Source organism: Nostoc sp. FACHB-133 (assembly GCF_014698055.1).
Taxonomy (GTDB): Bacteria; Cyanobacteriota; Cyanobacteriia; order Cyanobacteriales; family Nostocaceae; genus Nostoc.
The window spans coordinates 1-57,671 of sequence record NZ_JACJSH010000042.1; the positions used below are offsets into that span (position 1 = coordinate 1).

47 protein-coding genes and 1 tRNA gene (1 of these 48 running past the window's edge) are annotated in these 57,671 nt (G+C 41.5%); 25 read left to right on the top strand and 23 right to left on the bottom strand.

Annotated features, from left to right (window positions below; genetic code table 11):
• Positions 1–47 precede the first annotated feature (47 nt).
• Positions 48–458: a nuclear transport factor 2 family protein gene (locus tag H6G86_RS26545; protein WP_190936826.1), complete on the bottom strand. Its 411-nt coding sequence runs from the start codon at positions 456–458 to the stop codon at positions 48–50.
• A gap of 318 nt (positions 459–776) precedes the next feature.
• On the bottom strand, positions 777–1,316 hold the full coding sequence (locus H6G86_RS26550) for an SH3 domain-containing protein (protein ID WP_190936827.1): 540 nt from the start codon (positions 1,314–1,316) through the stop codon (positions 777–779).
• Positions 1,317–1,595: 279 nt separating this feature from the next.
• Here H6G86_RS26550 and H6G86_RS26555 point away from each other — a divergent pair, with 279 nt between their 5' ends.
• On the top strand, positions 1,596–2,477 hold the full coding sequence (locus tag H6G86_RS26555; RefSeq protein ID WP_190936828.1) for a TauD/TfdA family dioxygenase: 882 nt from the start codon (positions 1,596–1,598) through the stop codon (positions 2,475–2,477).
• Between the two features lie 149 nt (positions 2,478–2,626).
• Here H6G86_RS26555 and H6G86_RS26560 read toward each other — a convergent pair whose 3' ends face one another.
• The 3 genes from H6G86_RS26560 to H6G86_RS26570 all read right to left on the bottom strand — a co-directional run bounded on the left by H6G86_RS26560 (position 2,627) and on the right by H6G86_RS26570 (position 6,637).
• Positions 2,627–4,135 carry a UbiD family decarboxylase gene (locus H6G86_RS26560; protein WP_190936829.1) on the bottom strand — a complete coding sequence of 503 codons (1,509 nt, stop codon included), beginning with the start codon at positions 4,133–4,135 and terminating at the stop codon, positions 2,627–2,629.
• A 607-nt stretch (positions 4,136–4,742) separates the two neighbouring features.
• On the bottom strand, positions 4,743–6,365 hold the full coding sequence (locus H6G86_RS26565; RefSeq protein WP_190936830.1) for a tetratricopeptide repeat protein: 1,623 nt from the start codon (positions 6,363–6,365) through the stop codon (positions 4,743–4,745).
• A gap of 92 nt (positions 6,366–6,457) precedes the next feature.
• Positions 6,458–6,637, bottom strand: a complete 180-nt coding sequence (locus tag H6G86_RS26570; RefSeq protein WP_190936831.1) for a hypothetical protein — start codon at positions 6,635–6,637, stop codon at positions 6,458–6,460.
• A gap of 289 nt (positions 6,638–6,926) precedes the next feature.
• Here H6G86_RS26570 and H6G86_RS26575 point away from each other — a divergent pair, with 289 nt between their 5' ends.
• From H6G86_RS26575 to H6G86_RS26610, 8 genes are all read left to right on the top strand, one after another.
• A complete protein-coding gene (locus H6G86_RS26575; RefSeq protein ID WP_190936832.1) occupies positions 6,927–7,841 on the top strand; it encodes a polyphosphate kinase 2 family protein in 915 nt (304 codons plus the stop codon).
• Between the two features lie 98 nt (positions 7,842–7,939).
• Positions 7,940–8,566, top strand: coding sequence for a chemotaxis protein CheB (locus H6G86_RS26580; RefSeq protein ID WP_190936833.1), 627 nt, complete (start codon positions 7,940–7,942; stop codon positions 8,564–8,566).
• Between the two features lie 321 nt (positions 8,567–8,887).
• Positions 8,888–10,786, top strand: coding sequence for a CheR family methyltransferase (locus H6G86_RS26585; protein WP_190936834.1), 1,899 nt, complete (start codon positions 8,888–8,890; stop codon positions 10,784–10,786).
• Positions 10,787–10,907: 121 nt separating this feature from the next.
• Positions 10,908–11,504, top strand: a complete 597-nt coding sequence (gene miaE, locus H6G86_RS26590) for a MiaE family protein (protein ID WP_190936859.1) — start codon at positions 10,908–10,910, stop codon at positions 11,502–11,504.
• 18 nt (positions 11,505–11,522) lie between these two features.
• Positions 11,523–11,927 carry a VOC family protein gene (locus H6G86_RS26595; RefSeq protein ID WP_114083560.1) on the top strand — a complete coding sequence of 135 codons (405 nt, stop codon included), beginning with the start codon at positions 11,523–11,525 and terminating at the stop codon, positions 11,925–11,927.
• A 708-nt stretch (positions 11,928–12,635) separates the two neighbouring features.
• Positions 12,636–13,127: a GNAT family N-acetyltransferase gene (locus tag H6G86_RS26600; protein ID WP_190936860.1), complete on the top strand. Its 492-nt coding sequence runs from the start codon at positions 12,636–12,638 to the stop codon at positions 13,125–13,127.
• 86 nt (positions 13,128–13,213) lie between these two features.
• Positions 13,214–13,891, top strand: a complete 678-nt coding sequence (locus tag H6G86_RS26605; RefSeq protein ID WP_190936835.1) for a ComF family protein — start codon at positions 13,214–13,216, stop codon at positions 13,889–13,891.
• An 87-nt stretch (positions 13,892–13,978) separates the two neighbouring features.
• Positions 13,979–14,434, top strand: a complete 456-nt coding sequence (locus H6G86_RS26610) for a PPC domain-containing protein (RefSeq protein WP_190936836.1) — start codon at positions 13,979–13,981, stop codon at positions 14,432–14,434.
• 123 nt (positions 14,435–14,557) lie between these two features.
• Here H6G86_RS26610 and cobS read toward each other — a convergent pair whose 3' ends face one another.
• Positions 14,558–15,331 carry an adenosylcobinamide-GDP ribazoletransferase gene (gene cobS, locus H6G86_RS26615; RefSeq protein WP_190936837.1) on the bottom strand — a complete coding sequence of 258 codons (774 nt, stop codon included), beginning with the start codon at positions 15,329–15,331 and terminating at the stop codon, positions 14,558–14,560.
• Between the two features lie 377 nt (positions 15,332–15,708).
• Here cobS and H6G86_RS26620 point away from each other — a divergent pair, with 377 nt between their 5' ends.
• The 5 genes from H6G86_RS26620 to psbM all read left to right on the top strand — a co-directional run bounded on the left by H6G86_RS26620 (position 15,709) and on the right by psbM (position 18,463).
• Positions 15,709–16,161 (top strand): hypothetical protein, encoded by a 453-nt coding sequence (locus H6G86_RS26620; RefSeq protein ID WP_012407086.1) that lies wholly within the window; start codon positions 15,709–15,711, stop codon positions 16,159–16,161.
• A gap of 130 nt (positions 16,162–16,291) precedes the next feature.
• On the top strand, positions 16,292–17,437 hold the full coding sequence (gene tgt / locus H6G86_RS26625) for a tRNA guanosine(34) transglycosylase Tgt (protein ID WP_190936838.1): 1,146 nt from the start codon (positions 16,292–16,294) through the stop codon (positions 17,435–17,437).
• 172 nt (positions 17,438–17,609) lie between these two features.
• Complete coding sequence (locus H6G86_RS26630; RefSeq protein WP_006195022.1) at positions 17,610–17,747, top strand: photosystem II reaction center protein K; 138 nt, start codon at positions 17,610–17,612, stop codon at positions 17,745–17,747.
• Between the two features lie 185 nt (positions 17,748–17,932).
• Complete coding sequence (locus tag H6G86_RS26635; protein WP_114083568.1) at positions 17,933–18,229, top strand: 2Fe-2S iron-sulfur cluster-binding protein; 297 nt, start codon at positions 17,933–17,935, stop codon at positions 18,227–18,229.
• Between the two features lie 117 nt (positions 18,230–18,346).
• Positions 18,347–18,463, top strand: coding sequence for a photosystem II reaction center protein PsbM (gene psbM / locus H6G86_RS26640; RefSeq protein WP_012407089.1), 117 nt, complete (start codon positions 18,347–18,349; stop codon positions 18,461–18,463).
• Between the two features lie 365 nt (positions 18,464–18,828).
• On the opposite strand, the gene H6G86_RS26645 is transcribed toward psbM, so the two are convergent.
• The 7 genes from H6G86_RS26645 to psbZ form a co-directional block, all read right to left on the bottom strand.
• Positions 18,829–19,680, bottom strand: coding sequence for a universal stress protein (locus tag H6G86_RS26645; RefSeq protein WP_163928412.1), 852 nt, complete (start codon positions 19,678–19,680; stop codon positions 18,829–18,831).
• Between the two features lie 534 nt (positions 19,681–20,214).
• The gene (locus H6G86_RS26650; RefSeq protein ID WP_190936839.1) at positions 20,215–21,783 is read right to left on the bottom strand and encodes an alkaline phosphatase D family protein; all 1,569 of its coding nucleotides are present in this window, start codon (positions 21,781–21,783) and stop codon (positions 20,215–20,217) included.
• Positions 21,784–22,040: 257 nt separating this feature from the next.
• A complete protein-coding gene (locus H6G86_RS26655; protein ID WP_190936840.1) occupies positions 22,041–23,306 on the bottom strand; it encodes a glutamate-5-semialdehyde dehydrogenase in 1,266 nt (421 codons plus the stop codon).
• A 4-nt stretch (positions 23,307–23,310) separates the two neighbouring features.
• Complete coding sequence (locus H6G86_RS26660) at positions 23,311–23,718, bottom strand: hypothetical protein (protein WP_041565838.1); 408 nt, start codon at positions 23,716–23,718, stop codon at positions 23,311–23,313.
• A gap of 664 nt (positions 23,719–24,382) precedes the next feature.
• Positions 24,383–24,454 (bottom strand) — tRNA-Gly (locus H6G86_RS26665).
• A gap of 129 nt (positions 24,455–24,583) precedes the next feature.
• Positions 24,584–25,162: a 6,7-dimethyl-8-ribityllumazine synthase gene (gene ribH / locus H6G86_RS26670; RefSeq protein ID WP_094346524.1), complete on the bottom strand. Its 579-nt coding sequence runs from the start codon at positions 25,160–25,162 to the stop codon at positions 24,584–24,586.
• A gap of 188 nt (positions 25,163–25,350) precedes the next feature.
• Positions 25,351–25,539 (bottom strand): photosystem II reaction center protein PsbZ, encoded by a 189-nt coding sequence (gene psbZ, locus H6G86_RS26675; protein WP_012407095.1) that lies wholly within the window; start codon positions 25,537–25,539, stop codon positions 25,351–25,353.
• A gap of 150 nt (positions 25,540–25,689) precedes the next feature.
• On the opposite strand from psbZ, the gene H6G86_RS26680 reads away from it, so the two are divergent.
• Positions 25,690–28,404 carry a CBS domain-containing protein gene (locus tag H6G86_RS26680; protein ID WP_190936841.1) on the top strand — a complete coding sequence of 905 codons (2,715 nt, stop codon included), beginning with the start codon at positions 25,690–25,692 and terminating at the stop codon, positions 28,402–28,404.
• 12 nt (positions 28,405–28,416) lie between these two features.
• Here H6G86_RS26680 and H6G86_RS26685 read toward each other — a convergent pair whose 3' ends face one another.
• A complete protein-coding gene (locus H6G86_RS26685) occupies positions 28,417–29,139 on the bottom strand; it encodes a Uma2 family endonuclease (protein WP_190936842.1) in 723 nt (240 codons plus the stop codon).
• A gap of 537 nt (positions 29,140–29,676) precedes the next feature.
• On the opposite strand from H6G86_RS26685, the gene abc-f reads away from it, so the two are divergent.
• The 5 genes from abc-f to H6G86_RS26710 all read left to right on the top strand — a co-directional run bounded on the left by abc-f (position 29,677) and on the right by H6G86_RS26710 (position 35,220).
• The gene (gene abc-f, locus H6G86_RS26690; RefSeq protein ID WP_190936843.1) at positions 29,677–31,311 is read left to right on the top strand and encodes a ribosomal protection-like ABC-F family protein; all 1,635 of its coding nucleotides are present in this window, start codon (positions 29,677–29,679) and stop codon (positions 31,309–31,311) included.
• A 138-nt stretch (positions 31,312–31,449) separates the two neighbouring features.
• Positions 31,450–31,776, top strand: coding sequence for a DUF6825 family protein (locus tag H6G86_RS26695; RefSeq protein WP_190936844.1), 327 nt, complete (start codon positions 31,450–31,452; stop codon positions 31,774–31,776).
• Positions 31,777–31,921: 145 nt separating this feature from the next.
• Positions 31,922–33,607 carry an ABC1 kinase family protein gene (locus tag H6G86_RS26700; RefSeq protein ID WP_114083575.1) on the top strand — a complete coding sequence of 562 codons (1,686 nt, stop codon included), beginning with the start codon at positions 31,922–31,924 and terminating at the stop codon, positions 33,605–33,607.
• A gap of 18 nt (positions 33,608–33,625) precedes the next feature.
• On the top strand, positions 33,626–34,351 hold the full coding sequence (locus tag H6G86_RS26705) for a Stp1/IreP family PP2C-type Ser/Thr phosphatase (protein ID WP_114083576.1): 726 nt from the start codon (positions 33,626–33,628) through the stop codon (positions 34,349–34,351).
• A 671-nt stretch (positions 34,352–35,022) separates the two neighbouring features.
• A complete protein-coding gene (locus H6G86_RS26710) occupies positions 35,023–35,220 on the top strand; it encodes an NblA/ycf18 family protein (RefSeq protein WP_041565841.1) in 198 nt (65 codons plus the stop codon).
• Between the two features lie 476 nt (positions 35,221–35,696).
• Here H6G86_RS26710 and H6G86_RS26715 read toward each other — a convergent pair whose 3' ends face one another.
• From H6G86_RS26715 to H6G86_RS26730, 4 genes are all read right to left on the bottom strand, one after another.
• Positions 35,697–37,247 carry a serine/threonine-protein kinase gene (locus tag H6G86_RS26715; protein WP_190936845.1) on the bottom strand — a complete coding sequence of 517 codons (1,551 nt, stop codon included), beginning with the start codon at positions 37,245–37,247 and terminating at the stop codon, positions 35,697–35,699.
• An 879-nt stretch (positions 37,248–38,126) separates the two neighbouring features.
• Complete coding sequence (locus H6G86_RS26720; protein WP_190936846.1) at positions 38,127–39,140, bottom strand: glycosyltransferase family 2 protein; 1,014 nt, start codon at positions 39,138–39,140, stop codon at positions 38,127–38,129.
• Between the two features lie 487 nt (positions 39,141–39,627).
• Positions 39,628–40,074, bottom strand: a complete 447-nt coding sequence (locus tag H6G86_RS26725; RefSeq protein WP_114083579.1) for a hypothetical protein — start codon at positions 40,072–40,074, stop codon at positions 39,628–39,630.
• A gap of 132 nt (positions 40,075–40,206) precedes the next feature.
• On the bottom strand, positions 40,207–41,469 hold the full coding sequence (locus H6G86_RS26730) for an anhydro-N-acetylmuramic acid kinase (protein WP_190936847.1): 1,263 nt from the start codon (positions 41,467–41,469) through the stop codon (positions 40,207–40,209).
• A gap of 705 nt (positions 41,470–42,174) precedes the next feature.
• Here H6G86_RS26730 and H6G86_RS26735 point away from each other — a divergent pair.
• The 3 genes from H6G86_RS26735 to H6G86_RS26745 all read left to right on the top strand — a co-directional run bounded on the left by H6G86_RS26735 (position 42,175) and on the right by H6G86_RS26745 (position 46,490).
• Positions 42,175–42,978: an Npun_F0296 family exosortase-dependent surface protein gene (locus H6G86_RS26735; protein ID WP_190936848.1), complete on the top strand. Its 804-nt coding sequence runs from the start codon at positions 42,175–42,177 to the stop codon at positions 42,976–42,978.
• A gap of 483 nt (positions 42,979–43,461) precedes the next feature.
• Positions 43,462–44,877, top strand: a complete 1,416-nt coding sequence (locus H6G86_RS26740; RefSeq protein ID WP_190936849.1) for a folate/biopterin family MFS transporter — start codon at positions 43,462–43,464, stop codon at positions 44,875–44,877.
• Positions 44,878–44,993: 116 nt separating this feature from the next.
• Entirely contained in the window at positions 44,994–46,490 is a 1,497-nt protein-coding gene (locus tag H6G86_RS26745) for a carotenoid oxygenase family protein (protein WP_190936850.1), read from the top strand.
• Positions 46,491–46,494: 4 nt separating this feature from the next.
• On the opposite strand, the gene H6G86_RS26750 is transcribed toward H6G86_RS26745, so the two are convergent.
• The 4 genes from H6G86_RS26750 to kdpA all read right to left on the bottom strand — a co-directional run bounded on the left by H6G86_RS26750 (position 46,495) and on the right by kdpA (position 52,944).
• Positions 46,495–47,649 (bottom strand): universal stress protein, encoded by a 1,155-nt coding sequence (locus H6G86_RS26750; protein WP_190936851.1) that lies wholly within the window; start codon positions 47,647–47,649, stop codon positions 46,495–46,497.
• A gap of 210 nt (positions 47,650–47,859) precedes the next feature.
• A complete protein-coding gene (kdpC, locus tag H6G86_RS26755) occupies positions 47,860–48,462 on the bottom strand; it encodes a K(+)-transporting ATPase subunit C (RefSeq protein WP_012407111.1) in 603 nt (200 codons plus the stop codon).
• Positions 48,463–48,802: 340 nt separating this feature from the next.
• Complete coding sequence (kdpB, locus tag H6G86_RS26760; RefSeq protein ID WP_190936852.1) at positions 48,803–50,908, bottom strand: potassium-transporting ATPase subunit KdpB; 2,106 nt, start codon at positions 50,906–50,908, stop codon at positions 48,803–48,805.
• 350 nt (positions 50,909–51,258) lie between these two features.
• The gene (kdpA, locus tag H6G86_RS26765; protein ID WP_190936853.1) at positions 51,259–52,944 is read right to left on the bottom strand and encodes a potassium-transporting ATPase subunit KdpA; all 1,686 of its coding nucleotides are present in this window, start codon (positions 52,942–52,944) and stop codon (positions 51,259–51,261) included.
• Positions 52,945–53,466: 522 nt separating this feature from the next.
• Between kdpA and H6G86_RS26770 the strand changes: the two genes are divergently transcribed.
• Both H6G86_RS26770 and H6G86_RS26775 read left to right on the top strand, forming a co-directional pair.
• Positions 53,467–54,633 (top strand): sensor histidine kinase, encoded by a 1,167-nt coding sequence (locus tag H6G86_RS26770; protein WP_242064992.1) that lies wholly within the window; start codon positions 53,467–53,469, stop codon positions 54,631–54,633.
• 41 nt (positions 54,634–54,674) lie between these two features.
• The gene (locus tag H6G86_RS26775) at positions 54,675–55,349 is read left to right on the top strand and encodes a response regulator transcription factor (protein ID WP_190936854.1); all 675 of its coding nucleotides are present in this window, start codon (positions 54,675–54,677) and stop codon (positions 55,347–55,349) included.
• Positions 55,350–55,485: 136 nt separating this feature from the next.
• Here H6G86_RS26775 and priA read toward each other — a convergent pair whose 3' ends face one another.
• Positions 55,486–57,671: the 3' portion of a primosomal protein N' gene (priA, locus tag H6G86_RS26780; protein WP_190936855.1), read on the bottom strand. It continues 439 nt past the right edge of the window; 2,186 of the gene's 2,625 nt are visible here — the last part of the coding sequence; the start codon falls outside the window, past its right edge — the gene reads right to left on this strand; its stop codon occupies positions 55,486–55,488.

Consider the following 57,671-nt stretch of genomic DNA (forward strand, 5'->3'; position numbering starts at 1 on the left):
GGCTACCAGCACATATTTAGTAAATAAAGTTACTTCTTACTTAGATTTTATTTTTGCGATCGCTTGTTTTTTACTGGATCTGACAAAACCGCATTGCTCCCTAGCGTGACTTCCATGACTTGAATCAAGCCATGCTCAAGGGTGAATCGATGGCCCACGCGCTCATCGGCAAGAACCGCTCCAGCCAAGTCACGCACGACCTGATGCACATCGACCAAAATGCGCCCGCCCTCCTCCGAGTAAAAAGAAACCGGCTCGACGTGCGGATTGATCTCGCTCCATTGCTCCGTCCAGTAAGCGCGAACTTCTTCAGTCCCACGCATAAAACCGCCTTTGAACGCTTTCGGCCAAGCCACGTCAGGAGTCATGAGGGCAAGGGCAGCGTCAATGTCTCGTGCGTTGAAGGCCGCGTAAGCCGCACGGAGCAGTTCGATTTCTGGTGCAGGTTGATCTGGCATAAGAGGTATGGTGAAGGAGATGCCGCAGAGCATAACAATTTATTATACCGTTAAAGCTAAGTAGTGTTATCTTTGCGGGACACAACTACGCGCTAATTGCGCTCACTGTGGCGAGTTAGTACTGTCCACCAGGTATAACAATACCTAATTGCGATCGCCTGTTTTAATTGAGGTGGAAGCGATCGCATCTGAGTTAAGTTAGTATTACATCAAGTCAGTCAGGGAAATTAGCCCTTCTTTCAATTAAGTTATATTTTGATTAACAAATATTCCGGTAATCGATAGCTTGCTGACAGCAAGAAAAGTAGAGGTGAGGTTCTAAGAACAACTCGTAAGCGCAGCACCACATTGATCTTCCTTTGTCAACCAACCTTTAACACCTTGATATTCAACCTGCGCCCAATCTCCTTGACAGCCTAACAATTTGACAGCCGTATTTGCAGGAATTGTTCTCACTTTTTGGCTTTCTTGACTATCACTAGCATATAAATCTACGCCATTAGTACCGTAGCCCTGCGTTGTTAAACCTAACTTTGGCACAAATACCCATCCAGTTCCTTGAAAACCATTACTAGCATTAGTAATCTGTACCCAATCTCCAGTAGCACCAATAACTTGAACTGTTTCGTTGATAGGTATTTGTCCTAAAATTGTGTTATTTGTGCTTGCACCACTCCGCACATTTAAACCTTGTGGATCTGTATCGGTCACGTAGGCAAGAATATCGCACTTTTGGGGATTAGTCGATTTCGCTAAAGCTATTTGATGAGCTATACCTGTATTTAGCATTACACTAATACAACTAAATACGAATCCTGTTACTAACTTTGATGGTGCCTTTTTCAGTTTTTTTGTCATAATTTGCTCAATTTATTTGCTTCATTACCTAATATTTGAGTTTGATTTCTATCTCATAATCTGCCCAAGCAAATTAAAGATAAGTTTATAAAATACTTATCTAAAAATGATTTTAGTACTGTAATAACACTTTTAATTTTACAAAATTTAGTCCTGCGATGTCTATGACGGGCTACGCCTACGCTGACAAATGCAACACAACGACATCATTGAGTGATGTCAATGGTGTAGTTAACGCCTACAGTAAGTTCAAATTTCGGCAAAGATTCATTAAGTAATATGGCTAAAAAGATACATTTCATATCAAATAGCATAGTCCAAGAAATTAATAATCCCGATAATGTGAGTATTTTAGAATTAGACAAAGAAGAAATTATTAGCTTATTTAAGGCTAATGGAATCTTACTTTTTAGAGGATTTGATGTTGATGTTGATATTTTTAAAGAATTTACCAGTATATTGAGTATCGATTTTATAAATTACGCTGGTGGTGCATTCAGTAGAAGGGTAATTAATGGAGATGAGACTCTTTTAAGTGTCAATGATTTTAAATCTGAGATTAAGTTACACGGAGAAATGTATTATCAGCAGAATATCCCACTTATGCTGTGGTTTTTCTGCGCTAATCCACCATTAGAAGATGGTGAAACTACGGTATGTGATGGTAGACAGTTTTTTAATGAAATTAGTAGTTCAACCAAAGAGTTATTCAGCAAAAAGAAGTTAAAATTTAATGTTCGGATATCTCAAGAGGACTGGCAGAAAAAATACCAAACAGATGATTTGAACCAGCTAGAAGAAATGTGTCGTAAAAATAATACGCATTTGACAGTCAATGAGGATCAATCGATTCTGCTTGAATACATTTCTCCAGCTATTATCCCTAGCAGATGTGGAAAATATCAGGTATTTATTAATAGTCTATTGCCTACAAAGCAGTTAAACCCAAAGATTCTTAATTTTGAGGATGATTCAGAAATTCCTGAAGAGGTTGTCTCTGAACTTAATGAAATTGCTGAAAAAATAACCACGGAAATTTCGTGGCAAAAAGGCGATATTTTAATGATTGATAATACAAGAATACTTCATGGGAGAAGGTCTTTTGCTGACGATCAAAGAGATATTTATATCAGGCTATGTTCTCCAGCTTTTTCATTTTGATATTTGATTACAGCAGATATCAAAGTACAGCATTTTTCTCCTCTTACTGCATGATTTATAGGTTATTGGTGTAGATAATGGGTCTTTCAAGACGCGATAAATCGCGTCTCTACATTAGGGTTTTGTTCCTCTATCTAAACTGTATTGGGTTACTTCATATCGTAACCAAATAAATTTGGGTCTACTTCTCCTAACTGCAACTCTGCTAAACCATATTCCGCCCATCGTCTCTCAACCATCGCCGCCACATTTGGGTCAGATTCCAAAGGCGAACCCCATTCATGGTCTGTTTCCGGCGGAATCTTTGTAGTTGCATCAATTCCCATCCGTCCACCTAAGCCAATTTTTTCACTGGCAAAATCTAAGGTATCAAAAGGTGTATTTGGCAAAATAAACACATCTCGCACTGGGTCAACTTTGGAACTAATCGCCCACACCACTTGACGCGGGTCGCGAATATTTATGTCTTTATCCACAACAATTACAAATTTGGTGTAAGTAAATTGTGGTAAAGCACTCCAAAACGCTAAAGCCGCCCGTCGTGCTTGTCCGGGATATGCTTTATCAATGGAAATAATCGCTGCTTTGTAACTCAAAGCTTCCATTGGGAGGAAGAAATCGACAATTTCAGATACTTGTTGGCGCAGTATGGGCGTATAAATGCGATTTAGTGCGATCGCCATCATCGCTTCTTCTTTAGGTGGACGACCGCTAAATGTTGTTAAGTAAATCGGATTTTTCCGGTGCGTCATACACTCAAAGCGAATCAATGGCGAATCCTCAACGCCGCCGTAATAACCCATGTGGTCGCCAAAAGGCCCATCTGGTAACACTTCTCCTGGTGTAATCGTTCCTTCCAAGACAAATTCTGAATCGGCGGGAACTTCCAAATCTACAGTTTTACACTTTGCCAACTGCACACCAGAACCGCCATATAGTCCAGCAAACAGCCATTCTGATAAATCCACAGGGATGGGTGTGGCAGCTGCCATAATAATTAGAGGATCTACACCAAGTGCGATCGCTACTTCTAATTTCTTCCCACGTTCGGCTGCTTTTCGCAAATGCCTCGCCCCACCCCGCACCGATAACCAGTGAACCGTCATCGTATTTTTAGATTGTAGTTGCAAGCGATACACACCTACGTTTGGTGTACCCGTCTCACAATCTTTGGTAATTACTAGTCCCAGCGTGATAATCTTGCCAGCATCACCAACATAAGGACGTATCAAAGGCAACTTATTTAAATCTAAATCATTACCTTGAAGCACAACTTGCTGACAAGCGGGAAAGAAGTCTCGTCCTGGTTTCGCCTTCACCACATCAAACAATACTTTCCCAAAATCTATCGCCTGGGAAATCTTCTTCGGTGGTTTTGGCTGTTGCAACATACTTAATTTTTTCCCCAGGGTTTCCAACTCCTCTGGATGCTGCATATTCATCGCCCAGCAAATCCTTTCCACAGTTCCCATCAAATTCACCGCCACCGGAAAGGAAGCGCCTTTGACGTTTTCAAACAACAACCCTGGGCCACCTTTTTGCAGCATTCGGTTGGAAATCTCAGCAATTTCCAATTCTGGGTCAACTAAAGCTGAAATACGCCGTAATTGTCCCTTTTCTTCCAGAATTTTAATGAATCCCCGCAAGTCTCTCGCCATTGTTCTAATAAAGCTGATTATTTAAGAAGTGTGAAGCGCTTTCTTATATTATGGGGTATTGGGGATTGGGCACGAAGCACTTCTACTGAGCCTGTCCTGAGCGTAGCCGAAGGGCGAAGCCGTAAAGCCTGCGGCATAGCTACGCTTAGGGCGCAGCCTCTCCAAGAGTTGTATTGGCATTAGGAAAAGATAAGGAAGAATACATTCAATAATTTTCCCTTGTCTCCTTGTCCTTCACTCCGTCATCTACCCATTTGAAAAATTGTTGGTTTTAATTGGAAATTAACCTATTTAGTCACTTTTCTTAACTGTCTTTTCCAAAGTATTTAGTTATTGTATCTAGGGATACGCATTTATTTTTTATAAATAAGCGCTAACCTAATCAAACATGGCCAGAATATACTATACCTTCCTGGCAGGCGGTTTTGTTATATAACCCCTGCTAGGTTTATTTATTACAAGCTTGTACTAGTTGATTTTTCTTTACATAGTTTGATTTTATTGTGCCAGATTATCTACTGACGAGGGGACTTTTAAAACATCCTCTGAAAGTATGGGTATCTGAAACATAGCTGAAAATTGCTATTTATCCGAATTCAGAAACTTGCTAGAATTTTAAAATATCTAATGATTCTTCTATTTCTAAATCTAATATTCTTTCTCGTGTATCTTTGAGTGCTTCTAACTTACCTTCTTTACGATAGATGTCTGCTGCTTTCTGAAAATCTTCAATTGCTCCCTGTTTATCTGCTATTTCTAAACGAATATTGCCACGATTGTAATAAGCATCGGCATAATTATAATTAATTTGTATTGCTTGAGTATAATCTTCAATCGCTCTCTCAAAATCTCCTAAGTCAGAATGAGCATTACCACGGTTATAATAGGCATCGGCATAATTAGGATTAATCTGTATTGCCTGAGTATAATCTTCAATTGCTCCTTCAAAATCTCCTAAATCAGAACGAGCATTACCACGCTTTTTATAAGCTATGGCATCTTTTGGATTAATCTTGATTGCTTGAGGAAATCCCGGCTGAAAACCTAATAAATAACGAGCAATACCACGGTTTTTATAAGCATCAGCATAATGGGGATTAATTTTAATTGCCTGGGTATAATCCTCAATTGCTCCTTGATTATCTCCTATATGAGAACGAGCTTCAGCCCGGTTTTTATAAGCTACGGCAACATTAGGATTAATTCTAATAGCCTGAGTGTAATCATTGATTGCTTCTTCTAATCGGCCGAGTTGAGACAGAGCTAAACCTCGTTTGTTGTAAGATTTAGCATCCTGAATATTCATCTGGATTGCCTGAGAATAATCTGCGATCGCAGCTTCATAATCACCTATTTGATAGTGAGTCAAACCTCGTTTATAATATAAATCAATATCGCTAGATGTAACTTTTAACGCCTTACTATAGTTAACGATCGCATTTGTATATTCTCCTTTTTCAAAATATTCATCTCCCAATTTTGCATAAAGTGTATTTAAATCTTCATTATTATTATATTCAGGTTGAAAAAAAGATTTGAGTAACTGATTATTGGTTGGCTGAGATAAAATTTCTTGCTTCGGAAGATATTTGTAAATTGATGGTTGTTGTCTAGAAGAATTATTTAGAGAAGATTGTAACTGTTCTAGATAGCACCATAAACCTCCGCCATACAACAACTGGTCTATCCCAAAAGAAATTTTACCAGTCTTTAACTTAATCATCCGGGTTGGGAGAAAACCAGCCAAAAAAAGATGATACTGAGATTGTGCTTCACTTACATCTTCTTGAATCAAAATGCAAACTACAACTGCATTTTTTTCAACTTCTTCAGAACTGATTGACCATCTAACTCTATCAATACTACCGTGACGAGATTTAACCTTAATACCAATAGAGGGGTCAGAAGTCAAGGTAAAATCTATATTGCCATCGCCGCCGAATCGCTTTTCATAATCGACTTCGGTAATAAAATCTGCTAAACGTTCCTTGACAACTTCTTCACCCAACTTCCCTTTAAGATAGCTAATAAACACGTCACGGACTGGCGAAACACGCTTATATTTCTCAGCCATCAACCAGCAAAATTCCCGTAGTGCCTTTAATCTGTCTCCAGAGATTATAGTTAATTCACTATATTGACCTTCGGTTTCACAATGAAGCAGACAACCAGATGTTAACCTTTTAATAAAATCAAACTGTAGCGATCGCAGTAGTGTAATCCAGTCCATTTATATTTCTGCGAATCTTTTGATGAGATTATTCTATTAAAATATCCAGTTGCCGTAAACCTTTTAATTAGCTTTGCAAAATTTATATCAGTTTAGGTACGGCCATGTCTGATTATGCCAAAGTTTTGACTGCTAGGGAAGAGTGTAAGAGTGCGTAGGCGTAGCCCGTCGTAGACATCGCTGGGAGGATAGCCAAAAATGCTTAATTTATCGGGGCGTTGAATCTCAACTCGTCCACAACGAACACAAGCATTGCAACTCTCGCTAACCACTTTTGACGTGGGTCTACGGGTACGTCAATTATATAAGTACCTTCACATCGCTGTTGACTCAAGCCCTTGAACAGCGATTGGGACTGTCCTAACAATCGATATTAAGTTTTATACAAGGGATTAAAAAAAATCACAAAACTTGCTAATGACAAAGAGGGAAAGTTAAGCTATTAAAATTTGTTAAAAGTTATGAATTTTGATTCAAAACTTTTTAATAAATAAATCATAATGTTCAGTAATTTCTAATTAAGAATGTGCTTGGATATAAGCAGCTAGGAACTTTTATATTATGAATTACGATGCTTTCATTGTTCCACCAGGTTCAAAGATTTCTCTGAAAAAAAACTATGACCCAGGTTATAAAACTGATTTTAATGAAAAAGCTGATGCTGCAATTAAATTACAGGCAGATATTGAGCGATTAGCAAATTACCAAAATATTCTCTATGCTCAGAACACCTACGCCTTGCTGATTATTTTTCAGGCAATGGATGCTGCTGGTAAAGATAGCACAATTAAACACGTGACCTCTGGTGTGAATCCGCAAGGATTTCAGGTGTTTAGTTTTAAAGGCCCCAGTGCAGAAGAATTAGACCATGACTACCTGTGGCGAACAATGAAGGCTTTGCCAGAAAGGGGTCGAATTGGCATATTCAACCGCTCATATTATGAAGAAGCGCTAGTAGTTCGTGTCCATCCAGAAATGTTAAGAAAGCAACAACTTCCTCATTTTCCTAATGGAAATAAGATATGGAAGCAACGCTTTGAAGAAATTAATAATTTTGAAAAATATTTAGTAGACAATGGTGTGATCGTTCTAAAGTTCTTTCTTAATGTTTCTAAATCAGAGCAGAAAAAACGTTTTTTAGAACGGATTGAAAATCCTGAAAAAAATTGGAAGTTTTCAGATACCGATGTCAAAGAAAGAGCTTTTTGGGATGATTATATGAATGCTTATGAAGAGGTTTTTAATAACACTAGTACAAAATCGGCCCCTTGGTATATTATTCCTGCCGATCGCAAATGGTTTACACGTCTGGTAGTCGCCAATATTATCTGCACAAAACTAGAAGAACTCAATCTGCAATACCCCATAGTTAGTGACGAACATAGGCAGCAACTTTTGGAGGCAAAACGCATTTTAGAGCAAGAAGATGAACAAACAAGCTTAACAGACAAAGGCAAAAAAAATAAATTAGTTTAAATATACTGTACAATTTATATAAAAAAGATGAGCAGTCGTAAATTTATTAATGCTCCCTGTAAATAATAAGTTTGGTTGGTACTTACAGCCGAAAAATCATGATTCAGATGGCAGAAGATGCCAAGAATAATCCACCCCACTTTACTAATGCTGCCTTTGATATTGTGGCGATCGCAGCCTCAGCCGGTGGTCTGACTGCTCAAATTAAAGTGCTATCAACTCTACCCGCACAATTCCCAGCCGCGATCGTTATTGTGCAACATATTTCTCCTGAACATCCGTCATTCATGGCAGAAATTCTCAGTCGGCGCACGGATATTACCGTCAAGCAAGCAAAGGAAGGAGATCACCTCACCCCAGGAACGGCTTACATTGCTCCACCTAATCGTCACTTGTTGGTTAACGATGACGGCACACTTTCCTTATCACAGTCCAAATTAGTACATTTTTTACGTCCTTCGGCTGACTTATTATTTGAATCGGTTGCAGCCACTTACAAAGAAAGAGCGATCGCCATCGTGTTAACTGGAACAGGTAGCGACGGCGCGATGGGAGTAGAAGCAATCAAAAAAATGGGTGGTACTGTCATTGTCCAAGATGTGAAAACCGCCGAATTTTCAGGGATGCCCTCAGCTGCGATTCAAACTGGCAACGTAGATTTTATTCTCCCCCTAGATGAAATCTCCAAGGCTCTGGTGACTTTAGTCATGGGAGAATGTAACTAAGCTAAGAATTAGGGGGCAGAGGAAATATATTTTGGAATAAAAATGAGTCTTTGATACTCATTAATGAAGCTTAGAACTCCTTTAATAAGTAAGTTCGCGTAAATAATTGTCGTTAGGATAAGGCAATAGGCAATCTTACTACAAGTATAAGGGTTTTAGCCTAGTTGATTTTTCTTTACATAGTTTGATTTTATTGTTCCAACTTACTTAAGCCTTTCATACTCATTAATAAAGCTTAGAACTCCTTTAATGAGCCTTTGATACTCGTAGACAAGTATAAAAACTTTACTCTTATGCCCCCTATCCCCTACGCCATACCTTATGACTTCCGCAGACAGAGATCCCAAATTTGAAAATCTACTGATTTATCTCAGACAAAGCCGGGGATTTGATTTTACAGGCTATAAACGCTCGACTTTGATGCGCCGAGTCCGCAAGCGGATGCAGTCATTGAACATAGAAAACTTTGAAGAGTATTTAGACTACCTAGAAGTTTATCCAGAAGAATTCAATTATCTTTTTAACACTATCTTAATTAACGTCACCGCTTTTTTTCGAGATTCATCAGCTTGGGAATACCTAGCAGAAGAAATACTGCCTAATCTGATTAGGAATAAAAATACTTCTGACCAAATCCGCATCTGGAGTGCTGGCTGTGCTTCTGGGGAAGAAGCTTACACCTTAGCAATGTTGATGGCTGAAATATTGGGAGCAGAGGAATTTCGCCAACGGGTGAAAATCTATGCCACAGATGTAGATGAAGAGGCTCTCAACCAAGCTCGTCAAGCTACGTATTCAGCAAAAGATGTCCAGGCGGTACCAGATAAACTGCGGCAGAAATACTTTGAGATTGTCGGTAATCGCTATGTCTTCCGTCAAGACTTGCGACGCTCAGTGATTTTTGGCCGTCACGATCTGCTTCAAGATGCGCCCATTTCGCGCTTAGATTTGCTGGTTAGTCGCAATACATTAATGTACTTTAATTCTGAGACTCAAGGGCGAATTCTGGCGCGGTTTCATTTTGCACTTAATGATACTGGTTATCTATTTTTGGGGAAAGCAGAGATGCTATTGATGCATTCTAGTCTCTTTACCCCAATAGACTTAAAAAACCGGATATTTAGTAAGGTATCGTCGGTTAATATACGCGATCGCCTCCTAGTTATGGCAAATTCAGTAGATGACGAATCTAGCAGCCGTGTGTCTCTACATTTGCGGCTGCGAGACATGGGTTTCGACACATCACCAATCGCGCAAGTAGTCATTGATATCAATGGCTATCTAGTAATGGTGAATGAGCAGGCACGGACTTTGTTTGCCCTTTCCCCCAAAGATTTAGCTCGTCCTTTCCAGGATCTAGAACTTTCCTATCGACCGATTGAATTGCGATCGCTAATTGAACGGGCTTATACTGAACGCCGCCCTGTCAACCTGACAAATGTAGAGCGCTATTTGTCTAACAAAGAAACCCAATATCTAGATGTGCGAATTACGCCTTTACAAGAAACAGACACCACCAGTTTTTTAGGTGTTAGCATCTCCTTTCTTGATGTCACTCGTTATATTAAACTCCAAGATGCTCTGCAACGCTCCCAACAAGAATTAGAAACTACTAACGAAGAACTCCAATCTACCAATGAAGAATTAGAAACTACTAACGAAGAACTCCAATCTACCAATGAAGAATTAGAAACTACCAACGAAGAACTCCAATCCACCAATGAAGAATTGGAGACAATGAATGAAGAACTCCAATCTACTAATGAAGAATTACAGACAATTAATAACGAACTGAGCGAACGCACCACAGAACTTAATCACACAAATATTTTTTTGATATCTATTCTCAGAAGTCTCCAAACTGGAATAGTGGTAATTGACGGCAGCTTTAACATCTCAATTTGGAATTACATGGTAGAGGATTTATGGGGACTGCGAACTGATGAAGTTCTAGGAAAGTCTATCTTCAGCTTAGATATTGGTTTACCCGTCGAGCAGTTGCGATCGCCACTCCGCGATTGTCTATCTGGTAAAAAACAATTTCAAGAAATGATCCTTGAGGCTACCAATCGTCGAGGTAGGCAAATAAAATGTTACCTGGCAATCACCCCGTTACTTGGCATGGATATACAGGGAGCAGTTTTAATGATGGCAGATGTAGAGAGAGTCCATAGTATGATTTCTAGTCAAGATATGGAGGAACGGCGGCAACAGGAATGAAAAAGCAGGGGGCAGGGGGAGAAAAGAACTTGATTTTCTGACGATAAACCCCGCAAAGTTTCTTTGGTGGTCTACTAGTTTAAACTATGGAAAAATCCAAAATCCAAAATTGATTGACTCTGTGCTTACTCAGTTACCGACTATCAACGTCCTAAAACAGCCCACTAGCTCTGCTTGGGTTGAACAAGCGATCGCTAACTTAGACATAATTTTACTCGACCACTCTCACTGTGAACGCAAAGCAGCAGGTGTGGCTTTGAATATGATGTTTCGTTACCCTTCCAATACTAAAATGGTGCGGGAACTAACTGCGATCGCCCGCGAAGAACTAGAACACTTTGAGCTAGTTAACCAATGGTTAGAACGCCGGAATATTCCCTTAGCTCCCTTACCACCGCCTCCCTATGGCGTAGGTTTAAAGGCTCAAGTCCGCCCCAAAGAACCTGAACGATTTCTGGATTCCTTACTAGTCACTGGTTTAATTGAAGCTCGTTCTCACGAACGTCTGGGACTATTAGCTGCTCACTGTCCAGAGCCAGAGTTAGCAAAATTTTATCGTGGTCTAATGGCATCCGAAGCGCGTCACTACGGTATATATTGGGTTTTAGCTGCTACTTATTTCGACAGAGAAATTGTCATGCAACGGCTTGATGAATTAGCAATTGTCGAAAGCGAGTTGCTGGCGACTTTGCACCCAGAACCTAGAATTCACAGTTAGTAGACTAAGGCAACAGATATGAAGCTTCAGCTAACACACCTGAGACTACTTGTCTCCAACTACAAAGATTCTTTTCTGTTCTACCGGGATCTGCTGAAATTTGATGTCGATTGGGGCGATGAAGAGAGCGGATATGCTGAGTTGAATACCGGATATCTCAAGTTGGGTTTGTTCAAAAAAGAATTAATGGCTGAAGTAGTTCCAAGAATTGAACAGCCTTCATACATTGTCAATCGAGATAAAATAGTCTTGGTTTTCGCAGTCGATAACGTGGATGAGGTTTATAACCAAGTAAAAAATCAGAATTCGATCGTTGTGACGGAACCGCAAGATCGCCCAGACTGGGGAATTCGCACCGCTCATTTTCGCGATCCTGATGGCAATCTCATCGAAATTTATAGCAATCTAGGAATTGTCAGTTAAAAATTAGCTGTCAAAAACTATCCCATATCTAAACTACAAATTTAGTTCTAACAGTAAACGTATTGCACTGTAACTAGGGGACATATTCTCAATCCGTCCCCTACAAGTTTTAGGTATTTCTAACCTTTCAAATTTCTTGATCGTTAAAGTTAGAATAATATTTAATTACAGTTCTAATCATGCTAGCTTCGACTATTCAGGTTCACTGTCTATATAGATGCTGGCTTTTTTTAGGACTCTATTTATAAACCAATACTCTTAGGTTGGGTTGAACGTTCACGTAGCGTCCCGTAGGGAAGTGAAATCTACAAATAACGCTTGATGTTGGGTTTCGTTCCTTAACCTAACCTACGCAGGTTAAGGTTTTTATGGCTGACTGATGCACCATAGCTTTAGGAATAGCTTTGCTGCTAAACCACATAGTTATAACTTTGAGGTTAGCTATCTGGGGCCTTTGGACAAGTTATAGAGGTTATAGAGACTAAGATCAATGTCAGGTAGGCGTAGCCCGCCGCAAGCATTGCTACTATAGCGCTGGATTCTCCTTGCTAAAGAGACAGGGAGGGAAGATAATTCCTCTCCCCTTGTCTCTTTATTGACATCTTGAGAGTACCGCCTGAAAATGACCATGCAAGAATTGCTATTTGCTGGGTAAATTGGGATATAGAACCAGAAAATTTTCTGTGTAAACTTGACCAGCAAATGGTAATGAAAAACTATTATCAAGATTTTATAATTCGTGATTGGGTCGCAAGCGATCGCACCAGAGCCGCCGAAGTCATTAGTTATGTATTATCAGAATACGGTCTGGGTTGGGAACCCAACGGCGCTGACCGAGATGTATTGCGAGTAGAAGAATATTATTTAGCTACTGGGGGGGAGTTTTGGGTAATTGAACACCAAAGCCAGTTAGTAGGAACTGGGGCATACTACCCCATACACCGAGGTGAAAAAGCTGTAGAAATCCGCAAAATGTATCTTTTGCCCAGCATTAGGGGTTTGGGATTAGGGAAATATTTGTTACAACAGCTAGAAGCGGCGATCGCAGAGCGTGGTTTTGGGCAAATTTGGATTGAAACCGCCAGTGTTTTGGTGGAAGCAGTCAAGCTGTATGAAAGCAACGGCTACACTCCATCAACGGGAGTAGAAACAACACGCTGCGATCGCGTGTATTTTAAGTCATTAGTCCTTGGTTATTAGTCATTGGTCATTGGTCATTGGTCATTAGCTAAGAACAAAGGACAAGTGACAAAGGACAAGTGACTAATGCCAAAGGACAATTCTAAATGCACACTTGGATTAAAAATCTCACAGGCTTACTTAATCTTTTTCTCCAATCCCATTGTCCACTATGTCAACGCGCAACTTCCCAAGAATTTTGTCACAACTGCACTAGGCAATTGCAAAAATGTCAACGTAAAGACCCAATGTCTCTATGGAAAGAGCCGATACCAGTATTTGGCTGGGGGGAGTATGGTGGCCCAGTGAAACGAGCCATCGCTGTGATGAAATACGAAAATCAACCCCAAATAGCCCGCCCTTTGGGTCAATGGTTAGGAGAAGCATGGTTGTTAAATTCACCTAAGCGAGATAGCCAGCCTGTGGTGGTTCCCATTCCACTGCACCCTAGCAAGCAAAAGCAACGTAAATACAACCAAGCTGCACTAATAGCACAAAGCTTCTGCGAAATAACTGGATTAAAATTGAAACTAAACGGTTTAGCCAGAGTCCGAGAAACTGAAGCGCAATTTGGTTTATCGGTATCTAAGCGAGAAAAAAACTTGGCTCAAGCTTTTGCTGTCGGACAAGAATTTTGCGATCGCCCCCCAAATGTTCCTGTGCTGTTAGTGGACGACATTTATACTACTGGTGCTACTGCCAGGTCTGCTGTGCAAACACTTCGTCAGTATGGAATAGTGGTCTTAGGATTAGTAGCAGTAGCCACTGCCGTTAAAGACGGATAAATCCAGAATTAATGAGCTAAATTGAACATATAAGCGCCTAAATCGACCGAATTACTCTATTTTTGTGGAAAAAATTGCTTGAAATGTATGAATAAAGTTTTTGCGGCGGGTTTAAAACAACTCATGATTATTCCTGCCACATTGCTGGCAATAGGTGTAAGTACAAGTGCAGCTTTTGCCCAAAATAAGTTGTATAGTCCAATTCCTTTATCTAATAGTACTGAACTTTCCGATAGCCTCTCAGATAAAGACATTCCCACAGGTCAAGGTGGGTTTGCTCGTGATTACACTGTGAAGTTACAAAAGGGCGATAATTTAGCAGTTGACCTGTCATCTGAAAATTTTGACAGCATCATCACATTGCTAGCACCTGATGGATCGACTCTGGCAGAAAATGATGATGGCCCCGATGGTAGTAGCAATTCCCTACTATTTACCCGGATCGTAGAGACAGGGAATTATGTGATTCGTGTCCGGTCTTTTGGGGAAACTGGGGTGGGGGCTTTTAAACTTAAGGTGACAAAGCTGCAACCGATTAAATAATTGGGAATTGGGAAGAGGACTTGGGGACAAGGAGAATTGGGGACAAGGGGAAAGACTTATTTCAAGTTATCACCTCTTGTCCCCTTGTCCCCTTGTCCCCCCTGCCTCCCTTGCTCTCACATCTTAAAAAACGGTCAACACGCAGAGAAATAAGGCTTCAGTCCACTCGACGACTGCGCCGTAGGTGTCTCCGGTGTGTCCGCCTAATTTGTGGTTGAACCATGCACCGGTTAAAGTAGCGATCGCACTTCCAGCAATTATCATTGCCAGTGCCAGAAATAGCTGCTGTTTATCTATCAGCACAAGTAAACCACTCAAACCCAAGAGCAAAAACAATCCTGGTAACAAATCTTTGTAAGAACGAATGGCTTGTTTGTGAAATGCACCTTTGCCAGTTGGTTTTAGATAAGGATACCGTGCGATCGCTACTTGTTGTCCCCAACGTCCCCAGCCACAAGCCGCCATCAGTAACAAACAACGGTTTTCTGGCATATCTGTTAAGGCTGTGATTTTGAGTAGCACCAAGGCGATCGCAGTCATTGCCCCAAATGCACCTGTGGCACTATCTGCCATCACCTCCAGCCGCCGATTTGGGTCGCCCACTGCTAAACCATCGGCGGTATCCATTGCCCCATCTAAGTGCAGTCCTCCAGTTATGGCAATCCAAATACTTACTACCAAAGCACTACGAGTTAACACTGGCATACCAAAATAATCCATCCCCGTATCCAGTAACCCTAAAATTCCCCCAATTATTAACCCTACAAGCGAAGCAAGACGTGCCACTCCCTGAAAATTTAATCCGTTCAAATACGGCAGTGGGATAATCGTGTAAAATATGATACTAGCTGCCAGCTTTAACAGCAGCTTCTTCCACCACTGTTGCTGTTTCGTCATCGTAGTTACATTAATATTTAGCTAATTGCTGGATAATCATCATAATTTGACTACAATTGAACATCAGTACAGTTTAAAGCTTTAGATAAGATTTACTTCTGTTAGAGATTATCACTGAAAATTTTGTTATGCTGGTCTAAGTAGTTAATAAAGTTTTTGGGTAATTTTTTATACAAAAATCAAATGATTCAGGAAATTAAAATTCCATTAGGAATCAAAATTTGTGTTTTGTATTCGTTAACTAAAAACTTCCTCCAAATTGTTAGACGATTGCCCCACAAAATTGATATTTTTTTAAATGTAGGGAGTAAACAAGCTATTCAATTCTGACAGTTTAGCTCTGTTGTTGCTCTCCTTAGCTCAATCGCTATTTTCCTATGAGTCACCATCTACCCGACACCAGGATACCAGCTCCGTGCATTATTAACACGGGCATCATTGTGAATAAGCTCGACATCCGGCGATTGCTGGCAGATTTAGGTCGAGTCCACTACATCTACACCCAAGAAGATAAGGTACTGAGCGAGGGTGAAGGGGATGTGATGGAAGTTTTTGCTAATCCACAAAGGTCTACCTTAGTGGCTAACCATGCGCTATATTTAAATGTTTGTAGTTTTGATTACTTGGAACTCAAACAGTCATCGCAACAAGAAACTTACTTCGATTTGATGCAAGAAGGAGTGTGTCTGCGGTTGATTCCCCGCTCAACCCCCATACAAGAGCGACGAGAGCGAACCTTCAATGTCAGTGCCATAGAAGCGATGATGGAGCAAGTTCTCTCAGCCAGATGGGATGCAGAAATTGACGATGACTGTTCTGATTCTTTTTAAAATAGCGACTACTATACCAATTTGATCTAAGGCTGGGCTTTATTGATGTAGGGGCAATTCATAAATTGCCCCTACATCGTATAGTTTTGCATAAGTCTTAATAGGCGCATCTTCAAAAATCTAAAATGGCATGAGTGCGAATTTTTCCTTTGAATGTCTTGCTTGCTGTAGTCAGACAAAAGCTAGAGCCGGAGTGTTTTTTACTCCTCACGGGATTGTAGAAACCCCTAGATTTATGCCAGTGGGTACGCTGGCAAATGTCAAAACTATCACCCCAGCCCAGCTACGAGATACTGGGGCGCAAATGATTTTATCCAATACTTATCATCTTCACCTACAACCAGGCGAAGCGATTGTGGCTGGGGGTGGTGGATTACACAAGTTTATGGGTTGGAACGGCCCAATGCTCACAGATTCTGGTGGGTTTCAGGTGTTCAGTTTAAGCGAGATGCGAAAAATTACTGAAGAAGGTGTAACTTTCCGCTCACCACATGATGGACGAATTATTAACTTGACACCAGAACGCTCCATTGAGATTCAAAATACTTTAGGGGCAGATGTGATCATGGCCTTTGATGAGTGTCCGCCTTACCCAGCGACTCGCCAAGAGGTTGAAACTGCTACTGAACGGACTTATCGCTGGTTAGAACGCTGCATAACAGCTCATCAACGTAGTGAGCAGGCTTTGTTTGGGATTGTGCAAGGGGGCGTGTATTTGGATTTGCGTTGCCGTGCGGCTGAAGCTTTGGCTAAGTTAGATTTGCCTGGATATGCCATTGGTGGCGTGAGTGTGGGAGAACCGCCAGAATTGATGGCTCAGATTGTAAAGGTGACAGCACCGCTTCTACCGCCCGAAAAGCCGCGTTATTTGATGGGTGTGGGTACTTATCGAGAAATGGCGATCGCGATCGCATCTGGGATCGATTTATTTGATTGCGTAATTCCCACTCGCTGGGCAAGACATGGAACGGCAATAGTTCAGGGCGGACGCTGGAATTTAAAAAATGCTAAGTTTCGTGAAGATTTTACGCCATTAGATGAAACTTGTCCCTGCTACACTTGTCAAAATTTTAGCCGTGCTTATGTATCTCATTTGGTGCGATCGCAAGAAATTTTAGCTTATACGTTGTTGAGCATTCACAACATTACCGAGCTAATTCGCTTTACCCAAAAGATTAGAGAAGCAATATTGAGCGATCGCTTCACCACAGAATTTGGCCACTGGCTCAACGAAGAAAGTGGAGATGAAGAGTGGGAAGTGGGGATTGGGGACTAGGGATTGGGGACTAGGGATTGCGGAGAAAAGGGAGATAAGCAATGCCCCATCCCCAATGACAAATGACCAATGACCAATGACCAATGACCAATGACCAATGACCAATGACCAAACCATGTTAAGATACTTCTCAATTATGAAAGCTGTGTTGGATAGGTGGATTTAAACAAACATGGAAGCAGCACTTTTATTAGCAAAACTGCCTGAAGCTTACCAAATTTTCGATCCTTTGGTAGACGTTCTCCCAGTCATCCCTGTATTCTTCTTGTTGCTTGCTTTCGTTTGGCAAGCAGCTGTGGGATTTAGGTAAGTTAATCTATTTTTCAATTGAGTAGGACAGGTAATATACCTGTTCTATTTTTTTGTGGCACATGTTTTATAAAATTAACATTTATTAATATTTTGTAATGTTTTAATATAATAAACAAGATGTGAATCAAGCCATGTCAATATGAAGCCTTGAAAGCCAAGCTTAGAGTCAAGGAGGAATAAATTATGGGTAATATCAAATTCGTTAAAGAGAATAAAGAAGTAGTAGCGGCAGATGGTGCCAATCTCCGACTCAAAGCCATGCAAAATGACATTGATATATATACATTCATTGGCAAGATGACCAATTGTGGCGGTAATGGTCAATGTGGTACTTGCATTGTTGAAATAGTCGAAGGACTAGAAAATCTTTCCCCCCGCACAGAAGTAGAAAACCGGAAATTCAAGAAAAAGCCAGAAAATTACCGCCTTGCGTGTCAAACTTTAGTGAATGGCTCAGTCAGCGTAGTCACAAAGCCTTAAATTTTTTGGGAGCATTCGTAGTTAGCATTTGAGAAAGTAAAAAATTTGGGCTAACTCTGTCATTGATAATGGTATCCTAATGTTGTTGACTGGAAAACTAAGAGAGGCTTTCTTGCCATGCAAGTTAATGACCTGGGGTTCGTAGCGAGCATTTTGTTCGTATTAGTTCCCACTGTGTTTTTACTAATTCTGTACATCCAAACTGCTAGCCGCCAAGGTGGAAAAGATAGTTAAGAATTTGTGTATAAAATAAATAACCCCTGCACTAGTAATGTGGGGGTTTTTATTTATCAACGGCTAACTGGTAACGCGATGTGCAACTCATTTTTCAAACCCCACTTCCATTCCTCACCCTCTGGAGGAGAGGCTTTGATTCTTGCTCCCCAACGCTAATAGGGAAGGGATTGGGGGTTAGTTTTGAAAGAAAGTTGCACACAGCGTAACTGCTAGCATTTTTATAGGAACAATTCATGAATTGCCCCTACAGTCAAATAATGGCAGTTTTAAACAAAAATAGTATGAGTGCTGAGTATTAGGAAGAAAATCTTGCTTCTCTAGTATCTTAATTACAACAAATCTAATACTCAGAACTGCTTAGTTTAAGCGATCGTCCGCGCCAATAATACCGGACAAGTGGCATTGACTCGAACATAGTCAGACAAGGAAGATCCGATGAGTCGATCTATATCAACAAAACTCTTAGCGATGGATGGACGACGATCTGGAGAACCGAGCAATAATAAGTCTATATTCAACTCTTCTGCCAAGCGACAAATTTCTTCACCAGGTTTCCCACTGCTAATATAAGCACGAGATTGGATACCTTGTTTTTGAGCTTCTGCAACTGCGGCTGCTAAAACTGGATTTTTATCTGAGTTAACCTCGGTTATTTCCGATTTTTTACCACCTAAATCTGTACTAATATTTGCCAAAATTAACTGGCCTCCCTGAATATCTCGCAGTAAAAATAGTGCCAATTTCAAGCAGTTTTTTGCAGAATCAGAGTTGTCTATTGCCACCATAATGCGCTTAATTTTTTTCACATAAATGTCATCTTTTACCAGCAACATGGGGCGAGAAGATAGCTGGAAAACATACTGACTAACTGAGTTCGATAAAATAGATTGTAGTCGCTTCAGTCCGCGTGAACCCATAACAATCAAGTCAGCGTCGATTTCATCAGCTACTTGGCAAACTACATCTTTGGGGTCGCCTTCGCGCAAAATTGAAGAAACCTGGCTAGGATCTAAGTTCAAAGTTTGAATGGCATTAGCCAGAATTTTACCACCATTTTCCCATTTAGTTGTCATGGTAGCAGCAGTATTTTGTGCCTGAACAACATGCAAAATTGTAACTTTCGCAGATTCAATTGAAGGGATTTCTCTCAGGGTTTTGAGCATTTCTTCTGCGTGTCCCAATCCCGATACAGTCAGCAAAATTTTTCTTATCATCTTACGTAGTTGTTGTTAAGTTTACTTTTGTTTTCGCTGTTGTTAGTATTTGGCTTAGGTCGGATTTTCACCACCTCGCTTGATAACCTAGTTAGTAAGTTGACACAATAAACTTTGTTTTTTAGTATTTAATACTTAAAAAAATGGCAAAGTACAAAATACTCAACAAATATTTAAGTTTGTTTGCACTTAGTTACTTAAATTGTCAACTAGACTTCAATTGTTAAGCATACTCTCTATTTAGCCTGATGAACTTAATAAAATATGATGTTAGTTATCATTGTTAATCTATATTCACTTTTTTTAATTAGAAGTTAGTTAAGTATTGCAAAGAAATTCCCAAATAACTTTTTAGAAGACTGATTTGCTGTAACGCTTAATAAGTGATCGCTTCTGGCTTGAATAATCTAAAGTCATATTTCATACTACAAAGACCTCTCCCTAGTTTTACTATGCAAAATCTTCCCTCTCCGAGTCGGAGAGGGAGAGACTTGAACTTGAGTTAAAGTCAAGGAGAGGTTGATCGAACTCACGTTAACTTAGTTGCGCTCCTGGTTGTCCGTTTTGGACTGTAAACGAAGCTAGGGTTTTTACAGGGGCATTTAAATCAACGATGCTTGATACAACACGGTAGTCAGTTTGCCAGCGTTGTGGAGTCAGGTTGCAACGGACGTATCCCCGGTAAGCACCATCAAAGAACTTAGTATGGGGATTGTTGGGTAGAGCAGCTTGAACTGGAGCAATAAATGCTGTGGGAAAGTCAGAGGTAATTGAGGTTCCGACGAACTCAGTGCCTACCGTGGCTGAATTGGGGTTATTAAAATCAAGCTTTAGATCATGTACCCAACTAGAATGGATATCTCCGGTAATCACCACTGGATTAGAAGGTTGGCGCTGGTTTAGAAAACTCAAGAGCCGATTACGTGCAGCCACATAGCCGTCCCACTGATCCACATTGAAGACACCGGGGCCTGGATTACCATTGAAATTGTACTCGGCTAGCATAGTCTGTTGAGCAATTACATTCCAGCGCGATCGCGACTGATCTAATCCTTTTCGTAGCCACTGCTCTTGTTCTGAGCCGGTCATAGTAGCATTTGGATCAAAAGCTTCTGGACAACGAGGCTTCAGTCCATCATTACAAGGTTGGTTAGTGCGGTACTGTCTGGTATCTAACACATTGAACTCAGCTAAATTACCGAAAGTCAACCGCCGATAAAGCAGCATATCTGGGCCTTTAGGCAGCGAAGACTGACGTAGAGGCATGTGTTCGTAGTAAGCCTGGTAAGCATTAGCTCGGCGTTTTCTAAAAGCCTCTTCGGTTTGGTTATCTTCGGGGATTAAGTTGGCATAATTATTGTCAACTTCATGATCATCCCAGGTGACAATCCAGGGAAAAGCAGCATGAGCAGCTTGGAGACTCTGGTCTGTTCTGTACAGGGCGTAGCGATCGCGGTAGTCTGCAAGAGTGATGATTTCTGGACTGTTATGCTGGCGTGGGCCACCAGATTGTGGCCCGTATTCATAGATGTAATCACCTAGATGAATCACAAGGTCGAGGTTTTCCTCAGCCAAATGCCGATAAGCCGTGTAATAGCCATTTTGCCAGTCTTGACAAGAGACAAAAGCAAAGTTTAGTTGTTGGGTATAGCTATAAGATGCTGGTGCTGTGCGAGTCCGGCCAATGGGGCTCACTTCCCTACCCACTTGAAATTGATACCAGTACCAACGGTCAGAGTCTAGCCCACGCACATCAACGTGGACTGAGTGCGCTAACTCTGGTGTTGCCAGCACTGTTCCTCGCCGCACAACCCGTTTCATATTTTCGTCAAGGGCAACTTGCCACCGCACTGGCACATTTACCAATGGCATTCCACCTCCAGAAAGTGGATTTGGAGCCAGCCGTGTCCAGATAACAACACCATCCGGCAAAGGATCACCAGAGGCAACACCAAGACTGAACGGATAACCAGAAAACCTTGAGCTAGCCAATACCGGATGCCACTGGCTAGCAATTGTTAACCCAGTTAAGAATCCTGCACCCAACAAAAAACTCCGCCGTCTGCACCGATTTGCTAGCAGTCCGCCATCCATAAGTTCCATATTCACCTCTACCCAGATGTAAATACAGTTGGCAAACTTTAGGAGAGTTAGTTGTGAAAAGCACAGGTAATTGCTTGATTCAACTTGTCTCCTAATTGCTGCTCAACCAAACACAAGGAACCTAGCAAACTCGGATCAAGCAGAAATTAAGATTTTGTTAAGTTTAAGATTGGATTGGGACATTGGGAATTTAGACCCCAACTAAAACAGATTACAAATTACGAATTACGAATTACAAATTACGAATTACGAATTATTTAAAACCTGCCATTTCCCTGAACAATGTGCTTAACGGTGGTCAAAGTTTCTAGGCTGATAAATCCTCGGCGATGACCTTTTTGGTTAGACATACCGAGAAATACTGAATCCCCCCGCGAGGGGTTGCGGGAAAAACGCGGGGAAGTGTTGATGTAGGTAGAGGCACTGTTAACTCCCAAAGCAAACTGCCGACTTTCTTGGTAGGATTCAGTCACGATGGAGTCAGCATGACCACTGCTGTGTTCATTAATCCAAGCGATCGCACCCTCTAAGCTATCTACAAGTTTAAAAGCTACTGTCTTTGTTAAATAAGGATTTCCCCATTCGCCCTCCTTCACTAGCTGCAACTGAGGAAAGGCTTCTACTAGTTCTGCATCCCCTTTAATTTCAAAGCCTTTTTCCATCAAGCTGTTCCACAGAACTGCTAAGGATGATGGCAAGGCTTGGCGGTGAATAAGTACTTTTTCAATGGCATTAACTTGATCGGGTTCACTTTGATGGCTATCAAGAATCATCCACCGTACCATTTCTAAGCTGGAATTTAGCGACCAGTAGAGATAACAGTTACCCATCGCGGACTTTAAGACTGGGCAAGTTGACTGTCGTACTACCTGCTGTACCAAGCTAGAACGTCCGTAGGGAATAACTAGATTCACGTACTGGTCTTGGGTGACTAAATCCCGAATTGAAGCACCATGTTCGGTTGTAATCAGCTCTACACAGCCGGGAGCTAGACCAACTTCTGCGATCGCATTTTGCAGTGCCTCAGCGATGGCGGCGTTGGAATGGCTAGCTTCCGTACTGCCTTTGAGAATTATACTATTGCCAGTTTTAATACAAAAACCTGCTGCGATCGCTCCTAAATCGGGAAAGGCTTCATAAATAAATCCAATCACTCCCAAAGGCATTAACTGGGTGTAACTCTGGGAATCTTCCAGTTGATAATCAGCCGTTCTGACGCGCCGTAGCGGATCTGATAATTCCCCTAACCGTTGTAAAACGTCTACTGTCATCTCTAGCCTTGTGGGAGTCAGCTTCAGCCAGTCCAATATCAACTCTGGCACTGCCATTTCTCGACTGGCTTCTAAATCCAACGTGTTGGCTTCTAGAATGTCGTCAAATGAGCGCTCAAGGGCTTGTGCCATCGCCAATACTGCACGACTTCGGTCTGCTCCCTTTGTGATCCCCAACTTTAGGGAAGCTTGATAGGCTCGTTGGGCACTGGTAATCGGTTCGGGGTGGTCATCTAAAACTTCAACAGTCATTGAGTTAACGTCTGTAGGTAAGCCAGACCATTAATGCTGGCAGAATAGCTAATAGCACCGCCACCATTGCCCAAGCAATAATGCTGGAACCATTTGCTAATCGCAGTGCTAATGGCAGCCATATAATCACTAGCACGAAAATAATGCCAAGTGCTATAGGCAGATAGCTTTCTCCCAAGCGGGGATGGACAACGTGCCAACTATTTCCCATCCAACGCCAAGCCCGTTTGTAGGGATAGGTGGTAGAAAGCTGTTCTAGGACATGACCATTATCTTCTACAACAAAGATTTGCTGACAGCGATCGCAACCAAATGCTTCTGTCAACGTAATCGGAATTAACTGACCCCGGCGACGACAGGGACAGGGGTATTCAGCATTGAAATCTATTTTTTCGGGTTTTTGAGATTGCACAAGCGTTCTAGTAACTTGAGCGTGTTTTACACGAACTACGACAATATAATCTTTTGGTAAATGCAATAGAAGCTTCTGCTACTATAGATTGCTCTCTTTATATACATATATTGCAAACAGTAGATGGAGCAGACTCTAAGTATCCTAATTTTCATATCAGTACGGAGTTTTTTATTTGTTATATTTCCCCGAAGCTGACAACCTTATTTAAAATTTCCTTCTACTACATAAAATCTAGACAAAGCTAGATATTATTTGACATTTCAATGGGAGCATAGGAGCGGTTATCCCTTAATGTCGAGACACGATTTAGCTATCCGTGCATAAGTTTTAAGATGTTTAGATGTATTTAACACTTCGGCTACGCTCAGTGTGAAATGTTAGTCAGCACACTGCTGACATTTATGACATACATAAACCTGTTTTAAGAGACTAAGACCCTTGAATTCCCCCATAATTTGAACAAGTTTTACTAGATGGGTAAAATCTATCCACGAATAGATAGTTCCGCCATATCTAAATTACTTTATATTCTAGCTATCTATGAAATTCATAAAAATTCAGAACGATTCACAGGAATACAGCGCGAATCGCCAAAAACTTTAATGCACCCTAAAAATACTAAACCTCTTGAGATTTTTAACTTCAAGAGGTTTTAGTTGGAAGCGGGTGACGCGATTCGAACGCGCGACATTCACCTTGGCAAGGTGACGCTCTACCACTGAGCTACACCCGCAATCAATTGCCATATATCAATATCTCAGATTTGTCTCTAATTGTCAACCCCTTTATTTATTAATTTGTCATTGGTCATTGGTCATTGGTCATTAGTGAATGACAAAGGACAAATGACTAATGACACACCCTAGCCGAGTTCTTCTGACTCCGCCGTTAAATTGCCGATGCTGGCACTTTGAAAAGAGGCTGGCAAAGACTGGCTATTACGAGAATATGGCTCTGCTAGGTTAGAACGCAATTGCCGCATCAGACTTGCCATTTCTAGGGCGTTTAGAGCATAATCCCAGCCATGATTACCTTTGATACCTGCCCGTTCTAAGGCTTGCTGCATAGTATCTACTGTCAAAATGCCAAAAATTACTGGCACTCCAGTTTGAAAGCTAGCGGCGGCGATGCCTTTAGAAACTTCGGCGGATACATAATCAAAATGGGGTGTTTGCCCACGAATGACTGCACCTAGACAAATTACAGCATCATAACGATGGGAAAGTGCTAGTTGGCGAGCTACTAAAGGTACCTCAAAACTTCCTGGAACCCAAACATAGTCTACCTGATTACCTTGGGGGTTAGGATCTACACCGTGGCGTTTCAAGCAATCTTGACATCCCTCTAGCAGCTTTCCGGTAACAAGGTCATTGAATCGACCAATCACCACTGCAAACCGCAAAGGCTCCGTTTGGGTAAAAGTTCCCTCGAAAACTGCCATGACTGCCTCTTAATCAACTATAGTTCTGGCCAATATACATTTCTTATTTAAATGTAGAGGAGCAGGAAAGCAAGGTAATAAAAAAGGAAATCGGAAAAATTCCTCCTTTTCTCCTTTGGTCTTTGACCTTGGCTTTTCTGCCCCTCTAGTTCTTATATTATGTGCCTGCGCCAGAGCAAAGCCGTCGTCTACACGACAAAAAAGTTTAACAAACCAACTAAAAATACCAAAGCAATCCAGACGGCAGAACCAACCCAGAGCAGTTTTTTAGATTCAACCCAATTTTGGGGAGTAGCGTAAGCAACCGGAACGCCTACAACCAGGACAAAGGACAATAGGACTAGACCTATCAAGGCAAATTGGAATATTATGGTCATTTTTGCTTCTCCCAATACAGCGAAATACTAAGGATAGAATATCCTAAAGGGCGACACTGACACTTTCTTATTATTTTTAAGCTAGCAGAAATTGCAACATTTTAGTCATTTGTCCTTTGTCTAAGTACCGATGACTAATGACTTTTAACTATGGATTTAATTCTTTGCCACACAACCGCAGATTTTGATGCACTAGGTGCAGCAGTAGGGTTAACGCGCCTTTTACCGGGAAGTAAGATTGTGCTGACTGGCGGTTCTCACCCTCCTGTACGGGATTTTTTAGCATTGCATCGGGATGAATATCCGCTAATTGAACGCCGTTCGGTGAATCCAGAAAAAATTCGTTCTCTGACTGTGGTGGATACGCAACACCGCGATCGCTTGGGTAAAGCTGCTGAGTGGTTAGATTTACCCCATCTTGGGGAAATTATAGTTTATGACCATCACTTAGGACAAGAATCAAATATTCCCGCCACGCGATCGCATATTTCTTCAGTAGGAGCCGCCACAACTTTAATTGTGGAGCAATTGCAACAACAGGAAATTTCCTTGACTTCTGCTGAAGCGACTGTGATGGCTTTGGGTATCCACGTTGACACCGGCTCCTTGACCTTTGACCAATCCACACCACGGGATGCCTTAGCTTTGGCTTGGTTGATGCAACAAGGTGCAAGTTTATCGGTAATTTCTACCTACCGTGACCCTGGCTTGTCTTTGCAATTGCAACAGTTATTAACTGAATCTCTAGAAAATTTAGAATATCTTTGCTTGCGTGGATATACTGTTGCTTGGGTAATTCTTAAAACAGATTCTTTTGTGCCAGGGCTATCGAGTTTGGCTTCAGAACTCGTGGAATTAACCGAAATTGATGCCATTCTGTTGGCTAATGAGTATCCTTTGAGTGAAAATGATTCACGCTTAACTATAATTGGGCGATCGCAAATTCCCAAAACAAATCTTAATCTATTATTTCAACTCTTGGGCGGCGGCGGTCATTCACAAGCCGCATCGCTAAATCTGAGAGGAGTTGATTCACAAGCAATATTAAAACAACTCCTTGATGGGCTAAAAGTACAAATTCCCCACCCCCTCACCGCTAGGGATTTGATGTCTTCTCCTGTCCGCACGATTCTACCTGAAACCACAATTGCTGAGGCACAGCGAATTTTGTTGCGCTATGGACACTCTGGTTTATCTGTAGTCGATACTCAAGGGCAACTAGTAGGCATTATTTCGCGCCGGGATCTTGATATCGCCCTGCACCACGGATTTAGTCATTCGCCAGTCAAGGGCTATATGACAAGAAATCTGAAAACAATTACACCAGATACAACACTGCCACAAATTGAAGCGCTGATGGTGACTTATGATATCGGACGCTTGCCAGTATTGGAAAATGAGCAGTTAGTTGGTCTTGTCACTCGTACTGATGTCTTGCGGGAATTACATCAAGAAAGGGATGAAGATGGAGAAGGTGGAGAGGAAAAATTCAAAATTCAAAATTCAAAATTCAAAATTCCTCTTAGCACTGAGTTGCAAAATCGCCTTGCTCCTCAATTATGGCAACTACTCACCACAGCATCGCAAGAAGCCGAAAAACGGGGTTGGCATCTTTATCTCGTTGGGGGTGCTGTGCGGGATTTGCTGTTAGCGGAAGCAACATCAGACACTTTGATGATTAAAGATATTGACCTAGTAGTTGATGGCTTTCACAAATCAGCAGATGTTGGCGCTGGTGTGGAACTAGCAAAAGCACTCCAACAACTTTACCCTGCGGCTCGTTTAGAAATCCACGGGGCTTTTCAAACTGCTGCTTTGTTGTGGCACAAAGACCCAGAATTAGATTCTCTTTGGGTAGATATTGCCACGGCTAGAACAGAGTTTTATCCTTACCCGGCAGCGAATCCAGAGGTTGAGGCGAGTTCGATTCGTCAAGACTTGTATCGTCGAGATTTTACCATTAATGCGATCGCTTTGCGGCTCACCTCTCCCCGCTCTGGTGAATTACTCGATTTCTTTGGCGGTTTACTCGATTTACAAGCTAAACAAATTCGGGTTTTACACCCTAACAGCTTTATCGAAGATCCCACCCGCATTTATCGCGGCGTGCGCTTTGCCGTGCGTTTCGGATTTGAAATTGAACCACAGACTGAAGAGTTTATTCGCTATGCCATCAACAGTGGTGTTTACGATCGCACTTCCCAAGAGAATACCAAAACTCCAGCCCTACAAACTAGACTCAAAACAGAATTAAAACACATCCTAGAAGCCCCCTACTGGAAATCAGCTTTGCAGTTACTCGATAACTTAGGAGCGTTGCAATGTATTCATCCTACCCTCAAACTAGATGCTTTACTCTTGCGACAATTACGTTTATTAGAACGCTGTTTGCGGCGATTTGATGCTGAACAAACTCTCATTCACTGGCAAATGCGTCTAGAAGCATTAATCGCCCACCTAGCACCTGAATATCGGGTGAAAGTAGCACAAAATTTGCAACTACAAGACGATAGCATTGTTAGGTTAAAAAACTTAGTTCAAAACTTTAGTCAAGTGATGGAATGTTTACCCACTTTGCAACACCCCAGTCAAGTAGTGCAGTTGTTGCGACAATATGATTTACCAATGCTGATTTTAATTGCTTTGCAAAGTCCGCAAGAGATTAGACATCAAATTTGGGAATATTTAACAGTTTGGGCGAATGTGCAGCCACTGTTGAATGGCAATGATTTAAAGAAACTTGGTTACAAACCAGGGCCAGTGTATCGACAAATATTAGATGATATACTTGCTGCTACCTTAGATGGAGTAATTAAATATAAGACTGAAGCTGAAGACTTTTTAGCGCAACACTATCCTAAATGAAATAGCTGTGGTCTAAATTATATCTGGATCTATATTTAACTCCCGTAGTTTTGCTGCTAAACGTTCAGCCTTTTGTTCGGCTTGTTCTGCTTGTTGTTGTGACTGTTCTGCTTTTTGTTCAGCTTGTTCTGCCGTTTCTTCCGGTGTTGGTACTAGTTGCCCATCTCGTGTAAAAAACCGTAATAAACCTTCATAAACTCCCAAATATAACCCTAGCTGATGACTCCACAAATATCCTTCTTCACTTGGTTGTAGAGGTTGATATTCTCCATCTACTAAATGAAATCCCGCAAATTCTTGTGTGTAAGGATCAAACCAAAAATAATCAGGTGTGCGGAAAGTATCTTGATAAATTTTTTTCTTTAAATCTTTGTCAGTATTTGCTGTTGAGTCAGATAAAATTTCTAGAATTACATTCGGGTATTTGCCATCTTCTTCCCACACTACCCAACTTTTACGGGTTTTACGTTCAGTTCCCAGCACAACAAAAAAGTCTGGCCCCCGGAAGTATTCTGATTTGCGTTGGCGCGGACTGTAGTAAATAGTTAGATTTCCCGCCGCATAGAAATCATTTCTATCTCGCCACAACCATTCCAGACATGTTAATAGTAGGATTATTTGTCGTAAATGAAGTTCGCTTTCCAAGGGAGGCTCATCACTATATAAATCACCAGGGGGAAATATAACATCTTGGCAGATGCCTTGTTGAGAATCTAATTCTTGAGCTATGGTCATAGAATGGATACGGCATCAAGTAGTTATGGATTTATTTTAACAGTCTCGTAGTTAGCGATCGCGCGTAGCTAATCGCCTCTTTTGAGGGTACAGGTAAATCGGCCAATTCAGGCTCTATCATCTCAGAACCAATTTCATAAAAAAAACCTATCCTGAATATCTTACCTCTGCGTTCTCTGCGCCTCTGCGGTTAAAAATCTTTATTTCCCACTGAGAACGAGCGATCGCCTCCTCGCCTTCCGAAATAGCTTTATGCTACACTGTAGTCAATATCAAATCTCATCACAAGTCCAACGAGATAGCTGAAATGAAGTAGTACCAAACACCTGTTGCGCCAAAGCAACTAATGTCAACAAAGAATAAACGCAACTAGTTTGACAGGGTTACTTCACAAAGTCATGTACTAACAATATTGTCATCATTCATATTTACATCTAACCGCTTGGCAAGTGTCTGCGGCTAAGTTTTTTCTGTCTAATATACCCGTAATTTCTGTAAACATACGGGCGGAAGTTTGCGAATTGAGGTTTGGAAATAATGCAGAAAAAATCAATATTATTAGCTGAGAATTTAGCCTACGAACTCAGCTTAGATAGAACTTTGTTTCAAAAAATCCAGGTGAGTATTGAGGCGGGCGATCGCATTGCTTTAGTCGGTCGCAATGGTATAGGAAAATCAACTCTATTAAAGATACTTGCAGGTCAAATTGGCTCCAGCACAGGTTCTGTTTGGCGTAATGGTGTTGTCTACTATTTGCCACAAATCAGCACTATCAGACAAGAGATTACAGCAGATACAGTACTTGATTTTTTGATTTCCGTCTCTGATGAATGGTGGAAAATTGAGGAGATTTTACAAACACAATTCGATACAAATATTAATCTTTATCTCCCAATTACTAACTTGAGTGGTGGAGAACTGACAAAAATATTTTTGGCAATCGGATTATCTCAACAGCCCAATTTGCTGTTGCTAGATGAGCCAACTAACCACATGGATTTGCAAGCTTTAGAAAACTTAAGACAATTTCTGCAAAATTTCACTGGTGCGTTTGTAATTGTCTCACATAAACCTTTTTTCTTAGACCAAGTTACAGATGTTACTTGGGAACTTACACCTGATGCTTTGAAAGTATATGGAGGAAATTTTTCTCAATATCGAGAACAGAAAGAAATCGAGTTAGAGGCAGCATTGCGATCGCACGAAATCGCCAGAAAGGAACTAAAACTTACCCAAACCACAGCGATGCAAGAACAGCAACGCGCAGCCCAATCTAAACATAACGGTCGCGCCAAGTTTCTCAATGGCAGTATTGATAGAATGGCAGCAGGACTCATTAAAACCAAAGCTGAGGTGTCTACTGGAACTGCAAAAAAGAAACACGAAGCAGCAGTAGCCAAGGCTAATCAAAAGGTTGCAGAGACAAAAGTCAAAACTACAAAAGTCACAAGTATTCAGCTAGAGGAAAAAAATCAAAAGCGCCGAAATCTCATTAATATCCAGGGTGCAAATCTTAGGGTATCAGAACGTCTATTGATTCAAAATATTCAACTGCACGTGTCCTCTGGCGATCGCATAGCCATTATCGGCGCAAACGGTTCTGGTAAATCGAGTCTGGTAAAGGCTATTTTAGGAATGGAAAACCAAACAGTAGTTTTGGACTCAGGTGAGGTTTTGCTTGCACCAGCGATGAAAGCTGTATATCTCGATCAAAGCTACGAACTTATAAATCGTCAATACACAATTCTGGAAAATATGCAAGCTGCCAATGCTAATCTTAGCTATCAGCTTTTGCGTCAACAGTTGGGACACTTTCTCTTTAAATATGATGATGTTCACAAAAGCGCCTCTGTGCTGAGTGGAGGTGAATTGGCAAGATTAGCGATGGCTATGATCAGTATCTCAGAAATCGATCTGCTGATTCTCGATGAGCCAACTAATAACCTAGATATTGAAACCGTTGAACAAATGGTAGTAGGTATCAATGACTATCAAGGAGCTATTTGGGTCATTTCCCATGATTTAGATTTTCTCAGTCAGATTAACATTACTCAAAGTTTCAACTTGAGAGAGCAAGCCTTGCAAATTACAACCTATTTACCCAATACACCAGAACAATATTATCAAGAGTTACTGAAATGTCATGATATATGTTATTCCAGACCGGTGTAGCTGTCGCTTGTATGTCTGTAAACTCCGCGAATGATTGAATTGGCATATTGCTAACTTTAAATCTCTAACTCCCCAGCAGAAGCCGTAAAGCATACAGGCAAGTTATAATTCTCTTGCGGATCAACGTAACAAAAATTTATGAGTAACCCACTAGTACAAGCCTTTTTCGTAGGCAGAGCAGTAGCCGAAGTAGTTAATGAGCGTTTAGAGGTCGCCTTGACCGATGCTTTGAGTGATCTGGGCAAATTTGATGCAGAAGCTAGAGAGCAGTTACGCCAGTTTACAGAAGAAGTCCTAGAGCGGGCAAATCGGTCAGCAGAAGCAGCTAATTCTGGTCAAGCTACTACAGGTAGTAGACAAACCAATTCTGATTCAGGTGACTTGCAAGCAGATATTGATGAATTACGAGCAGAAATTGCCCTGTTACGCACAGAATTGCAACATTATCGCCGAACTTCTGCGTAAATTTTAGTCATTGGTCATTGGTCATTGGTCGAAAATTATTCACAAATGACAAATGACAAATGACACTTAAGAAAAAACAGTTTAGGAATCAGAGTGTCTTCTTTTTCAAGTGATTCGGTTGCAAACCAACGGTACACAAAAGGATATGGAACAAGGTTATTCAGATAAGGCATACCGTTGGAATCGGGAAAAATACTCTAGCAGACGGCGTTTTGTGGACATTTGGTCTTTTGTCTTGACCTTATTGTTCAAACTTTGGCTATACAACAAATCTTGGAGTTATCCGGGTGGCGTGACTGAGGTAAAGCAAACTGCAAGACGCAAAACCCAAGCGGTCTGGATTCGCAATACCCTGCTGGATTTAGGCCCAACCTTCATCAAAGTTGGGCAACTGTTTTCCACCCGTGCTGATATCTTCCCTGGTGAATATGTAGAAGAACTAGCCAAATTACAAGACAAAGTACCAGCATTTAGCTATGAGCAAGTAGAAGCGACCATTGAGAAAGAATTAGGCAAAAAAATTCCTGAACTCTTCGATAATTTTGAACCAATTCCCTTAGCTGCTGCTAGTTTGGGACAAGTACACAAAGCTGTGCTGCATAGTGGAGAATCGGTTGTTGTTAAGGTGCAACGTCCTGGATTAAAGAAGTTATTTGAAATAGATTTACAAATTCTCAAGGGAATTACCCGCTACTTTCAAAACCATCCCAAATGGGGACGTGGAAGAGATTGGTTAGGTATTTATGAAGAATGTTGTCGCATTCTTTGGGAAGAAATTGATTATCTTAACGAAGGTCGTAACGCCGATACTTTTCGCCGGAATTTTCGCGGCTACGATTGGGTGAACGTCCCAAGAGTATATTGGCGTTATGCCAGTTCCAGAGTGCTGACTTTAGAATATCTCCCTGGAATTAAAATTAGCCAATACGAAGCTTTAGAAGCAGCCGGTTTGGATCGAAAGGCGATCGCTCGTCAAGGCGCTCAAGCTTACTTACTACAGTTACTCAATAGTGGTTTTTTTCACGCCGATCCTCACCCAGGCAATATTGCCATTAGTGCAAGTGGGGCTTTAATATTCTACGATTTCGGCATGATGGGGCGGATTAAATCCAACGTGCGCGAGGGACTGATGCAAACACTGTTTGGCATTGCCCAAAAAGATGGCGATCGCGTTGTGCAGTCTCTGATCGATTTAGGTGCGATCGCCCCAACAGATGATATGGGCCCAGTGCGGCGTTCCGTCCAGTACATGCTGGATCATTTCATGGATAAGCCCTTTGAAAATCAGTCTGTGGCGGCAATCAGTGACGACCTTTATGAAATAGCTTATAATCAGCCATTTAGATTTCCAGCAACCTTCACTTTTGTGATGCGAGCCTTTTCTACCCTAGAAGGAGTAGGTAAAGGTTTAGATCCAGAGTTTAACTTTATGGAAGTTGCCAAACCTTATGCAATGCAGCTTATGACCGATATGAATGGTTCTGAGGGGAATACCTTTATTAATGAATTAAGTCGTCAAGCAGCTCAGGTAAGTAGTACTGCTTTTGGTCTACCACGTAGATTAGAGGATACGCTAGAAAAGCTAGAACGCGGAGATATGCGCCTCCGCGTTCGGTCTATAGAAACTGAACGGCTATTGCGGAGGCAGAGCAGTATTCAGCTCTCAATGAGCTATGCTCTGTTAATCAGTGGTTTCACACTTTCAGCTACGATCTTAGTGGTTAGCAATCATGTCTGGTGGGCACTGCTGCCTGGCTTAATTGCACTAGTGATTTCAGTGATCTTGATCCGACTACTTTTGCGCCTTGACCGTTACGATCGTATGTATTAATTGTTGCAAAAAAAAATTATGAAACTTAATTTCACGGGTTTTAGCGATCCGGGACTTATTCGTTCTAATAATCAGGATGCTTACTATGTCGACCCAGAAGGGCGGTTTTTTGTTGTTGCCGATGGAATGGGTGGCCATGCTGGAGGTGAAGAAGCAAGTCGTATAGCCACGGCAGAAATTCAGGCATATTTGCTGGCAAATTGGGAATCTTCTAAATCTTCTCAAGAATTGCTAGAGCAAGCTTTGTGGGGTGCCAATGAAGCGATTTTGCAAGATCAGCAAAATCATCCCGAACGCGCCGATATGGGCACAACAGTTGTAGCAGTAATTTTTCGCGCCCCAGAATCGCCCTGGTGCGCTCATGTTGGCGATTCGCGGCTGTATCGCTTCCGAGAATCGCACTTAGAGCAGGTAACAGAAGACCACACTTGGGTTGCACGAGCAATCAAAATCGGTGACATAACCTTAGATGAAGCGCGATCGCATCCTTTTCGTCATGTATTATCGCGCTGTTTGGGGCGTGAAGACTTGCATCAGATTGATGTGCAACCACTAGATGTCAAAGCTGGCGATCGCTTGCTTTTATGTAGTGATGGTCTTACAGAAGAACTTGTAGAACAGAAGATTGCTAGCTGTCTCTTAGATGCTCCTTGGCTTGATAAGGCTGCCATCTCTCTAATTGAGGCTGCTAAGGAGCATGGAGGGCACGATAACATCACAGTTGTCATCGTCTCACTAGAATAAATAGTCATTGGTCATTAGTCGATGCTTAGTAACCTTAAACAAAGGACAACTGACAAATGACAAATGACAATTCTGGTAGATATACTCAGCAATTTGTTCAGTGCGAGCATTTTTAGTTTTTACAATTTGATACAAATATTTTTAGCCTCCAAAGTCACCTAATGAGGCTGAATTTGCATCAAATTGATAAATTGACATCTTGCACATAATAAGGTAGAGCGACTATAATTCACGCTTATTACCATTCATTTCCCAACCTCCTGAAAGTCCTAGCTTTCGAAGCTTCCTCCATATTTATTTGCGGAGATAGAGTATCTTATGTTTTTCTCAAATAGGAAAACGTATAGGACTCGGGACAAAATCTGCTTATCTCCTCAAAAGAGATCAGTGCAAAGCAGAAATGGTTGAGAGGTAGTTATATCTACACTTCGTTCAAACAGAGCTTATTTTCCGGAATACGGCTCGGCTGACTTGGGTAGTATATCAGCAGGATTAGGTGCAAGATATCATATCAAAAAAAATCCACACTTAGGATGTGGGCAACGTGTCAAACAATTGTTATCTTTCTTAATACGGAGGAACAAATGTTGGACACATACAAGTCCAATTATTATCCCATTTGGACTTCTGTAAGCGATATCACCTTTACGCGTTTTTTTACGGAGTTAAATATGAACCAACCAATGAAACTATCCTTGGAACAGCAATTCAGCATCTGCTCATTTGCCACTCAAGTACAGAATATGAGCCACGACCAAGCTAAAGACTTTTTAGTAAAGCTCTATGAGCAAATGGTAGTGCGCGAGGCAACTTATCAGGAGCTTCTTAAGCACCAGTGGGGCTTAGATTCCGGTTCCACTATGGCATAGAGTCGTTCTACTGTCGCAGTGGACGACCTCCTTCTCTTGCTTGGTTCCAAGGAGGAAAAGAGCTGGGGATGTCGGGGCGTCAACTTCGATAAACAATTCCAAAAGAGCGGCGGAAGAATTCAATTCAATAAATTAACTAACAACTAGTAAAACTTTCGACTGCACATCTGCTGGAGTCTGGACATAACTTTAGCTTTGCAGGCTAAACTTACCGTTCACTTGAGAAAAACTTTTTTACTGTCTCTTTTGTCTGGTCAGAGAATTACACCTGCGTAATATTTACAACTCTCTGAAATATGTACACAAGAATACTCAGAGATAATCTAGACATCCTTGATTTTGCAGATCGCGTTTTCACTCTTTATACATATAACTAGAACTTACATCTTTATATATATTTTGTTTATAAAAGTTTACATTCTTTGGGTTTGTAGCTAAGAGCTACATATATTACATGTAATATTAAGAAATTATTCCTAGCTGGAAAGATCGTATGGAGAATCTGTATCAATGCTTTCCAGTTTTGCCAGAATTTGAGGCTTAATTTTTTCGTACTCGCTTTTGAGCAAGCTTTTACTCATTTGTGGGTCGGCAGAAGACATCAATGTGTTGCTCATTGCGACCCACTCTTGCAGTCGTTGACGCTGGGCAGAAGCGACGCTGGAAGGTAAGATGTGTGTACAGCGATTTGGTGTTTCTCGTGCAAAGAACAACAGGCGGTAGTAACCTGTGTGCTGTAATAACCGAGTAATTTCTTGACCAAGACTGGTTTTTAGATCAAGGTAGTAGGGCAACCATTTGGCACCATGCTTGCGGTTGTAGATGACAGTAATCCATAGCAACATGGGATGGGGAATAGAGATGAAAAGAAATTGGTTATAGCGGGTACAGAGTAAGCGCTTCTGAATTTCTTCTTGCGGTAGCATCACCCATAGCGCTGGTAAAACCTCCCCATTGCTTTGAATGGACTGAGGAAACACAATATCGGCAATTGGTTTATTTTGGGGCCAGGAAATAGCACGAGCGATTTCATCGTTAGACAAGGATGCCCGCAAATCGGCTTTGGTCTTTTGTTCAAGCTCAGGACTGGCCGTAGTAGGAATTAGGGCATAGCTATCTTGCTTAACTTTGCGTGTATGCTCAGGTTTTTCTAGAGATGCTAGAACTCTCAGGATTTCGGTGATACTTTGGGGGCGATCGCGTGCTACCTTAGCGAGACAACTCATCACCAAATTTTCGATTTCTTTTGGTAGTTCTAACCCAGGTGCAACCTCGGCAAAAGAACGTGGTTTTTGATAGTGATGTGTTTTATACCATGCTCCAAAAGAATGAGTTTGTGCCACTAGTGGCATTTTGCCTGTGAGCATCTCAAACATCATTACACCCAAACTATAAATATCAGCACGGTTGTCTAATTCCTTACCCTCCATCTGTTCGGGAGAAGAATAAGCCAATGTCCCCAAATAGAATTTTGTATGGTCGCCATCCGACTGTAATAACTTAGCAATACCAAAATCTAGAACCTTGACCAATTCTCCAAAACTGGGATCTTGAATCACTAGCATATTGCTTGGCTTGACATCCCGATGGATAATTGGGCAAATTGTGCCCTCAACTGGGATGCCATCATGAGCGCACTGTAACCCCAGACTTAGTTGACGCGCCATACTCAGAAATCTTGGTAAAGGCAGTCGTTGCTTACGAATAATATTGTTTAGGCTTTGTCCTTGTAGATATTCCATGACGTAGAACGGGGTGTTATTCTCATCTACGCCATAGTCCATAACTCGGACAATGTGGATACTTTTTTGACCTAGTAAAGCACAGGTTTTTGCTTCTCGCTCAAAGCGGTCTTGCAGTCGCATCTTTTCATTTTGAATTGATAGAGCGAGAAACTTAACCGCGACAGGTACACCTCCCAACAAAGTATCTTTAGCACGATAAACTCGACCCATTGCTCCAGTACCGATTAACTCCTGGAGTTGGTAGCGTTTGCTGAGTAAGCGACCAATGTTGGGGTCTGACATAGAGAATTTGAATCCAAAAGCAGGTTGTAAGTGTTTAGGAGAAAAAGTGCATTCAAACTGATATCTGAATTATCGCGCCCAGAAATGACTTGCTAGATTCGTACCATAAGGCAGAAATAGAAGTCAAAAAAAAAAGCTTATAGGATAGGCTGTTGGATGATTTCCAGTCGTTGCTCTATCTATACAGTTCTGTGCTAGTACACTGAGGTGGAAATTTGCCTACCTTTAAGAAGAGGATTTTGCCCCAAGTCTTGTTTAATTAAGATAGTAAGTACATTTACGCAGTGCTATACTAGCTTTTTCTAGCCCTCTTTTAGAAGATTGCAGCCATCCTGTGGTAGTTCGCAACAGAGATGGTAATTACAACTGGTGCAATATGCCAGAGCAAACAAGCAGAAAGAGTAGATAATGACGCTTCATATCATTTTGCACTTTAATTATGTTGTAGTTTTAGTTTGCCCAATTTTGAGTCAATAGATAACTCTAGTATCTGCCAAAAATCTTAATTGGGAACTACCACACTCACTACAGAGTTATGATAACTGAGTGATGAGTCAGGGTTTTGAATATCAATAAAGCATCAGAAAAAGAGATGAGGGCTTCCTGTCTAGCTTTTATCAGCTCCAAGCCCTTGTGTCTCATACATAAAAAGTTCTCTAGTTTGCTAGAATTTGTAACTGTGATTTTAGTGGTCAATGACTCACAACTAAAGTTTTACTTGATTAACAGTTTCATTCTACTTCCAGCAGAACTGTCTTCTGTCTTTGTTTTGTTCAGTAGGAATAACAACAGATACTTATTGCTTGACCAAGTTTTTAACTTTCAGACTTATTATAACTAGGTGAAGATGTATTATTTACGCATGAAATTGAGATAATATCAATTCGCTATTGTTCGTTTTTTCTGTAGGTTATAAGACATATCAAAAACTGATTTATTACCCATTACATAGTATTGTATTCGACGTTTAATAATATTGTTCAACTGAGAAATAAAAACAGAAAAGAAGTGCGGATTTTTCATGATTTCTCTTAATGCTGTTAACCATCTTCTTTGCTTTATAGGCACTACAACTTGATAGTAAGCTAGATGCTTTTTATAGGATGCAAGATTATAAGATAGAGCAAGCATTAAAACTGGATTGTTTTTCACTCTTTCTTGTTGCATGAAAGAATTAGTAGCTATGTAGCATTGATTTAGACGTGATAATATACTTTGACGTACAAGAGAAATAGGGCGTGAGCGGTAGAAATAATAGGGTTCTGGCACAATAAAAAAGCGGGCACCATTGATTAGGCATTCCACATCAAACCAAAAATCTTCAGCTATGCTCACACTTTCATCGTACAGAATGCCGTGCTTAACCAAAAATTCTCGTTTGAATATAGGCTTGCTTAAACCAAAAGGCAACACTGGTTCTCCATAGACACCACTTTCTACAAAAGAAATGAGATCAATTTGGAGAGCTTCATCTAGATACTCTCCATTTTCTTGAATAAATGTACTCCAAGGAGATGTTGCACCATCGTGGATTAAATATAGATCGTCAGCAATTATATCTGCATTTGTTTTCGCTGCCAGCAACAGAAGTTTTTCTAATCTTTCAGGAGCATACCAGTCATCTGAATCAAGAACAGCAACCCATTCTCCTTGAGCTGCTTTGATGGCACGATTACGCGCAGCAGAAACTCCAAGGTTTTGTTGATTGACTATTACTTTGAGGCGTTGGTCAGTAAAACTTTTAGCGACTTCTACAGTTTTATCACTTGAACCATCATCGACTATGATGACTTCAATATCATTGAGCGTTTGCTCTAAGGCTGACTGTATCGCCTTCGCAATATAAGCTTCAGTATTGTAAGCAGGAATAATGACGGATACTTTAGGATTCATAAAACTGAACTCCTGATTACACAGTTAATTAATAGTCCTAAGATTATGAAGATAATTTTGATAACTTCCTCTTTACTATACAACTAAGTAGTCGGCAGGGCAAACGCATCTAAAATTACTCTTGATCGCAACCAACATTAAAAACCAACGAAAAAATGCTTATTTTTCGTTTGGTTTAGTTTGCAAGATCAAAGCGATGTCTAGGACGGGCTATGACACTCTCTACGAGACACTGTGCGTAGCTTGCTTCTTGGCAGCAGAGCGAATACTCGCTATCGATATCGCTTAAATTTTTATCAATAAATAAGTCTTAATGAGATTTTTAAACTTTATTGAGAATAAATTAGTTTTGTTGATATTATGTGTGGTTTTGAGCAAGTTAGTGAAAATAAACTTGAACATTGCCAAACCAGTACGTTGGGAGAGTTATTTAGACAATATGGCTTCAGTTTACAGGTTAGATTCACAGCAGCGAGGTACATTGCTCTTAGGTTGATTGACGCTCTAGGCTAACTTCCATTGTGTTAGTTAAAAAATGACCAGCCAAGATACCACTACTTAGGTAATATCTATCTTCGGAAATCCGATGTAGGGTTTCAAAGCCACTACGACGCTGACGATCGCCTAGTACCCAGTAACGCTGCACAATAGTATCTAGACCAATCCAGCCTTCACCTTCAACTTGCCCCAAAATATTATGTTGTAGTAAAAAAGTATACTGACGCTCTCCCTCATGCAATCGTCCTTTGTATTGTAGAGAGATTTCTGAGCGATCGCTACCAGGAAATATCAGCTTTGTAGCCATAGTGAACCAGTTATCTCGATTCCAAGCTACCAAGGTCATACCCTTGACGCTGATTGGCATACCATTTCGTTCCAGCCAATTTCCTTGCATTGCCCAGCGTCCTGGTTCCAATAAAAAAGTATGAGCCACCTTAATATATTCCCTGTCTTGATCGAGTACCGCCAAGATTACAGTTATAGCAGTGCTGTACATGAATAGCGGGGCGTTTAGTTCGTCCTGAGTGAATAATGAAAAAATTTTTTATTGTTTCTGTTTTAGAACTCAGGACTGACTTTGGTGAATTTCTCCCAAAAGCACTTCTTGAGGTGCCCCAGTAGCAGTAGGTAGATTGCCAGGAATGCCCAAATGCCGCCAGTAGGCTAAAACTGCAAAAGCGATCGCTTCTTTAAAATCTGCATTTAACCCAACTTCATCTGTAGCCAATACTGGGATTGATGCCAACAATAACTCTAATCGACGTTTCAAATAGAGATTGCGGCTACCACCACCACATAATAGTACTCGTTGTGGCATTTCTGGCAAAAAAGTGCGGTAACTATGAACAATCGAAGCAGCTGTCAGTTCCGTCAGAGTTGCCAGTATATCAGCAGCATTGAGTTGGTATTCTTGGGCATCTTTTAAACACTGATGTAGATAAGTCACACCAAATAACTCCCGACCAGTAGATTTGGGCGGTGGTAAATGAAAGTAATCTTGGTTGAGCCATTGTTCTACCAAAGGATGGCAAGGAGTACCACTTGCTGCCCAATTGCCATTTTCATCGTAAGTTTTAGCACCAGCGCTTAAATGCTCTACCGCCAGATCCAACAGACTATTTCCTGGGCCAGTATCCCAAGCGCGAATTTTTGAGAGCCAGTCACCATGCCGAGGCGGAATATAAGCTACATTACCAATGCCACCAATGTTTTGAATACAACGCCCTTCTTCAGGATGACTGAGCAAATAAGCATCTACTCTGGGCACGAGAGGCGCACCATGACCACCAATAGCGATATCAGCAACGCGGAAGTTGCTCACAGTTGTAATGCCCGTAAGATAGGCAATCAATTCACCCCGCCCTAGTTGGAGACTATAACCCAAAGGAGTGCTAAGTGCTGTTAGCGGTAGCGGGGCGTTTAGCCCGTGAGGAGTGAGCATTTCTCTCCCCCTGCTCCTCTGCTCCCCTGCTCCCCCTGCTCCTTCTTTGGGTGGTCGATGATAAACCGTCTGACCGTGAGAGCCAATGAGAGTAGCTAGCTGATGACCAATTTGAATATTTTGGGCGGCTTGGGCAAAGACTTGGGCGATCGCATCATCTATTTCTGCCAATTCTGCCATTGAGATGGCAACGCCTGCACCAACCGCTAGTATTTTCTCTCTGAGTTCAGATGGATAAGGATATGTTTTACCGGCTAGTAACTCAACTTTAAGATCCAATTCTGTACCGGAAATCTCAACCAACACAGCGTCTATGCCATCTACGGATGTGCCACTAATTAAACCGATAACGCGAGTAGAGACAGCAGCTTTTTCAGTCGGATGCATTATTCAAGATTTTTTTGGATTGCAAGAGGTAGTTTAATTCATGCTACTACCCATGTCAAAAAAAGTAAGGTGGCATAGTTGATTGGAAAAAGATGAATTTTGAGGGAAAGGGTGAGAGGCAGTCGACAGAATAACGTCATATTCCCTTGAAGTCAAAAGAATAATTTTGAAATTACAGCAATTCCAGAGTTATGAAATGTATGAGACTTATCTGGATGTATTGTGAAAAATGATGCAATTGGTTCTCATAAAAAGATTATGAAGTTAATCACACAGCAAAATGCAGGTTATTTAATTACTTGAAAGAATAAAGAAGCAAGTTAATCTTGAGCTTGATGTGGAAAAACTATTGAGCCAATGGATAAGCATGGATTTTCATGTGTTTGGTATAGCAGAATGCCTCATCTAATCTTGATTTCGAACTTTAAAAATATAAACTGTGTGCGAATAAAAAAATAGCACTTTTTATAAATAAAGCTTGTTTACAATTGTCCACTGATAACTTCGCAATTTCTACATAAAGCTATAGACATCGTACAACATAACATCAGTGATTCTCCTCTAAATAAAATTCAATAACCTGCATTTCTATCTGGTTATAGTCAAATCAAAAAAGTAGTAATACCTCTGATGTTGGAATCTAGAAGTACATCGCACAATGAGGCTATGAACACAAAAGATTAAAAAACGAAAAAGGATTGTCAAATGAAAAATCTTTTAATCAAGTCTGCCATCGCTTCTGGTGTTGTTTTGTCCTTAGCTACTGTTAGCCGTCCTGTAATGGCTGCGTCTTTTGCGGTATCAATAGAAAACGCAGGCGTACAAAATGCACAATTATCAAATCTTGTTAATGCTAATGTACAAACTTTTGATGCACAAACACAAGGTTACAGTGCAACAGGATTTCAATGGAATAATGGAGCAACAAATATTGGCAGCTATCAGAATACTCTGGTCATGAATGCAGAGCAATATGGTGGTGCTGATGGAACAGGCAAGTATTTTGATGTAGACACGAATAGATCGGGTAATGGTCAAAAAGTTTCTACCCTCAATTTGACAACCCCACAAAGTTACTTTGGGCTTTGGTGGTCTGCTGGAGATGCTAGCAACGTACTTACATTTCTTTCACAAGGTCAGGTTGTCTATACTATGACCACCTCTGACGTGGTTAACTACATAGCAAAACTACCAAATAAAGACAGCTACTACGGTAATCCTAATTCGGCATTCCTAAATCAGGATAAGGGAGAACCCTTTGCATTCATCAACTTCTACGATGTTGGCGGAACTTTTGATCAAGTTCAATTCACCAATATTGGCGGAACTGGTTTTGAATCAGATAATCACACAGTCGCCAGTAGCTACAAGAGTATCACTGGTAATATTGTTACTCAAGCAGTGCCTGAGTCTTCTTCTTTATTAGGAGTTTTTGCGATTGGTTTTGTGGGTGCTGCTTCAGTTATGATTCGTCAAGTCAAGAAAAAGTCAGTTTTGCAATTATCATAAGTCTAGTGGCTTGCAAACAAGATAATTTTTAGCTTACGTTAAGTATCTTCTGCACTTCTGATGATAATTAAGAGAATATCACTCTCAAGCGATCGCCACTTTAATAGCACTGCTTTAAAGCAATTCTATTAAAGACACCAATTCTAGCTCAGTAAGATTTGCCTGATTTTCTCTATGCCTTACTCCCATGCTCCACTTCGCGTAGCGTGCCATAGGCAGTATTTCAGAAGTTCCAGCAAAAACTCAACATTAAACACAAGTTAGGGTGAGCTTACTTAGGTAAAATCACCCTAATTGTTTTGTTATTTATTTTATGGGTAACCACTCTACAACACTTAAGATAATGCCTAGATTGCCTTCTGCTTAGAGATATTGGCATTACCCAGCCTAAAAGTTTAACTTGGCATACAACTGATCCTAAAGCTTAGGTTTTAAGAATCGATATGATAGAAAAGTAGATAAAACTTAAAAAATATTTATCGAATGGTGCTTCAATCATCTGGCTTGTCCAAGGTCAAAGACTCATTCACACAAAAAATCTTCTTGGGTAATGAACCCAATGCGGAGTTAATTGCAATTCTCACCGTTTACTTTGTCCAAGGAATTTTAGGGCTATCGCGTTTAGCCGTGAGCTTTTTCCTCAAAGATGAACTGTTGCTGAGTCCAGTCCAGGTGTCGGCGCTATTGGGAATTGTCTTCCTACCTTGGATGATCAAGCCGGTGTTTGGTTTTATCTCTGATGGCTTACCTATATTTGGTTATCGTCGTCGTCCTTACTTAATTTTATCTGGGATACTGGGAACTGCTTCCTGGATGAGTTTGGCCACAATAGTTCATACTAGCTGGGCGGCTACGTTAGCGATCGCTCTTGGTTCTCTCTCCGTCGCCATGAGTGACGTGATAGTTGACTCGCTAGTTGTGGAACGTGCCAGAGGTGAATCCCAAGCAAAAGCCGGTTCACTACAATCTGTATGCTGGGGTGCTTCTGCGATCGGAGGTTTAATAACAGCATACTTTAGTGGTCTGCTGCTTCAATACTTTACTACCCGTACTGTCTTTGGAATTACCGCCTTATTCCCTCTTATTGTCTCAGGGGTAGCTTGGTTAATTGCTGAATCTCCCGTTAGTAAAGATACTAATGAGAGTAATCAAACTAACCCTTTACCAATCAAACATCAACTGAAGCAACTACGCCAAGCTATTACCCAAAAAACAATTTGGCTACCAACGGCTTTTGTCTTCATCTGGCAAGCTACCCCAAATGCTGAATCAGCCTTTTTCTACTTCTCTACCAACGAATTACACTTTGAACCAGAATTTTTGGGGCGGGTAAACTTGGTGACAAGTTTCGCTTCTTTAGCAGGTGTTTGGATTTTTCAACGTTTCCTCAAAAGCATTCCTTTTCGCGTGATTTTTGCTTGGAGTACCGTCCTTTCTTCAATGTTAGGGATGACGATGCTGTTGTTAGTGACTCACACAAATCGACTGTTGGGTATAGATGACCACTGGTTTAGTTTGGGCGATAGTCTTATTCTCACTGTGATGGGGAAAATTGCCTTTATGCAAGTCATGGTTCTAGCAGCAAGGCTTTGTCCCTCTGGAGTGGAAGCAACTTTATTTGCCTTGTTGATGTCGGTATTTAATTCAGCAGGAACGGTTTCCCAAGCATTGGGGGCATTAATCACCTATTGGCTAGGGATCACTGCAACTAATTTTGAGTCACTTTGGCTATTGGTGATAATTACTAACCTTAGTACGCTGTTACCCCTACCATTTATCAACTGGCTACCTGCTGCTGAAGAGCAAGCTGAGACATCCAAAGATGGGGAACAAGCTTTCTTACCTGATTTGATGTCTGAGTTGGTACTGACAGAACCAGAGTCAGAAATAGTGGAATAGTGTAATAAATCCAAGGTCGAGTCAGTGCGCTGCCTCCCTGTTGCAACCTTGCTGCAACAAAATTCTTTTTAGGTGTTACATATTTTTGTACAAGATAACAATAAAAAACAAAGCTTATGCATTTGAAAAGTCAAGGAAGCCCAGTTACAGAAAAATCTTATACTCGTGCAGATTGGCAAGGTGGGTATCAATCTCTCACCCAAGAATTTGATTATTGGATTGATGAAATAGAAGGACAAATTCCCAGAGAATTAGAAGGCACGCTATTTAGAAATGGCCCCGGTTTGCTGGATGTAAATGGGCAATCTTTTCATCACCCGTTTGATGGAGATGGGATGATTAGCAAAATTACTTTTAGCAACGGTCGTGCCCATTTTCGTAACCGCTTTGTTCGTACAACTGGGTATTTGGCAGAACAAAAGGCAGGAAAAATTCTTTATCGCGGTACTTTTGGTACTCAAAAACCCGGTGGTTGGCGAGCTAATATCTTTGATTTCAAACTCAAAAATATCGCTAATACAAATGTTATTTATTGGGGTGGTAAACTGCTAGCACTGTGGGAAGCTTCTGAAGCATATCATCTCGATCCCTACACTCTTGAAACTTTGGGAAATGAATATTTTAATGGTGCTTTGTCAGCAGGTGAAGCTTTCGCTGCCCATCCCCGCTTGGAAAAGAATTGTGAACAAGATGGGAGCGAACCTCGCCTAGTAAATTTCTCGATTAAGCCAGGCTTATCTACCACCATTACTATTTTCGAGCTAAACTTAGTGGGTGAAATTGTTAGACAGCAAGCTCATAAGGTTCCCGGTTTTTGTTTCATTCACGATTTTGTTATTACTCCCAACTACTGCATCTTCTTTCAAAATCCTGTCACATTTAATCCCATACCTTTTGCCTTGGGAATACGTGCGGCAGGAGAATGTATCAAATTTCAACCAAATCAGCCAACTAAAATTATAATTATTCCCCGCTTTCCCAAAGAAGGGCAAGAAGAGATAAAATTTCTGGAAACTCAGTCGGGTTTCGTCTTCCACCACGTTAATGCTTTTGAGGTAGGAGAGGAAGTTCTGATTGATTCTATTTGCTACCAAGATTTTCCAGAAGTAGAGCCTAAAAGTGATTTTCGACAAGTTGATTTTGAAGCTTCTTCACCTGGGCAACTTTGGCGATTTTATCTAAATCTCAAGAATGGGACAGTCCAGCGAGAATTGATTGATAGTCGCTGTTGCGAATTTCCCAGCATCCATCCGGCGAATGTGGGACACCCTTATCGATATCTATATATAGGTGCGGCTCATGCAGAGAGTGGTAATGCTCCCTTACAAGCATTACTGAAAATTGATTTACAGTCTGGAGAAAGACAGTTTTGGAGTGCTGCACCCCGTGGTTTTGTGGGTGAACCGATTTTTGTCCCGCGCCCAGATTCTGAAAAGGAAGATGATGGTTGGGTATTAGCTTTAGTTTATGATGCTGCCCATCACCGCTCAGATTTGGTAATTTTGGATGCTAGTGATTTCTCTAAAGGAGTGATTGCAAGGCTACATCTTAAGCATCATATTCCCTATGGTCTGCATGGAAGCTTTACTTCTGAAGTTTTTGGGGAAATTTGATCTTTTATTTGGATGAAACCATTTTTTCGCTGGCAATGATATGCAAATCGATATTTTTGAGCAAGCGCACCAATTTTTGCGTCAAAGATCCTTTGAGGAGCATTTGCCAGCGCGATCGCTGACTCTCTCCAATTACAATTTGGGTAATCCGATATTTCTCGGCAACTTCTGCGATCGCATTAGCTACGTTACTGTTAGTAACACGAATAAAAGTACCTTCAAATTCGTTACAGAGTTTCTCACAAGTGTGGATGTGTAGGCTTTCCTCCTTGGTGAGGAACCGTTCTGGATCGGCAACAAACAAAGTATAAAGTGGGGCATTCATGTAGCTAGCTAACCTCGCACCCCGGCGTAACAACTGTACTGAGTTGGGATAGGTGGATACACACACCAAAACGCGCTCATGAATATTACAGGATTGTCCATTGGGGATAGTAGCGATCGCATTTTCTTCTACGTTGTCTGCGACTTCGCGCAAAGCCAACTCCCGCAAAGCAATCAGGTTACGGCGTTGGAAAAAATTATCGAGGGATTGCTGGATTTTTTCGGATGCGTAAATCTTGCCTTCTAATAACCGTTCTTGCAGTGTTTCTGGCGTAACATCTACCACTAGTATTTCATCCGCATCATCCAGAATTCTGTCAGGAACACGCTCACGGACGACTACACCAGTAATTCTGGCTACTAAATCATTGAGACTTTCCAAATGTTGCACATTCATTGTGGAGTAGACATCAATACCTGCTGCCAAAACTACTTCTACATCTTCGTAGCGTTTTTCGCGTGGGCAACCAGGGACGTTGGTATGGGCAAGTTCATCGATTAAGACTAATTGGGGCGATCGCTTTAAAATAGCATCTGTATCCATATCCGTTAGTGTCAACTCACCGCGAAGATATTGCTTACGGGGTAAAATCTCCAGTCCCTCTGCCTTCTCCTCCGTATCCTTGCGTCCGTGAGTTTCCAAAAGCCCAACGATGACATCAATTCCTTCTTGTTTAAGTGCGTGTCCCTCTTCTAGCATCCGGTAGGTTTTCCCTACTCCAGGAGCCATACCAATAAATATTTTATGCTTACCCCGCCGTCGTGCCGGATAAAGTGAGTAACTTCCAGAATTTAAAGGTGCAGTGCCATTCAAACCAGTATTATTATCTGACATTTCATTCTTGGTTTCTATCGCAATCCTATTTCATCGGAAAACAGTGCTTTATCTATGCCCCTTATAAGTGCTGTTAGCCGATAACTAGATTTGAGTGCGTGAATAGTAAATCTGACTTGTTTTGCTCACAACGGACTAAACCTTAGCTATCCGCTAACAGAACTGTTTTGCCCAATTCCCAATTCCCAATTCCCAATGCCCTATGCCCATTTATTGATTTTGCTGACGATTAATATCTTGCAAGTCAAGAGCATAATTCAAGCGGAGAACATTGACTCCTGGCTCACCAAAAATCCATAAAAATCTGCCATCGGTATACTTGTTAATTAAACGTAGAATCTCATCTTCTTTAACTCCCCTTGCACCTGCAACCCGCGTCAATTGCTGTCGTGCTGCTTTGAAGGAAATATGCGGATCTAAACCAGAACCAGAGGTATAAATCATATCAGCGATCGGTTGAAGATTTTCGTCTCGCAATTGATTTGCCTCTTCTAGAATCCGCTTTAGTAGCTCTGGATTACTAGCAGCAAGATTGCTGGCTCCAGATATGCCAGTTGGCTTTGCTTTTTTTCCTTGGCTATATCTAACAGTACTGGGACGAGGATGGAAATATCGCTCAGATGTGAATAGTTGACCAATCAAAGCTGAACCAATTGGTTCATTATTTAGATTCAGCATAATACTGCCATTCGCTTGATAGGGCAAAAAAACTTGACCCACTACAAGGATGATCAGAGGATAGATGATTGCAGTCAACAACCAAAGCATTAGAGTTATAAAAATTGCTCTGATAGTTTCTCGAATAATAGCCATAAAAACTTTTCCAATGATTACTAAAATTAATTTTTAATTTTAATTCTTTTACCCAATTAGAACGATGTTCAAAGATGCTGCTAACAGCATAAATATCTAGGGCAATTACCACATTCAAGCACAGCAGGATAAAAATAGCGAGTGTGAGTGTTGTTTAAGCAATTGCGACCAAACAAAGAACATCGCCTGTATCAGATTTATCGACAAAAACTTTTCCCAAACATCGACCTGTTTATTCATATTCTTTTGGTTCTCTCTCTCAACGGTAAAAGTAAAAATGTTTATTATTTTACTTTGGTCAAGATGCGCTCGTTTCGCAGCGTCTCTACTTTTTCTATCCTTAAGCCAAACCTACAAGTGTAATCAGTATGTCTATCAACTTAATGGCGATAAATGGCGCAATTACCCCACCTAAGCCATAAATTAAGATATTGCGTTGGAGTAGCTGATTAGCTGTCAGTGGTCTAAACCGCACACCCTTCAATGCCAAGGGAATCAAAGCTGGAATAATCAAAGCATTATAAATCAGCGCTGATAGTACAGCAGACTTAGGGCTAGTCAAATTCATAATATTCAGGCTTTGTAGATTAGCAGCGACAAATATCACTGGGATAATTGCAAAATATTTAGCAATATCATTAGCGATAGAAAATGTCATCAAAGCTCCGCGAGTAATCAACAATTGTTTACCAATGCTAATGATATCGATCAGCTTTGTCGGATCGGAGTCCAAATCCACCATATTGGCGGCTTCTTTTGCAGCTTGTGTCCCTGTATTCATGGCAACGCCAACGTTAGCTTGGGCTAATGCGGGAGCATCGTTAGTCCCATCTCCCGTCATGGCAACTAGTTTACCTGCTGCTTGTTCCTTTTTAATGACGCTGATTTTGTCTTCTGGTGTGGCTTCAGCGATGAAGTCATCCACTCCAGCTTCTTTAGCAATGACAGAAGCTGTAATTTGGTTGTCTCCAGTTAGCATGATGGTACGCACTCCCATCCGTCGCAGTTGCTCAAAGCGATCGCGGATACCAGGTTTAACTATATCTTTGAGATAAATAACCCCATAGATTTCGTTATCTAGGCTAACTGCTAGGGGTGTACCTCCCAAGCGAGAAACTCGTTCGTAGGCAGCATCCAATTCTGGCGTATCGCGTCCGTTGCGAGAACGGACAAATCCTTTAATGGCTTCTACTGCTCCCTTCCTTGCCTCATACCCACCAGGTAAGTTAGTCCCACTCATCCGTGTTTTGGCGGAAAAATCAACTCCTTCTGCCTGGTTGGAATCAAAATCAAACCGTGCTACTAGTTTTTCTGCCAGTCGAATAATGGATTTACCTTCTGGTGTATTGTCAAAGACACTAGCCGCCCACGCAACATTAGCAATTTCTGATATTGAATGACCGTTGATAGGGATAAACTCTTCCGCCAAACGGTTGCCAAGAGTAATTGTACCTGTCTTATCAAGAACTAAAGTGTTTACATCACCACAGGCTTCAACTGCTTTTCCGGAAGTGGCAATGACGTTAAATTGGGCAACTCGATCCATACCAGCAATACCGATGGTACTGAGTAAGCCGCCAATGGTTGTAGGAATTAATGCCACTAATAGGGCAATTAAAGTTGGCACGCTGACTGGACTATTGACATAGTAAGCAAGTGCGGGCAGAGTTACCACGACTAACAAAAACACTAAGCTGAGAACTGCCAACAATACTGTCAGGGCAATTTCATTGGGTGTTTTGCTGCGTTCTGCCCCTTCTACTAGGGCAATCATCCGGTCAATAAAGCCTTTGCCTGGGTCAGTAGTGATCCGGATAATTAATTCATCTGAGATAATCCGCGTCCCACCAGTGACAGAACTGGAAACATCTGAGCCTGATTCTTTTAATACTGGTGCAGATTCTCCAGTAATTGCCGATTCATCTACTGAGGCAACGCCCATAATTACCTCGCCATCGCCGGGAATGATATCGCCAGCAATAACGTAAATGTTATCGCCCTGTCTCAGGCTGGTGGATGAAACTTCACTAATTGTGCCGTCGGGAGCGAGTTTTTTAGCGATCGCCTCTGATTTGGTTAATCTCAAGGCATCAGCTTGAGCTTTACCCTGCCCTTCTGCCACTGCTTCGGCAAAATTGGCAAACCAAACTGTAAAGAATAAAATCCCCGACAGTAAGCCATTGAAAAGTTGCGGGTTCTTTTGTAGGGCTGGGCCAAATAGATTGGGATCAATCGTTAGCAATAGAATGATGATTGTCCCCACCCAAACCACAAATATTACTGGATTTTTGATTACATACTTAGGGTTAAGCTTGACAAAAGCATCTCTAATTGCCCTTAAGTAAAGCCACTTTTTACTTGTCCTTGCTTTTTTACGTCCTTGACGGCGATCGCCAGAACGAGGATTTGGCCGTCTAGCTCTGAAGTTAGTTGCCACTTGATTCATGAATAAAGTTAGGAGTTAAAAGTTAAAAATTAGGAGTTAGGAGTTAGAAGTTAGGAGTTTCCAATAAAAAATAGATCCAACCTTTAGGGCACGCTATGCGATCGCTAACACAATGCCAAAGCGATGCTCGTTCCTACCTACCTTTATTCGCGTTCGATCGTCACCAGAAGGACGGACGATCGAACGCGAACAGCGTGTCGCAGACAAGACTTGCTAACACCATTCGCCTACGGTAGGAAATCCTCCTACAGCGATGGATTCAGCACAAAGCACTGGCTTCCCTACAAAACAGGATAATTTATTTATTTTTTGGTATTCTCTTAATTCCAGACTTATAACTCATAAATTTTCTAATTGCCAGATGCTAGTTTCAAACCCTCAGCTATGGGGCCTAAAGCTAAAACGGGAAAGAAAGTCAATACTCCCAAAACCAATGTCACTCCAGCAGTGATACCAGTAAATACTAGAGAATCAGTTCTTAGGGTACCAAGGGTTTCTTGTACTTGTTGTTTGCGAGACATACCATCAGCTAACAGCAGGATGGCAATTATCGGAATGTAGCGTCCTCCGATTAAGCTAACTAAAGTACTCAAGTTCCACCACAGGGTGTTATCTCTCAACCCTTCCAAGCCGGAGCCATTATTTGCGGCGGCTGAGGCGTATTCATAAACTACTTGAGAAATACCGTGATAGCCAGAGTTACTAATTCCAGAGAGAGAGATGGGATAAGCCAGGGCGATCGCACTGGGAATCAAAACTAGAATTGGGTGAATCAACAACACGACGCTGGCGAGGACAATTTCGCGTTTTTCAATTTTGCGTCCTAAAAACTCTGGGGTGCGTCCTGCCATTAGTCCAGTTAGAAACACTGTAAGAATTAAGTAAATAAATAAGTAAGCTGTTCCAGTGCCCTGACCACCCCAAATAACCTGGATAAATAAGTTGAAGAGAGTCGAAAATATTCCTTGGGGCATCAAAGAATCGTGCATCCCATTCACAGCACCAGACATAGTAGCAGTAGTCATAACTGCCCAAAATGCCGTTTGTAGCCAGCCAAATCGAACTTCTTTCCCCTCTAAATTGGGTTGTTCTAATCCAAAGGCGTTATTAACTAGGGGATTACCTTGCAATTCTCCTACGGCTGTCACTCCCACCAGAACGACAAAAATCACAAACACCATCCAAAAAAGCAGCCAAGCTTGTTTGATGTTGTTGGCGAATATACCGTAGGTGTAAATCAACGCTGCTGGGATAGAAATCATGGCGATCATTTCTATTAAGTTAGAAGCGCCATTGGGATTTTCAAAAGGATGTGCTGAGTTTACGCCAAAAAAGCCACCGCCGTTCTCGCCCAAAAGTTTGATCATTTCAAAGGATGCCACCGGGCCTCTGGCAAGATATTGTGTCCCGCCTTCTAAGGTTCTCACATCCATAGTCTTCGCTAATGTTTGTGGTACACCTGTTAGAAGTAAAGTGATCGCTCCAATAATCGAAATCGGTAGCAATATGCGCGTAATTGCACGGACGATATCGACATAAAAGTTTCCCAGCCTTCTACCTGTCAGCCCGCGAATAAAGGCAATTCCCACAGATAAACCGGTGGCTGCGGAAGTGAACATCAAAAAGCCTAAAGCCGCTACCTGGCTAAAATAACTTAAGGTTGTCTCACCAGCATAGTGCTGCTGGTCGGTATTCGTTACAAAGGAAATGGTTGTATGCAGTAATACATCCCAACTAGGCGCACCAAAACCGTTAGGATTCCAGGGCAAGAGCCTCTGAAAATATAACAGTAAATACACTGAAATACCCATAATCAGGTTGCTGTACAGTACAGCCCGGATATACTGCGAACCCGTCATATCATCTTTTCTGCGAACACCCGCTAGTACGAACATGCTTCGCTCTATGGGGTTCATTAAAAAATCCAGCAGTGTTCTTTCTCCCAAGAAGACATGGGCTATGTATCTACCGAGTAGTGGAGTAATTGCTATGACAATACACAGCGTTAAGCCAATTTGCAAAAAACCTTGTCCCATATATTTCGCGCAGGGTAAAATTTAAGTGCTAGCAAACCAATTATTAGAAATAACAGATTAACTGTTGAAGTATTTGATTTGGAGGAATTTAGTGATATCTCATATCACCGCCATTTTGCAATCTGGATTTACTATTTTCAGTTATTACTATCCAGATACTTATTTAACTTATTGTTAAAAATATTTAATCTTTACTTTTAATTCATCTATTTTGCTAGTTAGTATTATTTGTTTATACAATACATTTTGGAAGTTTGCTACGTTCAAAGAATATAAGTATTTAAGAGGATTTTATTAAATAAATCACGGGATGGGAAGGTTGTGTTAGATACTCTGTCCCTTGTGGACAACTACCCAGTCCCCAATCCTCAGCCCCCAGTCCCCTTTTTTGCATCTGGACAATCGTAATTTTCGGGTTAATGCTCAAGTGAATATTTGCAGATATAGATTGCAGATAAATCATAATCGCTGAATTAAATAGTTGTAAAGATTGTAGGATAAAGATTTTTTAGTAAATCAGAAATGACGATATTAAGTCGATTAGTGGCTATGAAAGAAGCTATAAATGGGCGTGGGGAGACTTATGGGCTAATAGTGATCGCCTTTGCGATCGTCATAGGCTTAGAATATTTGACACCACCTGAGTACGTATTTGGCTACCTCTACACAGGGACAATTTTGTTAGCAGATTCTCGATTGAGTCGGAAAGCAGTATTGGTGATCACTCTTGCCGCTACAGGATTAACATTATTGAATTTATTTATCCCCGGAGGAGAAATAATTTATCCCCCAACGTTGGCAAATCGGCTGATTGCAGTATTGGCGTTGATGGTAACGGGTTGGTTAAGCGATCGCAACCACCGCAATGAAGAAGCGATCGCTTCTTCACAAGCACAATTACGCTCCCAAGAACAACTAGCTATTATGCGTGAAGATTTTGTTTCTACCCTAACGCATGATTTGAAAACACCCCTATTAGGAGCAATTGAAACGCTGAAATATTTTCAAAATGAGCAATTTGGTGAAATCACGCCAATGCAAGCAAAAGTCCTCCAAACTATGGCTCGTAGTCATCGGAGTACACTGCAATTAGTGCAAACTCTTTTAGATGTATACCGTAATGATGCTGAAGGGCTGAAATTACAGATATCACCTGTTAACTTGGCAACTGTGGCAGAGGAGGTAATCGCTACCCTGGCTGAACTAGCGAGAACACGTCAGGTTTATATTTCTCTACACTATGGCGAATCAGATTTTCGGAGCTTTCTCTGGGTAAATGGCGATCCTTTGCAACTGGGGCGAGTCTTCACCAATCTCCTGAGTAATGGTATTAACCATACCCCCCGTGGCGGTAAAGTGGAAGTGGTACTTGAAGGTTATTCTAGCGATCAAGTGGTAAAAATACTCGATACTGGTTCCGGCTTTACAGAAGAAGAGTTACCCCACTTATTTGAGAGATTTTATCAAGGACATAGCGATCGCCACGTCTCAGGATCGGGACTAGGGCTTTATTTAACCAGACAAATTATCGCTGCTCATGGGGGTACAATTTGGGCAGAGAATCGCTCACCACGGGGAGCAATATTTGGTTTTCGACTCCCAGCTTGTCCACCACCGGGAGTAGGGGAGCAGGGGGGCAGGGAGCAGGGGAGGCAGGGGAAGAAGAACTATTTATTTACCAATGACTAATGACCAATGACTAATGACAAATGACCAATGACCAATGACAAATGACAAAAATCTTACTCGTTGAAGACGATGAATTGTTTCGGCTTGGTCTGCGGATGCGGTTGCAGCAAGAAACTACTTTGGAGATTGTCGCAGAAGCAGAAGATGGAGAACAAGCTGTAGAATTGGCAAATCGCTATCCCCTGGATTTGGTTTTACTAGATATAGGTTTACCGGGCATTGGTGGGATTGAAGCTTGTCGCCAAATCAAGCAGAAGCACCCAAATTTACCAATTCTCGTTTTAACGTCTCGTTCTGAGAAAGCTCTGATTTCACGGTTAATTGCAGCTGGGGCCCAAGGTTACTGTCTGAAAGGTATTCCTGCTGAGTCTCTGATCTTGGCAGTGCGATCGGTTGCAGCTGGCGCTTCATGGTGGGATCAAACGGCAACAACAGAAATTAGGGCAGCTTTTGAGGGCAATTCTACTGTGGCGCTACCTGCAAAAACTGAGGGAAACCTAGAAAATCCCTTAACGAAGCGCGAGCAAGAAATTTTGGCACTGGTAGCAGCTGGCAAAAGCAATCAAGAAATTGCTGAGATTCTCTACATTGCCCCTGGTACAGTGCGGGTTCATGTTCATACAATTTTGCAGAAACTAGAAGTACGCGATCGCACTCAAGCCGCAGTCTTAGCGATCCAAAAAGGATTAGTAGCACCAGAATTGTTGATTAACTAGATTAAAATTCAATCTTAAATACTTTTGTAGTAAGGACTTTAGTCCTCAAATATTCAAGCACTGAAGTGCTTACTACAAACCTATCAATGGACTATTTTAGATAAACCAGATTTCTCAATCTTTTACCCCAAGAAAATCACATAATATTTAATGGGTCTACATCAATAGTTAGGCTAACAGACGAAGGACAAAGCGATCGCACTTCTTCCCAATCTGGCAATTGTGGTAATGCATCGGGAGCAAATTTAATCAATATCTGCCAGCGATAACGATTAGCTACTCGTAAAATACTCGCTGGTGCTGGGCCTAATATCTCGAATTCTTCTTCTGTACTCAAGGCTGTAGCAATAATTTGGGCGGTATTTTGCACTTGAATGGGATCGAGACTACTTAAGCGCAACAAAATTAACCGCCCATAAGGGGGATAATTCAGGGCTTGGCGTTGTTCTAGTTCAGCCTGCGAGAAAGAGTGATAATCGTGCGATCGCACTGCTGCAATTACCTGATGCTCTGTAGTGTAAGTTTGTACAATCACCCTGCCTGGATCGTCTCCTCTACCAGCACGTCCAGCAACTTGAGTCAAGGTTTGAAATGCCCGTTCACTGGCACGATAATCTGATAAATTTAGCAATCCATCGGCGGCGACAACGCCCACAAGTGTCACCTGTGGTAAATCCAAACCTTTGGTAAGCATTTGCGTACCAACTAATAAATCCGCTTCGCCGTTGGCAAACTGGGTGAGTAGGGTACGGTGTGAGCCTTTGTTACGGGTGGTATCGCTATCAAAACGAATCAAGCGCAACTCTGGGAACTGTCGCGCTAATTCCTGCGTTACTCGCTGAGTACCGCTACCGAAAAATTTCAGGTAAGGGGAACTACAATCGGGGCAGTATTTGGGATGCGATCGCGCATAATTACAATAATGACAGCGCAATAATTCTGGTGCTTTTTCTTCGGTGTGGTGGTACGCCAATGACACATCACAGTGCGGACATTCCAACACATATCCACAACTCCGGCATGAGACAAAAGTACTGTGTCCCCGACGATGGATAAATAAAATTCCCTGTTGTTTTCTCTCTTGCAACTGTTGCAAAGCTTCTTGCAGCGATCTACTAAATATAGAACGATTTCCCTGCTGTAACTCTTGCCGCATATCGACTATTTCCACAGGCGGTAAAGGGCGGGAATTGATGCGTTCGGGCAAACTTAAATAATGAGTGCTGAGTGATGTTAGCGGTAGCGGGGCGTTTAGCCCGTGCTGAGTGAGGAGTGAGGAGTGAGGAGTTACGAATTCTCCCCCTGCTCCCCTGCTCCCCTGCTCCCCTGCTCCCCTGCTCCCTTGCCTCCCCACACTTACCCAAGTTTCCAAGGAAGGGGTGGCAGAACCTAACAATAAAGGGCAATTTTCTAATTCGGCTCGCCATTTGGCGACAGTGCGGGCATGGTAAGTAGGTATGGGTGAGTCTTGCTTAAAGCTACTGTCGTGTTCTTCATCTAAAATAATTAAACCCAAGTTGGGCAAAGGCGCGAAAACTGCGCTGCGCGTACCAATAACAACTTGGGGTTCTCCGGTGAGCATAAGCCGCCAAGTGTCGTAACGTTCACCGTCGGAGAGGGCGCTGTGATAAACGCTGACTTTATTGCCAAAACGGGCACGAAAACGATCAGTTAGCTGGGGTGTAAGTCCAATTTCTGGTACTAAGACAAGAGCAGATTTGCCTTGCTTGATGAGAGGTGCGATCGCTTGCAAATATACTTCGGTTTTTCCTGAACCTGTCACCCCATGCAATAAAACTTCAGCAAATCCATCTAATGTCTGGATTGTTTCCAAAGCGCTAGCTTGGGCAGCAGTTAAAGATTTAGCCCCATCGCCTGCTAATGCTGGGCCCTGTTCGGTTCGCAATACTTCCCGTTCTTCAATAACGATATAACCCTTTTGTGTCAGCGTTTTGAGGATAGAAGAACTAGCATTGCAAATTTGCAGTAATTCATTTTGCCACAACTCCCCATTATGCCGCCGCAGCACTTCCAAAATCTCTCGCTGCCGGGTAGTTAAGTCGCTATCAATTGTACCTGTGAGGGTGACTGCTTTTTGTAGCTTTGGTCGAGTCAACCGTGGCGGTTCTAAATAGCTTTCTACTAAACCGAATCGCAGTAACTCCCGAATTCCCCGATAGGCAGATTTGACTTTTTGTTGAAGGTAGGCAAAACTATAATCCCCCGCAGACTGCCCTTGCAAAAGTTCCCAAACTTGCCGCGCAGTAGGAGTCAAAAAAGCTAAAGGATTAGAAGATGCTAGCAAATAACTACTGCTCCCTG

Excerpts from the sequence above, each read along its gene's own strand:
- H6G86_RS26730 (WP_190936847.1), bottom strand. The coding sequence starts at position 41,469 with ATGCATCCGACTGAAAAAGCTGCTGTCTCTACTCGCGTTATCGGTTTA.
- H6G86_RS26695 (WP_190936844.1), top strand. The coding sequence starts at position 31,450 with ATGAGTAACCCACTAGTACAAGCCTTTTTCGTAGGCAGAGCAGTAGCC.
- H6G86_RS26620 (WP_012407086.1), top strand. The coding sequence starts at position 15,709 with ATGAGTCACCATCTACCCGACACCAGGATACCAGCTCCGTGCATTATT.
- H6G86_RS26775 (WP_190936854.1), top strand. The coding sequence starts at position 54,675 with ATGACAAAAATCTTACTCGTTGAAGACGATGAATTGTTTCGGCTTGGT.
- H6G86_RS26580 (WP_190936833.1), top strand. The coding sequence starts at position 7,940 with ATGATTCAGATGGCAGAAGATGCCAAGAATAATCCACCCCACTTTACT.
- H6G86_RS26605 (WP_190936835.1), top strand. The coding sequence starts at position 13,214 with ATGCACACTTGGATTAAAAATCTCACAGGCTTACTTAATCTTTTTCTC.
- H6G86_RS26710 (WP_041565841.1), top strand. The coding sequence starts at position 35,023 with ATGAACCAACCAATGAAACTATCCTTGGAACAGCAATTCAGCATCTGC.
- H6G86_RS26715 (WP_190936845.1), bottom strand. The coding sequence starts at position 37,247 with ATGTCAGACCCCAACATTGGTCGCTTACTCAGCAAACGCTACCAACTC.
- H6G86_RS26575 (WP_190936832.1), top strand. The coding sequence starts at position 6,927 with ATGAATTACGATGCTTTCATTGTTCCACCAGGTTCAAAGATTTCTCTG.
- H6G86_RS26560 (WP_190936829.1), bottom strand. The coding sequence starts at position 4,135 with ATGGCGAGAGACTTGCGGGGATTCATTAAAATTCTGGAAGAAAAGGGA.
- psbM (WP_012407089.1), top strand. The coding sequence starts at position 18,347 with ATGCAAGTTAATGACCTGGGGTTCGTAGCGAGCATTTTGTTCGTATTA.
- kdpC (WP_012407111.1), bottom strand. The coding sequence starts at position 48,462 with ATGGCTATTATTCGAGAAACTATCAGAGCAATTTTTATAACTCTAATG.
- H6G86_RS26740 (WP_190936849.1), top strand. The coding sequence starts at position 43,462 with ATGGTGCTTCAATCATCTGGCTTGTCCAAGGTCAAAGACTCATTCACA.
- H6G86_RS26750 (WP_190936851.1), bottom strand. The coding sequence starts at position 47,649 with ATGTCAGATAATAATACTGGTTTGAATGGCACTGCACCTTTAAATTCT.
- H6G86_RS26600 (WP_190936860.1), top strand. The coding sequence starts at position 12,636 with ATGAAAAACTATTATCAAGATTTTATAATTCGTGATTGGGTCGCAAGC.
- H6G86_RS26585 (WP_190936834.1), top strand. The coding sequence starts at position 8,888 with ATGACTTCCGCAGACAGAGATCCCAAATTTGAAAATCTACTGATTTAT.
- H6G86_RS26745 (WP_190936850.1), top strand. The coding sequence starts at position 44,994 with ATGCATTTGAAAAGTCAAGGAAGCCCAGTTACAGAAAAATCTTATACT.
- ribH (WP_094346524.1), bottom strand. The coding sequence starts at position 25,162 with ATGGCAGTTTTCGAGGGAACTTTTACCCAAACGGAGCCTTTGCGGTTT.
- kdpB (WP_190936852.1), bottom strand. The coding sequence starts at position 50,908 with ATGAATCAAGTGGCAACTAACTTCAGAGCTAGACGGCCAAATCCTCGT.
- H6G86_RS26595 (WP_114083560.1), top strand. The coding sequence starts at position 11,523 with ATGAAGCTTCAGCTAACACACCTGAGACTACTTGTCTCCAACTACAAA.
- H6G86_RS26720 (WP_190936846.1), bottom strand. The coding sequence starts at position 39,140 with ATGAATCCTAAAGTATCCGTCATTATTCCTGCTTACAATACTGAAGCT.
- tgt (WP_190936838.1), top strand. The coding sequence starts at position 16,292 with ATGAGTGCGAATTTTTCCTTTGAATGTCTTGCTTGCTGTAGTCAGACA.
- H6G86_RS26655 (WP_190936840.1), bottom strand. The coding sequence starts at position 23,306 with ATGACTGTTGAAGTTTTAGATGACCACCCCGAACCGATTACCAGTGCC.
- H6G86_RS26610 (WP_190936836.1), top strand. The coding sequence starts at position 13,979 with ATGAATAAAGTTTTTGCGGCGGGTTTAAAACAACTCATGATTATTCCT.
- H6G86_RS26555 (WP_190936828.1), top strand. The coding sequence starts at position 1,596 with ATGGCTAAAAAGATACATTTCATATCAAATAGCATAGTCCAAGAAATT.
- H6G86_RS26630 (WP_006195022.1), top strand. The coding sequence starts at position 17,610 with ATGGAAGCAGCACTTTTATTAGCAAAACTGCCTGAAGCTTACCAAATT.
- H6G86_RS26635 (WP_114083568.1), top strand. The coding sequence starts at position 17,933 with ATGGGTAATATCAAATTCGTTAAAGAGAATAAAGAAGTAGTAGCGGCA.
- H6G86_RS26735 (WP_190936848.1), top strand. The coding sequence starts at position 42,175 with ATGAAAAATCTTTTAATCAAGTCTGCCATCGCTTCTGGTGTTGTTTTG.
- H6G86_RS26770 (WP_242064992.1), top strand. The coding sequence starts at position 53,467 with ATGACGATATTAAGTCGATTAGTGGCTATGAAAGAAGCTATAAATGGG.
- H6G86_RS26700 (WP_114083575.1), top strand. The coding sequence starts at position 31,922 with ATGGAACAAGGTTATTCAGATAAGGCATACCGTTGGAATCGGGAAAAA.
- abc-f (WP_190936843.1), top strand. The coding sequence starts at position 29,677 with ATGCAGAAAAAATCAATATTATTAGCTGAGAATTTAGCCTACGAACTC.
- H6G86_RS26645 (WP_163928412.1), bottom strand. The coding sequence starts at position 19,680 with ATGATAAGAAAAATTTTGCTGACTGTATCGGGATTGGGACACGCAGAA.
- kdpA (WP_190936853.1), bottom strand. The coding sequence starts at position 52,944 with ATGGGACAAGGTTTTTTGCAAATTGGCTTAACGCTGTGTATTGTCATA.
- H6G86_RS26685 (WP_190936842.1), bottom strand. The coding sequence starts at position 29,139 with ATGACCATAGCTCAAGAATTAGATTCTCAACAAGGCATCTGCCAAGAT.
- H6G86_RS26545 (WP_190936826.1), bottom strand. The coding sequence starts at position 458 with ATGCCAGATCAACCTGCACCAGAAATCGAACTGCTCCGTGCGGCTTAC.
- H6G86_RS26650 (WP_190936839.1), bottom strand. The coding sequence starts at position 21,783 with ATGGAACTTATGGATGGCGGACTGCTAGCAAATCGGTGCAGACGGCGG.
- H6G86_RS26565 (WP_190936830.1), bottom strand. The coding sequence starts at position 6,365 with ATGGACTGGATTACACTACTGCGATCGCTACAGTTTGATTTTATTAAA.
- H6G86_RS26680 (WP_190936841.1), top strand. The coding sequence starts at position 25,690 with ATGGATTTAATTCTTTGCCACACAACCGCAGATTTTGATGCACTAGGT.
- cobS (WP_190936837.1), bottom strand. The coding sequence starts at position 15,331 with ATGACGAAACAGCAACAGTGGTGGAAGAAGCTGCTGTTAAAGCTGGCA.
- H6G86_RS26550 (WP_190936827.1), bottom strand. The coding sequence starts at position 1,316 with ATGACAAAAAAACTGAAAAAGGCACCATCAAAGTTAGTAACAGGATTC.
- H6G86_RS26705 (WP_114083576.1), top strand. The coding sequence starts at position 33,626 with ATGAAACTTAATTTCACGGGTTTTAGCGATCCGGGACTTATTCGTTCT.
- psbZ (WP_012407095.1), bottom strand. The coding sequence starts at position 25,539 with ATGACCATAATATTCCAATTTGCCTTGATAGGTCTAGTCCTATTGTCC.